Origin of the sequence: Paenibacillus sp. FSL H7-689, from assembly GCF_000517905.1 — a bacterium.
GTDB lineage: Bacteria > Bacillota > Bacilli > Paenibacillales > Paenibacillaceae > Paenibacillus > Paenibacillus amylolyticus.
In genome coordinates this window covers 1-57671 of the sequence record NZ_ASPU01000006.1, presented here as the reverse complement: position 1 = coordinate 57671, position 57671 = coordinate 1, and the positions used below count along the sequence as shown (strand labels likewise).

The window sequence follows — 57671 nt, the reverse complement described above, 5'->3', positions numbered from 1 at the left end:
CCTCAAGGGACCAATAGAACGCTTCCAGCGTGTTGAATAGAAAATGGGGATTAATCTGAGATTGCAACGCCTTCAACTCGGCCCGGGACTGCATGACCTCCTTCTCATGAACCACACGGGTCAATTCATTCTGCCTGTAGACCATCTGGTTATATACGTCGTTGAGTTCATTGATCTCCATCGTAGAGCTAACCATTAGATTAGGTCTCATTGCTCCCGGCTGTGCACTGCGCATGGCCCTCATCAGACGTATGAGCGGACGTGTAATCATTGTGGACAGAAAGAAGGACATGATAAGGAACAGAACAACACCAATCATTCCCGAAACGAGCAGCGCCGTTCTCAAGATGGATACACCTTCCGTTGTCTCCCGCAGCGGGGTCAGGACAGCAAGTGTCCATCCCGTTAACTCCGATTTTTGCCGGACGACGATATAGGATTCCTCCCCGTTCTGCACGACTGATCCACTGTCCAATATGGCTTTGGGATCGAGATTGATCTCCAGATCGGAAGTCACCACTTCGCCCACCCCATCCAAGAGCATGATAGAGTCCTGCGAACCATCTGCCCCATTCGAATCATTGAGTTGAAAAAAACTGCGCTGCATCCGCACCACCACATAACCTCCATGTTCGAAAGAATGATCCAGCAGGTTAATCCGTCGAATAGCCAGAAGCACACCCGGATCTTCAGGGTCAGCACCTGCCCATACCAGTCTGCCTTTTCCTTCATCCGCCAGGTTGATCCAGTTGCGCTCCACTCTGAGATCGAGGGATCGGTCATCCATCGGAAAGATGCGGTTATAACCCGTAGTGTATATCTCCATACTTTGCGCGCCGTTGATGAAAGACTGATAACTGCCTGCAATCTGCAAGAGAGCTTGCCGCTGATTAAAGGTAGCCGGGTTGCCCTGCTTCTCATCGCTGAGCAGACGTTGCACATATGCATCATCCGCCACCTGGGCGGTCAGCGAATTCACTTGTGCAATGATTGCATCCAATCTGCCACTGGCTTGGACGGCGGTTTGGTGAATATGTTTCTCCGCATTGCTTTTCAGCAAAGCAGCTACCCGATCATAAGCCGATATGCCTGCGAGCAGCAGAACAACAAGCATCACCATAACGAAACCAATGAAAATCTGATTCCGAAGTGAGTTAAAATGTCCTTTTTTCCCGTGCAACTTCCCCATTCTCCTCTCTTTTTGGCATGTAAAAGAACCCACCACCTTACGCCCGTGCTCTTGAAGACTGGGTACAAACGATGCCGGATTATCTACGTATTCAGTTCTTCTATATAAAATGAACAAAAGAATATTTACACTAGCCACTACGATGACAGAATAACCTTCCAATCGCTGTTATCCCCAGATTTTTTGATTCCCTTTTTAAAGGGGAAAATCCGGTGATAAAGGCGAAGCATATGCTTCCGATGCAGCTTTCTTTCAGAAAGCCTTTAGCTCCGCTTTTTCAGGTTATTTCTGCCCTCTCCGTTCTCGTGTAAATGTTTAGTTCATTTATATAGTTAAAGCGCTTGCAGAAATGAACCTTACTCTTCTTCTCTCTTAGTCTTTGTTTACCGATTAAACTAACGACTAAAAAATAGCATAGTTTTACAGGTTAATCAATCCTCCCGAATAGTTCCCAAACGTTAAATGACAAGGATCAAAAAAAGAGAGGGGACTTTTAAAGTCCACCTCTCTTTGTTCATATCCCTTCACACATATCCTTCTCTGTGACACATCTTCAGTTATTTCACAGACCCTTGGGTAACCCCGTTGATGATCCACTTCTGTGCAAACAGGTAGATGATAATCATCGGTAGCAACGCGAGCAGGTAGGATGCAAACGCAAGGTTAAATTCAGTATTAAACTGTCCTTGGAATACATACTGTACCAGCGGCAGCGTGTACTGTCCCGGATCACTGATAATAATGAGTGGTAGCAAGAAATCGTTGTACGTGGATAGGCATGTCAGAATACCAACCGTGGCACTGATGGGTGCCATGAGCGGGAAAATGATTTTCCAGAACGTGCCCCAAGTTGTCGCCCCATCTACAAACGCCGCTTCCTCAAGCGCTACCGGAATGGACCGGATGTAGCCAACGTATACAAATACGTTGAATGCCAAGCCATAAACCGTGTGAAGCAGGATCAGACCTACCAGATTTGTCATCTCCAGCGATGCGGTCAGCTTAACAATCGGCAGCATGATGATTGGAAATGGAATGAACATCGCGCTGACAAAGTAATAATACAATCCTTTGAAAAACTTGCGTTTCTCCATATTCCGCGCAATCGCATAGGCTACCATCGAGTTACTGAGCAACGTCAAAAGCACGGTGGATGCGGTAACGATTGCACTGTTACGGAACGATTGGAAGAAGTTTGTCATGTCGATGGCTCTCGCGAAATTCTCCCAGTGAAGTGTTGTCGGAATGGCAAAGACCGATTGGGCCATCTGTTCCGGATTTTTCAAAGCTATTGTAACGGTCATATACAATGGGAACAGGATAAACAGGGTACCCAGCACAACAAGCAGCATAACGAGCCAATTGATTCGTGTACGGCTTCTCATTACAGATCCATCTCCCTTCTTTGCAGGAACCGGATTTGCAGAATTGAAATCACCGCAATAACGATGAAGTAAATAACCGAGTTCGCAGATTGATAAGCATATTCGCCGCCTTCAAATCCGCCGGTGTAGATCAGATGGGAGATGGACTGCGTCGCCCGTCCGGGACCACCGTTGGTCAAGGCTACGATTTGGTCGAAGACCATAAGTGAATTTTTCATCGCCAGCACCATATTAATGGTGAAGAACGGGGCAATAAGCGGGAAAGTAATGCTCCAGAATTCACGCCATTTGCCTGCGCCGTCGAGGTTGGATGCCTCGTATAGTGTCGTTGGTATCGTTTGCAGACCAGCCAAATACAGAATCGTATTCAGGGCCACCGATTGCCATACTGCAACAATGACAATACCGATCCAAGCCAGGCTCTCGCTACCAAGTATGTTCGTGGATAGCGCGTTGATGCCCAGATTTTGTCCCCAGATCGGGAATACGTTGGAGAACAGGTAGTTAAATATGTAACCTACGATCAGTACACTCAGAATATTGGGCAGGAAGTAGATGCCGCGGAAAAAGTTACGGAACTTGATCTTGGCATTCAGCCCGAGTGCAATGAGTAAGCTCAGAATATTGGTCAGGATCGTCACCACGATCGCAAATTTGAACGTAAACCAGTAGGCATTGCCTACATTGTCATCTTGGAACAAGTTGAAATAGTTTTTAAAACCAACAAAATCATATTCTTTCCCGAAACCGTTATAATTCGTAAATGAATAATAGATGCCCTGGAGGGCCGGCAGCGTCATAAACACAAAGAACAACACGACTGCCGGAACCGTCATCCAGTAATAGGGTGCGATACGCTTGTTCATACTCCATCCTCCTTCTGACAAGGCTTAGCGCCGATTAGCAACCTTGTCCCATTCTTTGTCGAGTGTATCTAGATAGTTGTCGATGTTTTGGTTCTGCAAAAAGGACTGTACGATGGAATTCAGCTGCACGGCAGCCGGAATATAGTGATCGGGAAAGTCAATAACCTTGCCCTTCTCGATATAAGGCATCAATTCCTGTACGGCAGGATCATCCTGCTTCACGCCTTTTACCGCAGAGAACAGCGTCTGTTCGTCAATGTATCTTCCGATATTTTCAGGCTCTAATAGAAACGCAATAAACGTCTCTGCCTGCTCGCGATTAGGCGTGTCCTCCGCAATGGTAAACAGGGAGTCGATCCCGTTCACCAGCTTGATCTCGCTTGCATCGTTGCCCGTAGGGAATGGGAAGAAACCGATGTCAACATTTGGGTTCGCTTTGCGAATCTCCGAGATGGCCCAGGTTCCCTGGATGTACATGAAGGCTTCACCGTTAGCGAAGGCACGGTTACCGTCCGAATAAGCTTTACCAAAGTTATCGCCGTGACCGTATTTCATGAGTTCCAGTTGCTTCTCAGCTACCTCGCGGTACTTCTCCTTGAACGTCATTTTGTTATCGCGCCGCTCTTGGTAGAAATCAATACCGACCAGATTGGAGGCTAGTGCATTGAACGGCAGGCTCGTCTGCCAGTCATCCTTGTATGTGAAATAAAATGGAATCTCACCTGCATCCTTAATCTTTTGGGCGGTCGCAATGAGTTCATCCCACGTCTTGGGCACGTCCAATCCCATTTCCTTAAACAACGTTTTGTTGTACATGATGCCGTTTGCATTAGTCGCGTAAGGAATACCTGTCACTTCGTCCATGCCTGTGAGATCATTCAGCATTTGTATGTAGTTCGGATCAATCGTCTGGAGTAATGTGCTATCCGTCAGATCGGTGAAAATATCACTCTGAGCCAGAATGGAATAGGTGTCGGTTGCCCCCATGGCCATAATATCCGGAATATCATTTTTGACGACACGCGTCTTCAGTACTGTCTCCGCATCGGGCGGATTCACCTGTGTCACTTGGATATCGTCATGCTCCGCATTAAACGTTTTAATTAATTCATCAAAGGTTGTTTTGGCTTCAGGCTTGTTCTGGAAAAATTCAATCTGCACTTTGCCATTCGCGCTATCTCCACTGGTACAGGAAGATAAAAGTACAGCCATCATTCCACACAGCAACATTGTCCCGAGAGCCTTGGTAAGCGTTGTTCTCATGTTGTACCTCCCTCAGCTTAATAAATTGAACTAATGTGATTTACACAGTGTCACTCCGATTGCAGTACCATCTTCCGATCGTTGTTATCCCCAGATTTTTTTGATTCCCTTCCTCAAAGGGAAAATCCGATTTTAGCGTATGCTTTCGAAGCAGCTTTCTTTCAGAAAGCTTTTAGCTGCGCTTCTTCAGATTGGTTCTGCACTCTCCGTGTTCGTGTATATCTTAGTTTCACTTTATATACGTAAAGATTTACCCATAAAAATAGTGAAATAACCATTTGGTTAATCCTTCCAAACTAACTTCAATCTGAATGGATGATATAGGTCTTTATTATTTCTAAAACGGTTTCGGTAAAAATGAATCACGGCAGTTCTTCCCATGACCCGAATTGGGCATAACAAAAAGGACACTGGATAATATCCAATGTCCCTCATTTAATAAGCTTATATTCAGCCACTGTAACGCTTTTATCCAACCTATTACGAACGTTCTGCTTTCGGCAAAGCATTACGTAAACGCTTGGCCCGATAACTCTGATATGCACGAATCAACATGCCGATGATAATCATGACCACACCGATGTTAATTGCAACATCAGCGAGATTCAAAATCCCGCGTCCTGACGGAAATACGAGGAAATCCGTTACCCGGGCATAGATAAATCGATCGATCGCATTTCCTAAAGCCCCGCCGACCATAAAACCCGCGCCAGCTTGCATCCAGAAACCGCGAATCTCACCTTTACTCCGGTAATACAGCATGCCCGCTATGAACAGAACAGCAATCACACCGAACAGACGCGCATTTCCCTGAAACATGCTGCCAGCCATTCCACTGTTCTCGTAATGCTGTAACTGCATGCCCGAGTTACCCAGTCTCATGACGTCGCCAACTTCCATATACATCCTCACTGCAATCTTGGTTCCCTGGTCCACCAAAGTCACCAGCAGTGCTACAAAATAAAACAGCATCGTGCTTCTCCTCCTGCCTACGTAGCAATAACTTATTTTAACTTTAAGAGTTATGTATATTAGGTTCCCTTCACTTTAACACAGCCGATGTACGGTCTCCAAATGAACGGTCTTTAACCACGCAAATAACGTTCACTAACATCGTTCAGACTGCATCCAGAAGGGACTACACCAATCCATGTCGAATGTAGACATCAATCATATACGTAAAGGGGATGCCTGTAATTTGAACCTGACCACGACAGAGAAATTAAAGGAAATGCAACAGGAAGAAAAGGACTTGGTATTTGACACATTTGATTCTGAAACAGCACTCCAACTTGGCCAGCATCTGGTCGAAGAAGCGAAGCGTCGCTCCCAAGCCGTGACCATCGACATCACCCTGGAGGGGCATCGCCTCTTTTTGCATGCGATGGAAGGCACTCATCCCGACAACGAAGACTGGATTCGCCGCAAGAACAACGTAGTGAATCATTTCTCATCCAGCTCTTGGCACACGGCTCTGCGGTTGAGAAGTGAAAACCAGACACTTGAACAAGACTTCAATCTGCCTTCATCGGACTATGTCCTAGCCGGTGGCGCTTTCCCGCTGATTCTGAAAAATGAGGGACAAGTCGGCACCATTACGGTATCAGGTCTGCCTGATGAGGAAGACCATGATCTGGTCACGACAGGCATTCGCTCGTTTTTGTTGCAGCAAGATTAGATTAAAATGGGCAATAAAAAATCCGTACCTGGGATAGGCACGGATTTTCTTCTTTTTCCTGTAGTTAAATTCCTGCGTTTATTGGATCGCCGAGAGAACGTCCAGCAGCATAGATTTGAATTTGGGCCGATCGATGGCTTCACAGACACGTACATTCGGCTCTTTGCCAAAACGTCCGTTGATATCGACCACGCTATATCCACGTGTCAGTTCTCCTGCCGCTTCCACGTCCACATAATATTGACCCGACTTGGTCATGATGGATTCATCCGCGGCTACAGCCATCAACAACGTATCGGGATGAGTGGTGCCATTGAGTTTATGTACCGACTTGTTGAACTGCATAACCACTTTGTTGATTGCAGTGAAGAAATCGGCACCCGATGTACCCAGAGCCGCAATCTCTGCATGATCGTCATCGTCCATCACTGAATATTGCGTGCACATCTCCCAACCAACCATCGTGATTGGAATGCCTGCATGCAGTACAATTTTCGCTGCTTCCGGGTCCACGTAGAAGTTATACTCCGCCGCCGGTGTAATATTGCCCAGTGCATTATTCGTTCCGCCCATGATGTACAGGTGAGCAATCTCCGGGATAATCGTGGGGTCTTTCTGAATTGCCATCGCAATGTTAGTCAGTGGAGCAATAGCCAGAAGTTCAATTTCGCCTGGATGTGCATGCACCTTCTCAATGAGAAAATCAACCGCATGCCCGCTCTCGGGACGCTGATCTGCCTTCGGGAAATGCGCGCCGCCCATACCATCATCGCCATGCACATCTTCCACTGTCCGGTGCTGAGCTTTACCGTAGGCCATTAGCGGACGTTCGCAACCTTTATACACAGGTACCTTGCCGCCATGTCCAGCAACCTGTACCGTGTACAGGGCATTTTCAACCTCTTGGTCGAATTGTACGTTACCGCCCGTAATGGTGATGCCCTCCACCTGAAAGTGATGCAATGCTGTCAGGATCGCAATCGTATCGTCTCCTGCTGTATCTGTATCGATGATGACTCTTCTCATGATGCCGCGCTCCTTCTTCCGTTTAATAGTAAACTCCATAAAACACTATGTCTTATTTTACATCAAAAACGTACCAATGACGATGGAAACGCCGATGATAATCGAACGCAGCAACTGTGCTACCGCCATATTACCTCGTGCGATTTCGTCACACACCCGCATTTTTGGAATCAGGAAATCAAATATAATATAGACCAGGCACAGCACAATAATTCCAAACGCCGACCACAGCAGCATATCCAACCACGAATGCGTCGAGAAAGATACCATGCCCACAATAATACACAGTCCCAGTAATTTGCTGCCCATGTACATGCCTGCCGCCTCGTTACCTTTGGCGATTTCCTCACTATCGTTATACCGGGTCAATTTGCTAAAAGCGAAATATCCACATACCAATACCACCAGCAGAATGCCTACACCCACCGCCACATTCACGAGGTTTAATCCCAAGTTTTCCATTCCTTCTTCTCCTCCTCATCATTCATCCGTTCACTAACCGTAGCCGCGCAATAATAGGCCATATCTCCGGTTACTTTCTCCCCGACCCGTGGTAGTATCCCAGCCAAACGCCCACCGATAACAAACACCCCTGTAAGCAGATAGCCGCTGTATGCTCCAGCTTCCGTCTCGATCACAACCTGTTCCATCGGAACCAGCTGCTGATAGATTTTGGGCTGATTTTCGTAATAAGCTGTGATCTCTTCATCCTCGTCTGTTGCCCCAGATGCAAGATTGGATTCCAGCGCCTCGTTAAGAGGATGCTCCATATCCTGCTTTCCAAAGGCATTGTCCGTTCCTTCATCCAGCAAAAGAGTTCCTCTGCCTTCGCGCCCCCAATAACTCTTCGCTACATATGGCGTGGCGTTCAGCTCGAAAGGCTCTGCCGAAAAATAGGTGGGCAGCAGATATCGGGAAATCACGTCCATCTCTGCTTCATCAAAGAGGGTAAACCCGCAATATTCTGGGGTTTGCTCGTTACGCTCGTAAAGTGACCAGATTGCTGCCATGAAGCCTTTGCTCTGCATCAGCACATGCTGAACGGGATTCATCAGGCCCAATCTTCCCTCACGTACAAGTTCAAGCAGCGCAGCACCAATGTCCACCCCTGTCGTCTCATCCCGATCATCGATCAGATACTCCAGTGGATAAAGGCGATACAGCAAGTTAATCTCCCGCCCCCTATGGTAAAGCGCCTCTCCCGGAACAATCTCCAGTTCCTCAAGTGGAGCATAGAAAACCTCGTATCCCGCTTCCTGACAACGTCTCATCAGGTATTCCGTATTCGTTCGGTCTTCGACATGTTCGCCAAAAGAAGTGAATGTCACCGGACCCTTTAATCCCTGCTCTGTATAGAATTCCAGCCACATCTTGAAACATTCCCGAATACGTGTATCCATCTCGGCAGATGGCGCAGTTAACGCGGCATCCTCAGCAAGACCGACCAGGATATTTTCCAATGCAGCAGCCTCCGGTATGCCAGTAGGCGTGTCCGTATTATTTTCAATACACTTGGGCCCAGCTTCTCCGATAATCCAGTCCTGACGGGTAATGCCTCCAGTTACCAACTCCATACGTGCCGCCGGGATAAGCCCCGGATGAATACCCAACTGATGCTCTAAAAAAGAATCCGGCATATATTGCTGGATAAATCGCATCACTTTACAGTAAATGCCGTCTACCGCCTCGGCTGCGGTATGCAGTTCCAGCACCTCCGAGGGAGAGTAGACCGTTAATGCTGGCACACAATATTGCTTCCCGTACATTCGATGATATGGAATCTGTTGTTCCGTTTCACCCTGAAATACCTCTTCGTGACTTAACGGCAGTTGAACCACTTGCCTCATCCGGTTATCCTCCCGAGCTGCGGAAGAAGCTACCGAAGCCGCTTGATTTGGACTTGGATTTGCTATAGGAGCTGTTACTGTCCTTATTGCTTCGATACGACGACCCACCGTAGTAATAGTGCCCACTGCTGGAATCATATTCACATCCGGTATCATACTCCGGGTCACATTCATCATTGTTGCTAGCACAACCGGATAACACGGCAGGAACCGCCAGCATCAGGGAGAAAGCAACCAGCTTTGCTTTTGATCCGGGTTTCGATGCTTGCCCCCGCTCTTGGTCACTCATTACAGATCCACCTCTTTCATATAAAACAACACTTTCTTGCGATCCGCATCCAGCACGGAATACAGGAACTCATACGTCTTGCCACCGCGAACCATGTAATGGTCCAGCAGTTGCTCGGCAAGCTCCATTGTATAGGTGGATGAAGCTATGAGCTCCAACTCCTGAAACGAACTTCCATTCCACAACATATACTCTGGGCTGTACATGGAAGACATTTTGCACATCGCCAGCGCAGCATCCGCAATGGCTGCACCGTACTCGTCCGGCATCTGTTGGTCATATGGCGTTACATATACTGCATGTTCCCGCCCATCCTGGCATTCATTGGACAGATGCGCCCAGAGTTTGTTTTTCACCAAGGTGGCATCCACCAGTTTGCGCATGAACAGTTCATCTCGTGTGACTGAAGCCTGTTCCAGCACTCCCGTCTCCGCCTGTCGATCATCCGACCAACTCCGATACGTCAATGAATAATAGATACCGATAACCTCCCTTTTTGCGAGCTCTTAGGTGAGCCGTTTCAATTCATACAAACGTATTTAACGCATCAGAAGGAAAAAAGTTACACTAGTGAATCAATTTCATAGTACCTTTAGCTGCTTCAAATCAAGGCTAGACATAGATCAAAATGGTTTAATTTGTCTATGTCTAGTTACAAAACTCCATTTTTAGTGATTTATGAAATTGATTCTATTCACCATGACATGTAATAAAGAACATGTTGGCTACCTTCGTTCTCCGATTAACGAAGCAGGAAATAACATACTGTTTTCTACTTTTGGTATGTAATCCAGTTCAAAAAGGCCGGAGAAGACTCTCCGACCGCACTTTTTTTAATCTTATGCTCATGCCATTCTGACTTATAACTCAGCCCACTGTGCCAATACATCATTATATTCAGCGGACAATTGCTCGCGATCATTCCAGATTTGTTCCAGTTCAAGCGGATTGTTCTGCACCATTTCCAACTGTTGATCCAGCACCTGAATCTCTGCCTCAAGACGAGCCAACGTCTGTTCCAGCTTCTCCGCAGATTGTTGGTTGCCACTGCCACTTCTATGTTTCGATGCAGTTGCTGCCGAAGGAGTCAACGCCTTACCTGATTCAGTAGAAGCTTTATGGTCATGACTTCCACCGGCAGCTACAACAGTGGATCCGTTCATTGTCGAGGTTGCTCCTGGCTTCTTCCCTGATCTGGCAGTCCCGCCGGGCGCGGACGTTAAACCTGACTTCATCTCTGACTTGGTGTTCCCACGAGAAGAAACGCCCACGCCTGCTGTAGCCTGAGTTGTCGCCGCCGCACGAGCTTGCAAATCAAGCTTCTTCTCACGATACGCCTCATAGTCTCCCAGGTAAGCGGTCATCTGACCGTCCTCCAGTTCCCACACACGGGAAGCGAGGCGATTGACGAAGTACCGATCATGCGAGATGGCAAGTACGGTTCCTTCAAAATCAACCAGTGACTCTTCCAGCGCTTCTCTCGATGCGATATCCAGATGGTTGGTTGGCTCATCGAGCAACAGTACATTGGGTTTGCGCTGCACCAGCAGAGCTAGCCGCAGACGCGTCCATTCCCCACCAGATAATTGCCCGACAGAGCGGAATACATCCGCTCCATAGAACAGGTATCGGGCCAGAATTCCGCGAGCCTCTCCCTCTTCCACGCCTGCTTCCAGACGGAAGTATTCGAGTACGTTCAGCTTTGGATTCGTGGGTTCCTCCTGTTGAGCCAGATACCCTACATCCACGCGTGCTCCCCACTCCAGCTTGCCCGCATTGGGCTGCTCGTCACCAAGCAACAGCTTGAACAGGGTCGTCTTGCCGGAGCCATTGCGTCCAATGAGTGCAATTTTATCCCCATATTCCAACAGACCCGAGATTCCGCGCAGGATTTCACGCTCGCCATAGCTCTTCTCGACCTGTTCCAATACCGCTACCCGTTTACCCGTTCGATCCGTAGGACGCACATCGAACTCGGCATTGCGGCGCTCCAGTACAGGACGCTTCACCTGCTCCATCCGCTCGATGGCTTTACGCATCGAAGCCGCCCGCCGGAAGAACTTTTCATTGCCACCCACACGACCCCACTCCTCTAACTGGCGGATCGTTTCCTTCATTTTTTTGATAACCTTCTGCTGCTCCTTGAACTCCTCGAATTGCTGCAACAGCCGTTGTTCCTTCACTTTCATATATTCCGTATAACCGCCAGCAGATGTTTCCGCTTCTCCATCCTCCAGCTCCAGTGTTCGATTCACGACCCGATCCAGAAAATAGCGATCATGCGAGATCAGGACAATGGTGCCGGGATATTCTCGTAAAAATCCTTCCAGCCACTCAACCCGCTCCAGATCAAGATGGTTTGTCGGCTCATCCAGCAATAACAGGTCGGGTCTTACGATTAGCTGTGAAGCCAGCACCACCCGAGTCTGCTCCCCACCAGACAGGGAACCAAAGCGCCAACCATAGTGTGCCTTGGCGATATCCAAACCGTCCGCCACCTGATCGATCCGGGCATCCATTTCATATCCACCCTCACGCTCGAACTGGTCTTGCAGTGCCGCGTAGCGTTTCAGCAGGCGCTCCAATTGATTAGGGTCTGCTGCACATGCCGGATCGGACATCTGCTGCTCCATTTCCTTCATTTGCGTGCGACATATCATAAGCTCCTTGAATCCAAGACTCAGTACATCCAGTACGGTATGGTCATCCAATCCTTCTGGAACCTGAGCCACATATCCCATTCGTGTATCTTTCTTGATCATCAATTGCCCTTCATCCGGCTTGTTCAGTCTTGCCATCAGGCGCATAAGTGTGGTCTTGCCGCTTCCGTTGCGGCCAATCAGGGCGACCTTGTCACCTTCCATAATTTCAAACGTAATGCCGTCCAGCACCAGATGTGCTCCGTGGTATTGAGTCAGTTGTTGCGCGCTAATCATTATCATAATAAGGTTCCTCCTATGGTATGGAAGATCCTGACCGCAACACAAAAAGAGCCGCAGGAGGTTAGCTCCGCGGCCCTTCAGAATTCAAGCAATATCGCTTATAGTCCGAATGAGGTCAAGGCAGGCATCTTCTCGCAAATGTTAACTTCCGTATATTCAAAATTGGACAGACTTCTCCCGTTGGTCAGAAAAGTATGAACAATGCCAGCCATAGCAATCGGCAGCTGGCTAATACGGTTGTTAAGCATCTCGTGATTCACCTGTCTTCACCTCCCTTGTCATAATTAATGTCAATATATCACAGACGAATGCGTTTCCGCAACCATCCCTTCGCCCAATTCAATCATACTGTACAGTAGTTTCATTCTTACGCTTAATTCCTGCCCCGTCGCCGAAGCATTACATCCCTGATCGCCACCGTAATAAGTGTTAACATTCCCGAGGTACCCAGTGATGCGCCAAGCAGGGCATATCCGATGCCATTCCACCCGCCAATATCGATGCTGATCATGATTACAACGGCACCGCCGAGCAAGGCCACACATGGCAATATATATTGAACCCACGTCATTCGCCGTCCTTGCAATCGGTAAATAAGCCATTCAATCAGCAGCAGCACCGCCCACATTCCCAATGTCCACAAGATCAGTACTTCCATAAGGTTCCCCTCCTGTTGCTGGATGGATTAAGCCCTTTGTTACAGACCTTACGTTACTTCAACCAATCTGAGAAAAAGTTCCGGTACCCTTCTTTCATTTTCGTGCGCGAAAAAGCACCAAAGGCATACTTCCGGTTGTCTTCTGACACACTGCGCGGCGCAGCCGCAGCCATGTTCACCAGTTCAAACCAGTTATCCTCGTTGCCTGCAAAGGCATGCGTGGATCGAATGTGACCGTAGCAAGCATGCTCCGGTTTCACGACCATTTTGCCCATGGCCATCGCTTCCGTCAGCGGCATCGCAAAGGTATCAAAGGCCGAACAGTTCCAATACACCTTGGATGAGTTCATCAACGTAAATATCTCATCCTGCGTGAGCGCAAACTTCAGCTTCACGTTGGCAGGAATGTCGTACTTCTTCATGGTTTCCTTATAGCGTACACCGCCAAACACCATATATACTTCCTTGTCCGGGTTCTGCCGAGCGTATTCCAAAACTAGATCCGGGCGACGGTTCGCCTCATCCCGACCGATCCAGAGCACCCGATTATGCACAACCTGGCTCGGATCATAGTGCCGGTTCGCCAGCTCTTCGCTAAAGCCAATCGGAATAACGTTCACGTCATGTACACCGAAATTGCGACCCAGTTCTGTTTTTAAAAACTCCGTCTGTACAATTGCTTTATCCACCATCGTATAAAATGGCTTCATCATCTCATATCCCGTTAGCGCGGGATCGGGGAAACTGTGCGGGAACAATACACTTTTCGGTAAGAACATCTTCAAAAATGTAAACCCGGATACGGTGTAGATAACATGCTCTATATTATGGCTATGAATCTGGTCCAGCACGATATCGTAGTTCACCAGGTCACCTTTCTCATGCTCATAACCAGGCAACCAGTCGTATCCACTGACATGACGCTCCGGCGAGATGAACACGATATCCACGCCCAACTCCAGACCAATCTGCTTCAGCCTATCCGCAAATACGCGCGGCCCCTGAGCTTCCGTGAATTGAATTTTACGCATAACAAGTCCGACTTTACGCAAGCTTCTCACCCCTCATTTCTATTCCTCACCCATATGCTTCATGCACTGCTCCAGCGTCGCTGCCGTCTCATTCCATTGGCTTCGCAGCTGTTCCTTCGGCCACACACATTCCTCACTTCTCAGATCACCGTCAATTAAACGCAGCATCCAGAGCGAGAATACAATAGCATAGGCGTGGTACCATTCTGCAAAAGAAACCCGTTCAATCTGCATGCCCAGGCTCCCCAGTTTGTCCAAATAAACATCCATAACCCGCTCTCGCAATGCAGGCGTAACCGTTCTGGGAAACAGCGGATGCGAGAGATCAACTAGGTGAAATATATCCCACAATGGCGCATTCAGATGGGCATGCTCCCAGTCCAAGATGACCAGTCTGCCGTCCACCTCCGCCATGTTACCTGGATGCAGGTCTCCGTGACACAAAACGGTTGGAAGTTCTTCCTCTGCCATGAGGATCAACCTGGAGATCTTGTCCCAATCGGATTCGGACAGCTGCATATCCAGCCTGGATAAAAATTCATCCGTAGATTGTCTGTGCATTTGTAACTCATCCAGCATTGTGTGAATGGGCGGTTTCTGGCCCACGCGAGGCAGTTCGCTCCAATCCGTGACAGACAACGCATGCCATACTGCCATATGTGCCGCTGCGCCGAGCATCGTCGCTTCTTGCGAATCATGCACCAGTTGCCCCAAATCCTCGTAGATCATCCAGCTCTGTGCTGGAGCAATGGTAAGATCCGACGCTGCAATGAGTTGCGGATAGATTGGTGGTAAGCCAGACATCACATGCTCGTACATCCATCGTTCCCGTCCATGCTGCGCAGGATTCGTCAGTGGTTTGAAAATATAACTGCCCCCGGTAGGAATCGTGAATCGCTCCACATATCGTCCGTTTATTCCTTTATACAACTGCTCGCGGCTTGTTATATAGTGATCATTCAGCATTCCTTCGGGCGTCACCCAGCTGTATGCATCCAACTCTTCGTTCACGCTACCCACCATCCATTTCGTTCTCCCTGCTACTCCGATGTTGATTTCTATTCATCATACGTTGCCGCTCACAAGCCTGCAAGCTTTGGTCGTAAGAGCTTATTCAGTGTCTCAATTCAGAGTTTCAAAATTGCTTATTGCATTTTGGTTAGTAATCACTTACTATACAATCATGAAGAACAAATCTCATGTGGATAGCAAAAAGAAAGATATCCTACAAGCGGCGATGCGCTTGTTCGCAACCAAAGGCGTTGACGGCATATCCGTCAAAGAGATCGGTGACGCCGCCGGAGTAACCGATGCGGCGATCTACAAACATTTTAAAAACAAAGATGCCGTTGCCCTGGAAGCCTTCACCCAATACTGTGTCGACTATACTGCACTGATTGACGGGTATGTTCGACAGGAAGGTCCGGTGTTGGAACGCTTCAAGCAACTGGTTACCGAGGTTCTCCATCTGCATGATGAAGATCCCTACGGACTGCTACTGATTTCACAGAATCATGAAATATTCATTGAAGCCGGAAGCAGCGAGGATTACCGTCAGCCGTTGGATGCGTTGATGGATCTGATCGATCAGGGAATGATGCGGGGCGAACTGCCTCAGCAGGATTCACGGCTCACAGCCGTTCTGGTGATCGGTGCAATTACACGCATGGCGGTCTCCAGTATGCAAGGTGAGCTACCGGAGCTGTTGGTACCTTATACGGGGGAAACGGTTCACCGGCTTGCATCAATGTTGGGGCACTTATCTCAGAAGTAACGATGGAGATGGGATGAAGCTAGAAATGGAGTAGCGGAGTGTAGGGAAAACGACGTGAGCAACTACATTGTTTCCGAAGGAAACAACCTTCGTAAGCACCCCTCTTATTTCGGCTGAATCCCATATTCGATGCGGATTATGCCGCTAGGCATGATTCGTAATCAAAGGCGGACTTGTTGAATAACTTCTAAAAGAGAATCGTCAACATACCATCAGGATATACAGATGGATTACCGGGTCATACGTGACCTTTTCTTTTTGCACATGAGGTTAGTGTTCATTAACTAAAATAGTCAGGACGTGTCATCTTCCATGAAAAAAATATTAATTATTCAAGGCAATCCCGTCTCTCCCAGTTACAACGGTGCAATCGCCGAGGCTTACCGAAAAGGTGCGGTGCAGGCTGGTGCCGACGTCCGCATGATCACCCTTAACGAGTTGGCATTCAACATGAATCTGGAGGGAGGATATCGTAATAAACTTCCACTTGAACCAGATTTGCTGGAGGCCCAAGAAGCAATCAAGTGGGCCGAGCATCTTGTATGGGTATTCCCAATCTGGTGGGGAGGACCACCTGCCCTGCTGAAAGGTTTCGTTGACCGAATCTTTATGCCAGGTTACGCCTTCAAGTATCAAAAAGGTAAACCTTTTCCAGATCAGTTGCTCAAAGGCCGCACCGCTCGCATGATCACTACCATGGATGGCCCAAGCTGGTATTTCAAATGGTTCCAGGGTGAGCCCGCACATAAAATGATGAAGATCTCCACATTTGCACTGACTGGCATCAAACCTGTGCGGATAACACCTGTAGATCAAGTTGGTAAAAAGTCAGATGAACAGAGAAAGAATTGGCTTGATAAGATTGAGCAGCTTGGGCGGAAGATGGGGTAAAAGATTTCTGCAAAAAAGCCTCATGGGAAGTATATGCTTCTCTCCAGATTTTCACGTTTTAAGTTAAATCAAAATTCTGGGGATACGCGCAATTCGAAGATAGTCCTGTAATCCGCAAGTGGCTCAATTGTAATCTTAGTTTAACTTATATCAGAGAGCAGAAATGTGCCTATTCCCAGTTACAAAAAAGGGTTGTCCCCTACGTCTTGAACAAGACGTAGGGGACAACCCTTTTAGCATTCATTATGGTCTAACGAACCGTAAACACGCTATTAGCGCCATTTCCGATAAGTCTGAGGTTTAACGAATCGTAGACGCATTATTTCCTCGATCTGTGTATCATTTGGAGGTTTTAAACTAGTTTGCACCGGAATAACTTCACTGAGGTTCGTTACATTTTGCATTCCACGCTAAATCGCCATTTAACACTCACTCGGTTCGTTAGCGACCTGCACTTAGAGAGACAAGTCCACACTACAGGTCAGCTTGATACGCCAATCGCCCGCCTTTGGAAAGTCGACTTCGCAACCAACGGTAATGAAATGGAAACAACCATGGCAAGCAACCCCAAAGAACAGCCATCTACAACCATACAAGCAACGCATTACCCAAACGAAATACGACCTGATGGATGCTCAGGTAAAATGGACGATACCAACTGCTGCACAGCTGGATGATCCGACTGCATCACCGAATCCCCGGCATCACCGCTATATACCAGCTTTCCCTGATCCATTACCGCAATGCGGTCACAGATCGTCATGGCGGCCCGAATATCATGCGTGATAAAGAGATACGATAACCCGTAGGACGCTCTTAACTCCGCCAGCAAAGATAATATTTGCGTCTGGTGCACCATATCCAGGCTGCTGATTGATTCGTCCAGTACGATTAACTTCGGTTTGAGCGCGATAGCTCGTGCGATGTTGACCCTCTGTAATTGGCCACCGCTGAACTGGTGCGGAAGCTTGCTCCCATCCTCAGGTGTAAGTCCAACCTGCTCAAGCAGTTGCCCAACCACACGAAGTTGTTCTTTGGCCGATAAACGCTCGTAATTATCCAGCGGCTCCCCAATGATCTGCGCGGCAGTCATAAGCGGATTCACAGCCGAATAACAGTCCTGGAACACGACCTGCAGATCACGCCGTAATCCCTTAAGTACGGGTTTGCTAGATCGGTAGATATCCTGACCTTGAAATGAAACCTGACCCTGGCTGGGCTTCTCCAGACCAAGTATGATTTTGCCCAAGGTACTTTTACCTGCCCCACTCGTACCCAGCAGTCCCAGACAAACACCCTTCTCGATCGTAAGTGAGATATCCGCCAGCACAGGAGGACGCGCTCCCGAACGATCCAGCCAATTCCGTTTGCCATAGCTATGGCTTACTTCACGTACCTGAAGCATCAGGTCATCCTCCTCTTTTGTAATTGGCAGAAGTAATCTCTGAAGAGGCTGAAATTACACATCACCATGCCCATTCCACCCCTACGACTACCCACTCAAAATACAGTTCATATCCGCTCTACACATACACTCCACTGAACGATTCGACTCGTCTGTAATTCGCTATCGTCCCAAAGACATGCTGGGTCTCGCATTTAACAACATCTGGGTATACTCATGCTGCGGGTGATCGAACAGTTGGTACACATCCGCCTGCTCCACAATTCGACCCTTCTGCATAACCGCGACTTCATCGGCCATTTGCGAGATCACACCCAGATCGTGGGAGATGAGCAAGATGGATGTGCCATACTCCGTACGTAGCCGATCCAATTCCTGAAGCACCTTGAACTGATTCACGACATCCAGTGCCGTCGTTGGTTCATCAGCAATAACCAAAGCCGGTCGCAGGCACATCGATATGGCGATCATCACACGCTGCAACATACCGCCACTCAGTTGGAAGGGATATCGCTTCATCAGTTTAGCTGGTTCGGGTAAGTTCATATCTGCCAAGGCAGCAATGGCCCGCTCCCTGGCAGCTGCTTTGGACATTCCCGTATGCGTACGCAAGGTTTCAATGAATTGAGATCCAATCGTATATACGGGTGTAAAAGCATTCATCGGATTCTGCATAATAAATCCGATTTCCTTGCCGCGGATGCGCCGCATCTCCTCACCTGACAACGAGCCAAGCTCCCGTCCATTCAGGTGGATGCTGCCCGACACTTCCATCCTGCGCGGATCAAGCAGATGGAGCAATGCGTTACATGTAACGGTCTTACCACTGCCACTCTCACCGACGAGACCGAAGACACGACCTTTTTTTAATTCAAAATCAATGGGATCCAGTAACGGGACTGAACCCTCCGCTGTTCTTAGATTCACTTGCAGACCACGAACTTCGAGTACCTTCGCTGCATCATCCATCGTTACGTTCACCCCTCATATGCCTTCGATTCCGAACCACTACCTTTTTGCAATGCCATAACGCTCGGATAACGCTTCTCCCAAAATGTTGAACGTAATGACTACGAGCAGAATCAATGCCCCCGGGTAGATCATCAACTCCGGATGACTACGAATATAACCTGTCCCCTCATGAATCATAGCGCCCCATTCTGCATTTGGTGGTTGAATACCAAGTCCCAGGAAAGACAGAGCAGATATATCCATAATCGCCCACCCCATCTCCAGCGTACCCATCACAACGATCGGACGCTGCACGTTGGGGATGATATGTTTCCGAATAATCGTCCACGAAGAGGAGCCGCTAATCCGCGCCGCTGCGATGAAGTTCCGTTCTTTCAGACTAACGACCATGTTCCGGCAGATACGTGCATAATACACCCACTGTACCATCATGAGTGCTAGAAGCACCTGCATCAGACCTGGACCAAAGATCCCTACAATACCGAGCACCAGCACCAGATTCGGAAACGCCATAATGCCTTCACACAAGCGCATCAACAGACTGTCCACCCAACCACCAAGGTAACCGGAGATTGAACCTACAATGACACCTATGAGCAAAGATGACAGGAAGATCAGGGTAGCAAATCCAAGCGACACTCTCGCTCCATACATCAGCCTAGTGAGATTGTCGCGTCCCAGATGATCCGTTCCGAGCCAATGCTCAAGCGATGGACTCGCCAGCTTCTGCAACAGATTCACCTTCACCGGGTCATGAGGAGCAATCCATGGGGCTAATAACGCGATCACGAAGAAAAGCAATATGATCACCGAGCAGATCTGGATGGCTCTCTGCCCTTTAAATACCGCACGCCATTTGTTTATCAATGTTCTGCCCGTCCTTTCGCTGAAATCCGTGGGTCCATAACGAGCTGCACCAGATCAACGAGCAGATTGCATACGATGAACAGGCAGGCCGCCAGGAAGACATAACATTGAATAACGGGAATATCCCGATTAAATATCGCATCGACAAAATAACGTCCGAACCCAGGCCAGGAAAACACCTGCTCTACAATAATGGTGCCTGTGAGCAGCTTGCCCATACTCATCCCCATTCCTGTAATAAGGGGCGATATGGCGATTTTCAGGACATGCTTGAGCATAATCACTCTTTCGCGAATCCCGCGTGTTCTCGCATACTGTACATATGTCTCCTGCAATTGCTCCAGTACACTGGAACGTAACAATCGGGTGTAGACCGCAATAAGAATCAAGGAAAGTGTAATCGTAGGCAGAACCAGATTCTCCCACGATCCACGCCCCTCCACAGGCAGCCAGTCCAATTTCACTGAGAAAAAGAAGATCAGCAGGTAACCGAGCCAGAATTGCGGAATAGATGCTCCTAAATAGGAAATCGCACGACTGACCATGTCAATCCAGCTATTCTTATACACCGCCGCCAGTATTCCCAAGGGAATACTCACCAAAGCCGATAACAATATACTCCAGAAGGCTAGTTCAGCCGTAGCGGGAATCCTTAGTTTCACTTCATCCCATACGGGTTTGTTGGTGAGATATGAGGTGCCAAAGTCGAGCTTGGCAATCTTCTGAATCGTATGCACATACTGGGTTAATAAAGGCTGATCCAGACCGAACTCATGCCGTTTTTGCGCAAGCAGCTCCGGTGTTGGATAGATATGAGCGGCTGTCAGATAAGCCTCGGCCGGATCAACTGGTGAAATATGAATAAGCGCAAAGGTAACGAGTGTAGCGATAAAAACGATAGGAATTATCGCGATCATTCGTTTCCCGATATAACTGATCAACAAACTTCCTCCCTTTTATCAAGCTACATGACCTTGCCAAGGCTTTACCACTCCGAAATTAAAGTAAATACAACTTATTGGTTGCCCAATTCAATGCCTACAAACGGATTCTCATCACGGTTCGCCGGGAAAATAAAGTTGGAAATTTTCTTCTGATATACCGCCGTTTTCTTAACATACGAGATGGGGACAATCGCCGATTGTTCCTGAAGTGTTGTCAGGATAGAGCCATACAGCTCCTGACGTTTCGTCTCATCTGTTGATGATAGTGCGGCATGTACCTGCTCGTCCAGTTCCTTTTTCATCGGCAAGGCACTGAGCGTCTCAGAGATACCAAATCCAGGGCTCGCTACAACGTTAATGAAGGAATGTGGATCATACGGAGCACCATAGTTGTACCAGAAATACAGGTCAAAATCATTGGCTTTCAAACGTTTGATCTGTACCGTCAGTTCTAGCCCAGTGAGGTTTACCTTAACCCCAAGCTCGCTCCATTCCGCCTGAATGGTCTCAGCCATCGCTTTCTGAATCGGGTCCGTCTTGTCAAAAATCATTTCGAATTCAAGCTGTTGTCCGTCTTTCTCACGAACGCTACCATTCGCAGGCATCTTCCAACCCGCTTCATCCAATAAAGCTTTGGATTGTTCCACGTTATATTCGATCGGTTTCAGGTCAACATTGGTGTATGGGTAGTTTTTGGATAGTGCCGTATCTGCCGGTTCTTCCAGACCCAGAGTGATGCCTTCCACCATCGCTTTTTTGTTAAATCCTTGCTGGAGCGCCATCCGCACTCTGAGATCAGACAGCTTCGGATTGGAGGAATTCAGCAGCAGATCTCGCGTACCTACCGGATCAGACAGCTGACTCACATATTTATCGTTGTCACGAAGCTGTTGGAACGCATCCAGACTGATCATACCTTCACCATAGATCAGGTCGAGATCACCTTTTTCAAAAGCAAGCACGCGGGTTTCTGCATCAGGGATGATCTTAACCGTAATCTGATCCACCTTCGGTGCGGTTCCCCAATAATTCGGGTTGCGTTTGAAAACAGCATATTCGTCCTGCTTGTAATCAGCCAGCATCCACGGGCCCGTTCCAACTGGCTCTTTGATGCCTTCGGATGTATCTCCGTCATCCGGGAATCCGGCTTCACCCAGGAAGCGGAAAGGACGAACCACAGACAAATCCTGAAGAACAGGATAGTACGGCTCTGTGAGTGTCATACGGAACGTGTGGTCGTCCACAACCTCTGTCTTGTCGAGCACACCTACAATGCCCAGCCAGCTATGTGTAGCTTTATTTTTCATCACAGCGTCAAAATTCTTCTTTACAATCTCAGCATTAAATGGCGTACCATCTGAGAATTTCACACCTTGGCGAAGCTTAAATGTATATACTTTGCCGTCATCGGAGATGGTCCATGATACTGCCAGCGCAGGTTCCAGTTTTCCGTCCTTCTGGTAACTGATCAGTGGCTCATAGAGCATGGATTGGGCAAATAATTGCGAAGGATTGTACGTGTGCGGATTCATTGTACCGATATCACGTGGCCATGACATCGTAATCGACTTCGTAGATGTTTGATCCGAAGCAGCAGATGAGGATTCATCTCCACTTCCTGTATTGCTGCAACCCACAATAACGAATAACAACAAGAGCATAGTTGCCAACGTGAGGGCCGAAGATTTGCGATGTTGTACAGACATGAATGTTGAACCCCTTTTCTCTATTTTATGATAATGATTATCATATTCATCCATTAAGAATAGGCAGGAGCCCTCCTTTTGTCAACAAAATTCGACATGGTATGTGTTGTTACTAAAATAGCCAAAAAACCTTTCCTATGGGAGGAAAGGCTTCTTGACATGAATGTGAATTACAACTAAAAAAATAAGCTCCACCATAATCTGTTATTCCTTGCTCACAGCATGGAAATCACGAAAGTACATATGCAGATATATCACTGAAATCCATCTTCACATACGCCTTCTTGTTTCTCATTTTAAACGTCTACAGCGATGCCCTCATAGAACCGACGAATCACCTGCTCCGCTGGCTTGCCGTAAACACCATATCCATCATCGGTCAGCGCCTCCTTCTCCGCATGCAGATGTGCGCTCCAATCCCATAGACCGAATCCGCGTACCCAGTCACGCTGACTGACATCCCGGAACATCGCCTCATAGAAACGCTCTTGTTCCTCCGCACTTACTTCGCCTTCTAGTCCCCAATCGTTCGGTACCTGGGCTGATCCACTGCGGCTGGGACAGCCTGCTTCTGCGAAGAAGAAAGGTTTGCCGTAGGGAGCAATCGCCTGCTCAATTCGATCCAGCTGTGCCTCCCAATCTCCGATGGGATAATAACCACTGGAAGAGATCACGTCCACAGCATCCCACCACTTCACATGATCTTCCTGATATTTGTCCGTGTTGTATGACACCAGTCCCGTATACACTTCACGCACACCAGCGATCACCTCGCGCCACTCTTGATCCCGACGCTCGGATTGCACCATCTCACAGCCAACGATGAACATTTCACACTTTTCCTGCTCTGCAATCGCTGCATAATGCTTCTGAAATGCCGTGTAGCTGCGGAACCAATCCTTCCACTTTGGCTCACACGGCACATCGATATCAAAAAAGTTAATGTGTGCACGCCATGTGCCATCGGTACAGTTGACGGTTGGTTTCAGAATGACACGCAGCCCGAGTGTACGGGCATAACGAATCATGTCCACCAGTTCATCATCATCCACCAGATGTGTGCCCCGATACTTGACCTCTACCGCCTGCGGATGATCCTGATGTGCCGCCAGTGCAAAAATAACATGAGAACTGCCTGTACGTTCTGCCATCAGGCGCAAAGATTCTTTGGCTTCCGGCTTACGGAAGTCACCCTTACCACTCATCCAACCAAATGTAAATCCCTTGATATAATCCATATGCATTACAGCTTGCCCTCTTCATGATCTCCGGCAATAACTTCATCCGTCTCGATCACATAGTTCACGATCTCTTCGATGGTTGTGTAAGCCACGCCCACATACGTGTCGGCGGCTCCGTAATAGATAGCGATACGTCCGGTCTCGGCATCATGCAGTGTTGCACACGGGAAGATGACGTTATCAACGAATCCTTGTTCTTCGTACCATTTTTCCGGTGTCAGTACAAAGTTGGAGGAACGATATTTTACTTTGGATGGCTCATCCAGATCCAGAATGACCGCCCCCATGCTATAGACAAAACCATTACAGGTCCCAGTGACGCCATGGTAGAACATCAGCCAGCCTTCGGACGTTTCGATCGGAGCAGGCCCGCCACCAATTTTGACCGATTGCCACCAGCCTTGGCCGCCCTTGCTCATCACATGACGATGCTTGCCCCAATACACGAGATCCGGGCTTTCACTCAGGAAGATGTCCCCGAATGGAGTGTGTCCACTGTCACTCGGTCTGGACAACATCACATAGTTATCGTTGATTTTGCGTGGGAATAACACGCCATTACGGTTAAACGGCAGCATTGGATTTTCGAGGCGGACAAATGTTTTGAAGTCATCTGTTTTGGCCAGGCCCAGTGCTGCGCCGTAGAAGTCTGTACACCAGATGATGTAATACGTGTCCTCGACTTTGACCAAACGTGGATCGTACGCATAGTTCGGCATAAACGGATCGCCATTTTCATCTACAAATGCAATGCGTTCCTCTTCAATTGTCCACTCCAGACCATCTTCGCTTGCGCCCATGTGAAGGTGTGGACGTCCATTAACGGTTTCGGCGCGGAATACCCCAATGAATTTTCCTTCATACGGTACAACGGCACTGTTGAAAATGCGGGCAACACCTTTGACCGGGTTACGCGGAACCACCGGGTTGGCCGAATGTCTCCATACCGGGCCTTCCGTTCCCTCCGGTTTGGCTTCCCATGGCATATTCGGCAAAGCGTCCCCAACAATGTGTACGTTTTTCGTTTCAGCAACTGACATTTTTCATTTCTCCCTTCGGATTTTATTTAACGGAGCCTTGCGCGAAGCCATTGTAGATGTACTTCTGTAACAACAGGAAGATGATCATCGTTGGAATAATGGCGATCATAATGCCGGCGCTGATGACCTCCCACTGCGATCCGAACGGTCCCTTGAATTTGAACAAGGCGGTGGATATGACCTGTAGATCGGTCTTAGGCATGTAGAGGAACGGTGTGTAGAAATCGTTATAGATGTTCACACCCTTCACGATAATGACCGTTACAATGGCCGGTTTCAGCAGTGGCAGAATGATTTTCCAGTAGATCGTGAAGTACGAAGCGCCGTCCAGCATGGCGGATTCATCCAGTGCACTTGAGATGGAGCCAAGGAACTGCAGGAAAATATAAACCGCGATGATATCTGTACCCAGATACATCACGATGGCCGCCCAGCGTGTGTTGAACAGGTCGAGCGCGTTGATGATCTGGAATGTAGCAACCTGCGTTGTAACACTTGGAATCAGGGTAGCGAGCAGAAATGCCGCGACCATAATTTTCTTGCCTTTGAATTTGAACCGATCCAGCACATACGCGATCATGGAACCCGTTAAGGTCGCTCCTATAATAGAGATGATCAGGATAATAATTGTATTTTTGAAACCGACCAGCATGTTGCCATCCACAAAAGCCTTCGCATAGTTCGCGAAGTTCAGCCAGTTGGCTGGCGGAGCAAGCGGGCTGCTGGTAGCGTACTCCGCATTGGTTTTGAGAGATGCAAACAGGATGACCACGATGGGTAACAGCGCGATAAACGCCGCAAGCACCAGGGAAGCATATTTAACCACGCTCGCAAGGGTGTATTTGAGTTGTGTCACGTTTATTCCTCCCCTTTCATGGTGACGCGCTGCACAAGCGTAACGAGAATAACGATCATGAGCAGCACCACAGCCATGGCGGATGCCAGTCCCAGCTTGCCGTATTTAAACGCCAAATGAACCGTCTGGATTACAAATGTCATACTGCCGTTGGAACCATCGGTCATGATATATGGAATATCGAACGCACTAATTGCGCCGCTAATCGCCAAGATCAGGTTGAGCTGCAGGATACGTGTAATGCTTGGCAGGATGATATGGCGGAATTGCTGCCAGCGATTGGCGCCATCAATATCAGATGCTTCATACACATCCTTTGGAATGGAGGAGATTGCACCCAGGAAAATGATAAAGTTGAAGCCCATGTATCTCCATACTGATGCACCTGCGAGTGACACGTTGATAATATTCGGATTACCGAGCCAGAGTTGCGTGTATTGTCCCAGCCCTACAGCATGCATGAGCATATCGAGTGTACCGTCCGGTTTGAAGAAAAAGAGGAAGATAAAACCGATGGCTACTCCATTCAGCAAATAAGGGAAAAACAGTATGCCTTTGAAAAAGTTTTTGCCTCGAACTTTGAAACTCAGAATGGTGGCAAAGTAAAGCGCCAAGCCCATCTGTAAGAACGTAGCCACGAAGTAATACAAGCTGACAATAAATACTTTGAAGTATTCGGGATCACTGAATATGCGCGTGTAGTTCTCAAAGCCAACATAATCAAACCTTTTACTATATCCGTTCCAATCGGTGAAACTGTATTTGAACATGTTGATGACTGGCAAGTATGCAAATGTAAACAGCAACGCCAGCGGAATAATTGAGAAGGCACAGATGATAAATATGCGTTGCGCTGAGTAGCCCCAATTCGAAAGTTTTAAGTACTTCATGCTCTCCACACCTCCAAGCGGTTCTCCCGCCTATATATCGAAAGACTCCGTCCAATGGAATTGCTGCGGAATAACTGCCGGGGGAAGAGCATGGGTATCATGCTTTCAAATACCACATACTCCATGCTCCATTCATATATGGATTCCTATATCCCCGCAGTCCATTCATCACCTGATCCACTTACGTTAATCCAATTATTTCGTGAGTTCTGCTCTTGCTTTGACCCACTTGTCGTTCAGATCTTTCATAATGTCGTCATACGATTCCTTGCGGTTCCCAATACCTGCTTCGATAATGCGTTTCTTGAAATCAGGCTGCCAGAGACCGATTTCGCCTTCGTTATCAATCTTGTCGACCAGACCTTCCTGACCTTCTTTGGCAGGTGTAAGCGTGGAGAATTTCACATCTTTATATTGATCCAAAATGGGTGGTAATTCAGCATTCTTGTCTGCATCCATACCGCCACCCTGTTCAACCGCGTAGTTTGATTTCGCCAGGAACCAGTCAATCCAGGCTTTGGCAGCAGGTTTGTTCTCACTGTTCACGTTCATGCCGATGTTATAGTCGGCGGAGAGCGGAACCACAACCTCACTTGCATTCGTAGGGAAAGGAAGGAATCCGATGTCGTCCGGTGTATCCGTCATACCTTGGATCTGTGTAATCGCCCAAGAGCCCAGTGCCATCGTGGCAATTTTGCCTTTGGCAAGATCCGCTTTGGAGCTTTCCCAGTCGGTTGTTGTTGGATCTTTCTCGATTAGACCGTTCTTGGCAGCATCATAGAGGACTTTGTACAGTTCATAGTGCGGCTGACCAGGCACAAAGTTCTCATCTGTGTTCGGTTGGTCCACGTTAACGTAATCCACACTGCCTGCAACGGTTGGCAGATCCGATTCCCATTGGGTGAGAGCCCAGCCGGATGCATAGTTGGTGTAGAGCGGAACCGCATCTGTATTGTCTTTGACCAATTGAAGCGCAGCCTGGAATTGCTCCGGTGTTTTTGGCAATTCGGTAACGCCTGCGTCTTTGAAGACCTGTTTGTTATAAATAATTCCGGAGAACGTGATCACGGTAGGGATACCGTATACCTGACCATCCACCATACGTTCTTCAATGGCAGTGTATTTGTCTTTCAATTCATCGTACGTGCCGAGCGGCTCGAAAAAGTCCGGGATATCCGCGATCGGAACACTGGTCGGGATCATCAGTACATCACCATAATCCTTGGTGCTCATACGGATCTTTACTTGTCCTTCGTAGTCGGCTAGTGCCTGAAAGTTAACTTTGACATCAGGATATTCCTTGTTGAATTCTGCCGCGTAGTCTTTGAACACGGTATCCACAATATCTGTCCGTTGCGTCAGAACGGTTATTTCACCTTTGATATCTGCCGGATCTGTACTGATCTCCTCCCCTGCCTGCGAAGATCCACCTCCGGATGAACATGCGGCAAGTAGTGAAGTGATGAGCAGCATCGTCAGCAACATCATCCAACCTTTGTTTTTTCTCAATTGTTTCGACCCCTCTCTTAATTTAATTAAGTTATCGTTAAGGTTACAAAATGAATTCTATTATGGTAACGCTTACCTGTCAATTAATTTATTTATAACTTAACAAGAAAAATTGCGATGCATTTCGTTGACATCTGTTTTTCAGAGCACTAATATTGATTAATAAAGTTACCGTTAACTTAACTATATATATATTGATTAAACATTTACACGAAACGTAGAGGACAGAAAGAACCTGAAGAAGCGGAGCTAAAAGCTTTCTGTAAGAAAGCTGCATCGGAAGCATCTGCTTCGCCTTTATCACCGGAATTTCACCTTTAAAAAAGGGAATCAAAAAAATCTGGGGATAACAGCGATCGGAAGGTTATTCTGTCATCGGAGTGGCCAGTGTAAATATTCTTTAGTTCAATTTATATATTAAGATTTATGTAACACGTTGAAGGAGCGCTCACTTATGAATACAAAAACAATCGAACTTCAATCTGAAATTAAGGCGCATTGGGAAAAGCAGATTTTACCCTTCTGGTCCAACCTTAAAGATACAACCCACGGTGGATTCTACGGTTGGGTTGGCAATGATCTTCAGGTTAATCAACAGGCGCCCAAAGGCGGGATCGCCACAGCACGGCAATTATGGTCTTTTGCAGCAGCCTATCGGGTTACCGGAAACGAAAGATGGCGCGATCACGCGGAGCACGCCTATCGGTTTCTCGCTGATCATGTGATGGACACCGAATATGGCGGTATGTACTGGATGGTAGACTACACAGGGGAAGCGCTGGACACGAGCAAACATGTGTATACGCAATCATTCGGCGTGTATTCACTCAGTGAGTACTATCGTGCAACTGGGGATACTTCTGCATTGGAACTTGCGAAAACGCTTTTTGCTCTAATCGAGGACAAAGGTCTAGATGCCGAACTACCTGCGTACAAGGAACAATTTGATCGCACATGGAAGGAACAGCCCAATGAAATGCTGAGTGAAAATGGAGTGATTGCGGATTACACAATGAATACGCATATCCATGTGTTGGAGGCCTACACCACGCTCTATCGCGTGTGGCCGGATCAACAAGTGAAGGCGGCGCTGGAACGCCTGCTCGGAATTCTATATGAACGGGTGTATGACCAAAACACCAACTTTCTCGGGGTATTTTTCAACAAACAGTGGGAATCCATCATTGATCTCCGCTCGTTCGGACATGACATTGAGGCCAGCTGGCTAATCGACGAAGCACTGAAAGTTCTGGGGATGGAACAACATCTGGAGTATGCGGCGATGGTAACAGATATCGCCTATAACATCTCCAATGTAGCCGTGAATGCGGATGGTTCCCTGCTCAATGAACAAGAAGGTGAACATATCGATGAGAAGCGAATCTGGTGGGTTCAGGCCGAGGCGATGGTCGGTTTCTATAACGCGTATCAGCGTACAGGTGATCCATTGTTTCTGGAGAGAGTGGAACGCTTGTGGACCTATACAAAAGAAAACATCATTGATCAGCGCTCTGGTGGGGAATGGTACTGGTCGGTTGATGGAAACGGAACACCGGATCAGAGCGAAATTGCCGGACCGTGGAAATGCCCGTATCACAATAGCAGATTCTGTATTGAACTAATTGAGAGGATGGGATCAGAATGATACACCCGAAATACAAGGAGTTACTGGAGAAACAGGAGCAGCTGCTTACTCGCCCTAATGAGATCAATTCTTCCTTCTACAACGGCATATACGATCGGTACCAATATCCAGTAATCACTCGCCATCATGTACCGCTGCATTGGAGATTCGATCTGGATGAGACGACAAACCCGCATTTCATGGAACGTCTGGGCATTAATGCAACGTTGAATCCGGGAGCCATCTATTTCAATGGCAAATATATCATGGTCATTCGTACCGAAGGATTGGACCGCAAATCGATCTTTGCGCTCGCCGAGAGCGACAATGGAATTGACGGGTTCCGTTTCACGGGTAAACCATTGGTCTGGGATGATATCGATGCGGATGAAACCAATCAGTATGATATGCGCCTTGTTCAACATGAAGACGGCTGGATCTATGGCATCTATTGCTCGGAACACAAAGACCCGGATGCTCCTGCATTTGATACATCCAGCGCAGTTGCACAGGCAGGACTGGTTCGTACACGGGATCTTATAAGCTGGGAACGGTTGCCCAACATCACAACGAATTCCCCTCAACAGCGCAATGTCGTTTTGCACCCGGAATTCGTGGATGGAAAATATGCCTTCTACACCCGTCCACAAGACGGATTCATCTCCACAGGCAGCGGCGGCGGAATCGCCTTTGGTCTGTGTGAGGATATCTTGAACCCTGTCATTCATGAAGAGACCATTATCGACGAACGGCAATATCATACAGTATATGAGGTCAAAAACGGTCAAGGCCCTGCTCCGCTCAAGACGGATCATGGCTGGATTCACATTGCTCACGGAGTTCGGAACACCGCGGCAGGCCTGCGTTATGTGTTATACACCTTTGCTACGGATCTGAATGATCCGGCGCGTATTATTGCCAAGCCGGGCGGCCACTTCATTGCTCCTTATGACGAAGAGCGTGTAGGCGATGTATCCAATGTTATTTTCTGCAACGGTGCTGTGGTCAATGAAAAAGAAGAAGTCTTTATCTATTACGCATCCAGCGATACCCGCTGTCATGTGGCAACAACTACTCTGGAGAAACTGGTCGATTATACGTTCAATACACCGGCTGATCCGTATCGTTCCCTGGACTGTGCCAGCCAGCGGGGTCAGCTGATTGAACAGAATGAGAAGCTTTTACAGAAACAATTAACGTAACATCGGTAGAGCGTCCTCTCAGGGAAACCTGCAATGTGCTGAAAATTAGCGAAACAACAGCCAGAATGGCTTTATTCCAAGTGGGTAACGATGTATACTGATATGGATTGTTATTATGTTGGAAGAAAGTGTTCATCATAATGACAGCACATTGTGCCTATACCGGCTTGAAGGAGGCGACCATACTGAAGAACAATATCACCATGCGGGATATCGCCGACAGGCTCGGGGTCAGCAGTGTGACCGTCTCGAAAGCATTGAATGATAAAGATGGCGTGAGTGGCGAATTAAAGGAAAAAATTAAAGTGCTTGCTGTTGAAATGGGCTATCGGTATAATGCTGCTGCCCGTTCGATGAAGGAAGGCTTAACCCATAATATTGGCGTAATTATCCCGGAGCGATTTACCGGGCCGACGCAGTCGTTCTATGTACGCGTGTTCCAGCGCATCACCAAACATCTGGAGGAACAGGGCTACTACGGCATTCTGCACATTCTGAATGTGGAGGATGAGGAAGAATTAACGTTGCCCAAACTGTACAGCGATAACAAGGTCGATGGTTTCATCGTGCTCGGACAGATCAGCAAAGAGTATATTGAACTGGTGCGATCGATGGAGGTTCCCAAAATGTTTCTCGACTTCTACGATGAACATTCGGACATCGACTCCGTTGTTACCGATAACTTCTACGCTGCCTATGAGCTGACGAACTATCTGGTTCAGCAGGGTCACCGTAACATTGCTTATGTAGGGAACCTGTATTCCACGAGCAGCATCCAGGACCGATTCCTCGGGTACTACAAATCCTTGCTGGAACATCGCTTGCCGATGAATCCGGATCTGGTTCTGAATGATCGGGATGAACGGGGTACGTTTATTGAGATTGATCTGCCGGAACAGCTGCCAACCGCTTTTGTATGCAACTGTGATCAGGTCGCTCATCTGCTCGTTCAGAAACTGACTTCCATGGATATTCAGGTACCTGGCCAATGCTCTGTTGTTGGTTTTGATAATGATATCTATGCCACGCTCTCCGATCCCAAGCTGACAACCGTCGAAGTGGACGTAGAACAGATGGCGCGTACCGCAGTTCAGTCGATGCTCAAAAAGATCGACAACCCAAACCGCAGCTTCGGCCGTGTTCATGTTAAAGGCAATATCATCTATCGTGAATCGGTAAGTGCTGTGTCTGCCTCATCAGATACTATGGATATCTGAATTAAAAAATGAAATCAACGAACACAGATGACTGGCCTTTATCTTACTGGCCAGTCTTTTCTGATGCATTGGAGCTTAACGACGGCGATGATCTGTTGAATCCATCAAAAATGTAGTCGTTCTCCAAATCGAGAGGATGAGGATCAACTCATACACATTGGTTAAAGTACCGGTTTCCACTGGCAGGGAGATTAACTGCCCTACAAACAACAAGGCAGTTCCAACAAACAGCCAAACCCATTTATGTTTGAAAAGAACGACCAGGCTAACAAATAACAGAACAATCCCCACGATGATCACCATCATCGGCGGACCTCCATGACCTTCTGCCATATATCTCAGTACTCCATACTCTTCTATCACCTTGAGATTTTTAACCTCGGATAAAGTAAAACCTACAATCTGGTAGATAACCAAACCTAAAGTTATCAGCCATGCCACCACACTCGTTATACTTCTATTGGCAAACTTGGCACCTGAGCTGCGCAAGATATGGTAGCCAACAAGAATAAGGGTAGGGGTAGCAAAGGCATGTAGCCAAAATCGAAGGCTACTGAGGACCATTAACACTTCCCCATCCCCTATCAAATTACCTATAGCAATAATTCCATTGTCATATGCCAAGCTGAACGCTACAAATAGCTGAAAACTGGAATACGCGAGCCATTGCTTCCTCTGGGTTAAATCGACGGCCATCCAAACAACAAGTATCAAATAAACAAGAGTAAGTACGGAGTATATCCATACATCCAAGCTGCTTCACCATCCTTATTGGTTAATTCTAATAAATTATATTTACCGGTAAGTAAAATTACAAGGCGTACTTGTATAAATGGTTAATTTGTCATAAATTACTCACAAAGGTAATGAAGATAAATAAAGATTCACATCGATCACCGGCGAGACTAACACATGCTGCAGCTGGAGATGATCCACCCTAACAAGGAGTCACTTTTCAAGCGGCCCGCCAAACTGTTTATGGAGCCGATTCATATAAAAAGAGCACTCCCGGCTATCGTAGCTGCAGGAGCACTCTTTTCCTTATTTGAAGAACGTAAAAGCAACAGGTTACTTTGATATCAATAACTTGTCTTCAACCAATTGTCCTTGGACCAGGTCAATTTACCGGAACCCGCGCCATTGGAAGCCGTGAGGCGTGCATTCAACGTAGATGGATCATCCGTGGTATAGCTGTAAGGCAGTGACGAGAAGCCGTTCCAGGAGAACGATTTCACCACGGCCGGGATTGGCGCCAGTGGACTGCCAGACGTATCACTGTTGCCACGGAATGAGCTTCCATCCAAAGAATACATGGTATCGGTCACTCTGATTTTGCCGGTATAGGTTGGATCTGCCGGATCGGTCTGATTGTTGCGAACAGGATACAGAACGTCCTTGATGACTGATTTCTCGACCAATACGGCTCCGCTCTCTGTGGAGATTGCCCCATTGCCAATGATATCGAACTTATAACCTTTGGACGCGATCGCTGTTGCCATCGCCGTTGTAATTTTGGCTTTAGCGGCACGTGCCCCTGTCGAATCCATCACGATGTTGTATGCATGTGCGTTGCCGCCGCGGAGACGTGGCATCCGGTCCTGAATATCCTTGTATAAGTTATGGTGCAGCGTCATGGACAGGTTGGCATTAGCCGATTCCAGGCTGGTCGAACCGACCAGATGTCCTTTCTTTTGTGGTCCTGAGATGGCGATAATATCGGCTTTGCTAAGACCTACCGCACTGCTGCGCAGGTAGTTATACATGGGATAGGAAGCCTTGTTTGCTTCCAATTCGTTAATCTGCTGGGTAACCCAGCTGTTCGAGCTGCCGTCATCCCCTTTGAAGAGGGACCAGGAGATGGTCACGCCGCTGGTTCCTTTTTTCGAATCGACGAGTCCGTCGTAGGCTTTATTAAATGTGCAGTGATCAATCCATACGTTGCTGTTCTCCTCCAGGGTGATGTAATCCCAATCGTTCTTGTCGTAATCACCTTTGGTGGATTCATCCCATTCCCATAACTCATCAAATTCCAGGTTGCGGATAATGACATTTGAGTTTCGTTTCACGCTGATCGCAGCGTGTTTGATTTTGGAGCCGTTAGCGGAGAAAATCGTGAGTCCATTGAAACCGTCAATCGTGAGCTTGCTGACACCGGTCTGTTTTAATACGGGATGCGTCAACGCATCATTATGCTTGGCAAAAGGAGCAGTCTGCGCTGCGCTCGGAATTTCATTCCATCCCAGATTCAGATCGTTCATGATCTCAACAACTTTGACACCGGAGTTCTTTTTCAGAGCCAGTGCCAGATCGGTCGCATTATACACTTTCTTATACGTGGCTGTGTTTGATTCGCTAATGATGCCGCCGCCCGCGTTCCCTTGGGAGAAGCCTGTAAGATTGTAGTCTGCGTTACCCGCTGCCTGCACACTTGCCGGGCCGGACAATAAAGTTAACCCCAACGTTAGAGCCAGGGCTGTGCTGCATAAACTTCGAAATTTAGATTTCATCGATTCCATTCCTCCCAATATATGATGATGACATTCGCCCATCGCTGCCATGACGTGTTACGAAGGACATGTTCTCAATGTACATTTTGAAAGCGATTACAACAATAATCCCTATCTCACATGTAGTTAGGAAAGGCTGGTAAGGTAAGGGTTTGTACTGTAAGCAACCTTGAATCGTACAGAGTTAACTTGGGGAGTAAGGTTTCAGGAATATATCGTGGTAATAAGAACATTCCAGATGGGATGAAATTAAAAAAGCAGGACTGCATCTGCCGCAGACCTGCTCGATTTTACTTTTTGATGGAACGTGTCCAGAAGCCGCCATGGAACTGTTTGGGCTCCACGGTAATAACAAATGCTTTGGGGTCCAGATCGAGAATTGTCTGGTAGAGCAGTTTCTGGTTTTTTCGTTTTGCCAGAATCTCCATCACAAGCCGATCCCCATCACGTCCACTGCCCACCCATGCAGTAACACCATATCCTTTATCTCGCAGAGCATTCGCGACGTTGTTGCCCATCTGGTTACAGATGACTTTAACGGTAACATAACCGAGCGCGATCTTCTCTTCAATCCACGCACCAAGCAACACCCCAAGTCCATAACCCACCGCGTACACAATCAGGGCCGAAGGCTGAGTCAGGTATTGGAGCACAAGATTCAGACCGAGTACGTAGATCACAATCTCACCCATGCTGATCAGTGCGGCGATGTATTTCTGTCCTTTGAGTGTCAGAATCATCCGGAGTGTATAAGCGGATACGTACACAATCTGGATCAAAAAGATAAATACCAATATTTTAAACAATCACAATCCCTCTTTCCTGGCCTTCGCAACGGAATTGGCCCTTTGCTGCATATACTCGACGATTTCGTTTCATCTATGCTTCCTGTATGTTCGCTCTATCTCCATCATTGGACGTTATGCCCTCATTCTAAACGGTTGAATGTAAATCCGTAGGCACTTTCTGCTCTCTGGCATGCCGGAACTGCAATTATAGAACCGTTTGTACCGATTATCAACCCGGCGGAGGTCCCAGGGGCGAAAATGGGAGTCTTTGAATATGCTGTATCATCATAAAGCCAAGCACGCTCGCACAGGATATCAGGTCAGAACCAGGATGGATGGGTCAAAACAAAAAGGGGGTACCGTCATGCAGTTATGGCAGGAGATGGAGCGGGAAGGCATGGAGGAACTCATTTTTTGCCATGATGCAAATAGTGGATTGAGGGCGGTCATTGCCATTCATAACACGGTCCTTGGACCTGCGCTCGGCGGATGCCGCTACTGGACGTATGCATCCGAGGAAGAAGCTGTTCGGGATGCTGTAAAGCTTGCCAAAGGCATGACGTACAAAAATGCAATCTCCGGATTGCCATATGGCGGCGGGAAAGTAGTCATATGGAATGTGCCTTTAGTGAAGAATACAAAACCGGATGAGGATGGTTGCGGATCTCAAAGTGTTGAGCAGGTCGCTGGAGATCTAGGGGTAGAGCAGCAAAAGGGCGCTGCGGCTGAACGGAAAGTCGCCGCTGATGAGGGTACGCATCCACAAGATAAAAGCCTGGATACGGACGTATCCAAGCGGGCGCAGCGCTTTCGTGCACTGGGTCGTTGTCTGGAGCGGCTGAACGGGCGATACGTGACTGGTCTTGATCTGGGTACCACGGCGACAGACATGGACCAGATCCGACTGGAGACCGCACATGTGACGGACACCACGGGTTCGCTTGGGGCGCAGGATGACTTCACTGCCGAGATGACCGCCTACGGCGTACACATCGGCATTGTGACCTCGCTGCGCCAGCAAGGCATTGAATCTTTGCAGGGCATTCCCGTTGCCGTCCAGGGACTGGGCAAGGTCGGGTATGCCCTGTGCCGTTACCTGCATGCAGCCGGGGCACGGCTCATTGTGGCAGACGTTGTACCGGAGCGTGTACAACGTGCCCTTGTGCAGTTCAGCGGCGCCATCTCGGCCGATCCGGCCCATATCCACGCCGCTGACTGCAAGGTCTTCGCCCCCTGTGCCCTAGGGGGCGTACTGACCCCGGCAACGGTGGAGGAGCTGCGCTGCTCCATCGTTGCCGGGGCGGCCAACAACCAGCTGAGTGAACGACAGCTGGTTGCAGGCCGCATGCAGGCGCGCGGCATCCTGTACGCGCCTGATTATGTGCTCAACGCAGGCGGAATCATCTCCACCGCCTACGAGCTGGAAGGCGAAGGGCCTGACCTGATCCGCCAAAAGGTGGCGGGGATTGCAGGCACGCTGAGCAAGGTATACGCAGACGCTGCGCAATCTGCGATCTCCACAGCCGATGCAGCCGATCGGCTTGCAGAATTCATCCTCCGCTCAGGCCATAAGAAATAGGGCATCCAACCCTGCTACCTATGTATATTCACACCGCCCACACATTCTTCGTCACTCTAATGTTCAAAGCTATAGCATATCTGGAACTCATTATAGCTTCACTGGATTTCGACATTTCGACGTACTGAAAGAGAGCCTCCACTGCTTTACTCCATTCTAATGAATCTCTTACACCCTATTTGCCCCTTTTAGCATGGATCTAATATCTAACGAATCTCAGACACGTTATTGTGCCTAGATTGGTTCTTTTTCAAGCTAAATAACTACTTTTCCGAAGGATAGCGTTCCTGAGGTTCGTTAGAATTTATATTTCAGATTTTGACCCTGAATAGGTTGTCTCAGGTTCGTTAGCGCTGCGGCGAAGGTTTCTTTGGGGGTAGCATCACCTTTCAAAAAGAGCTAACCTAGACGTAAGTGTCCCGGTTAGCTCTTTTTAGTTCTTCTTAGCACTCTTAACTCTTCTAGGCTCTTATCACTTCGTCCTTCTACTTTCTAATCCTTATCGCTTTGCCTCTTGCTCTGGCTCTTTATTCTTCATTCTTCGGTGTTTAATTCATGCTTCTCTGGTGCACTGTACTCTAATCTCTTACTTCTCTAGAACGTTGACCCTTTGGCTCATTTTTTTCCAATCGCTCTCTGTACGGATTACATTAAGTTTTCTTGTAAACCGTCCCTCTCAACGTAATCCACCCTCTTTTCTTTCCTTCTTTTACTACTTTACTTCAGTCCTTCTTTTACTCTTTTATTCTTCAGTTCTGCTGCAACTTCTCAAACTGCAACCGACCTCTTCTTCGCTGTCTTCTTCTCTCGAAACAGTAGCGTCCACAGCAACACATTCGCTACGATCAGTAGCGCACCATAGATCCATACGCCCCCTGACACCGAACGGAAAAAGACATGGACTCCCCATAACATGGCAAGCACAGGAAGGGCGGCGAATACATACCAACCATCACTTTGCTGCGCCATACTAAAGGATTGGGAGAACGGTGGCTTACGCAACAACAATTTGCCTGCCAGTGGGACAAGCGCCGTAGCTGTCAGCATAATAATTGCAATATCCGGCAGTATCCGTGATCCAAATGTCCAGGTAAACAAAATGGCATTTGCCAGAAATATAGGCAGGAACATGTTGCATAAGAATGCCTTTAGAGCGCCTTTATACAACGCGCTATCATTCGCCATCGGTGCAGCGCGAAAAGTCCAGAATGCCTTATATTGTCCTGAAAATTTCAGCATGACTACAACCGTTACAACCAGCATTAGTACGATATAAAAAGTGTATACAAACGAACTTTGCCTAAACTCCGCCCAGGTAGAAGACTGCAATTCGGTAAACCAAAATACATAAGGTAAAACAAATGATAAACCAAGCGATGGATACACCTTCAGCTTGAATTCCCGTTCATTACGCATCATGCTGGCTGACAGACGGAAGCAAGCCTGTTCCTCTCTGGAACGACTGACCACCTTGGAGATCAACCGATCCCATCTTCCACGTCTGCGTCCGGAGGACTGGCCCGAATGTGCCATTTTCTCCAAATACAATTCAAAGGAAGGCATAAGCTTCACATATACGATCATACTCACCACAGGAACCAAGACTGCCAGTGCTGTGAACGTATAGATCCACACATTCCCGCCCCCTGCAAATAACCATTCATATGCAGCCGCATACCATAATGGAGGTAACAGCAACTGCCACCAAGCCGGGGTAAATACCATACCAAAGTCAATAATACTGAACGAACGAATGACCAGCTGATAACCGATCGCAATCCCCACGGAAAGCAGAATTTGCACCATATTGATCATATCCTTCAGCTTCTCACCATCCAGAAACTTCATCATGAACAGATAGATCAGAGACGTTGTCACCAGAATCAGCATATTGATCAGAAGCAGTTCCACAAGGAAGATCAGAAAGAATCCGATTCCATGCGTTACTAACGCGGCAATTAGCGGTATACCGGTTAATGAACCTGTCAGTAATAGCAGGTATACGCCCGCATGGATGGCTCGGGCCATCCCCACCGTTCTTCCATTAACGGGCTTGGTCATAATAATATTACGATCCCGGATGTCCAGCAGCACAGAGGAAAAATCCGAGATCATGGACGTCATGATCATAAACATTAAGATGCCAAACACAAGTCCCATCTGAAGCATGAAATGCCCCGTATCCCAGACGATGAAGGGAACCATCATCAGTCCCATTAATCCATACAACCACAGGGATCGAAGAAACTGATTACCTTCCTTGCGCTCCTTTTTCCCTGAATTGTTGGATAAAATAGTAGGTACTCTGCGTTGATCCATCTGGAACTTCACTCGCAAGATCAGGCGCAGCACATCATAATCCGCCCCTGTTCTGGCGATGAGCGGACGAAAGCGATCCAGAATCTTGAGTGTGCGGAAGTCGGAGGATTCCTCCATATCAGTACACCTCCTGCACAATGGATACAAAACGCTCCGCAATGGCTTTATGTTCATTAAAGCCCGTCAATTGATTGAACACTTCTTCCAGCGTGCCTTCCATGGATTGCTGTTGGAGCTGCTTGAATGTACCGTCTGCCACTACGCGCCCTTCAGCAATCAGTACAATTCGACTGCTGATCTTCTCCACCACATCCATGATGTGTGACGAATAGAAGATGGTTGTGCCTTTGGCTGACAATTGTGACAAAATCTCTTTGACCACCATCACACTATTGGCATCCAATCCGCTGAGTGGTTCATCCAGGAACAACAGATCCGGGTCATGCAGCAGCGCAGAGATCAACAGCACTTTCTGACGCATACCTTTGGAAAAAGAGGCAATGCGGGAATGATATGATTTTTCCATTCCAAAACAATCCATCAATAGCTTGGCTTTGTAATCCGCATCCTCATAGGACATACCGTATAACTCTCCCGTAAAAGTCAGATACTCCGCAGGCGTTAATTGTTCGTACAATTCCGCCACCTCCGGAACATAGCCGATTCTGCGTTTATACTCTACATCGCCATCCGCAATATCTTTACCAAAGATTCGCACCGTGCCTACATATCCTTCAACCAGCCCGAGTAAAATCTTAACCGTCGTACTTTTGCCAGCCCCGTTTGGACCAATATATCCAATCATCTCACCGCGATTTACTTCCAGATCGATGCCGTTCAGCACATAACGTCCGTTGTATCTCATACGCAAGCTTTCAATGGATAGCACTTGTTGTTCACTCACTTCGTTATCCAGCTCCTGTCTCTATCTTTTTCTACAATTATACTAGTTTACCACAGATTAGGATGGTAATGATCAGAAATAGGTCACGGTATGAGCCATCATCTGGATATCCCTTTCGAGTAAAAGCAACACGTAACATGCGTGAATACATCACAAAGCCCCTATCCCACCTTATGGTAAGAGACAAGGGCTTCCACTTTATGTTGAATCTTATTTTCTAATATCTAAAAGTCTTACTGCACCTTAACAATCTGAAAATGTTGATTCGTGCCGCCATTATCCGTCCACTGGATGGCCGCAGCCCCATCTGCCAAGGATTGACTGGAGATGTCCAAGACCTTGCCTGTACTGCGGTTCTTCAGTTTATAATAACCACCACCTACATGGACAAGCTGCCACTGTTGGCTGGCCCAACCGCCATCATTCCACTGTTCAATGACAGCCCCATCGGTCGTGGCACCATTCTCCACACCAATTAGCTTGCCACTGGAACGGTTGATGATTTTGACATAACCGCCACCCGCATCGGTAATCTGCCACTGTTGACTTGTCATCCCCCCATCTGCTCGCTGCTCCAGATCAGCACCGTTGGCGGAAGAACCCCCAATGACATTTAGCAATTTGTTACTCTTACGGCTAATCAGCTGATATGAAACATTCGGGTCCCAGACATCCGGTGTACTCACTCCGGTCACAGTCCCTGTTGCTGTATCAATCGTAATACTGCTGGCCCAGTTCATCGCCAGACTAGTTGCGCTAGGGAACGATAGGGGCAGCCAAACATACTTGGAATCCTGCACCGGTCCGCTCCATGCACCAGCCCAGCGATCACCCATGTAGAGATAGGATGTGGTCTGTGAACCTTCTACTGGAACAACATAGGTGGATTGAGAACCATACGTTGTGCTGTCTCCAAAATTGCTTAGACCGCTCCATGTGCCTGTAATGCTGGAGGCTGTCGCATATTTGGCCTGATTTGGATTCCAGCCGGTCGCACCCGAGGTGATCAGGAAGTAGACGCCGTCTTTTTTGAATAGGGCTGGTGCTTCACGATATTGTCCAGGCCACAGCGTTGTGACTAGGGATTCCACACCCAGAAAATCCGGGGTCAGCTTATATATATTCAGATCAGCATTCACTCGGGTCGCAGAGATCAGATAAGCGGTTCCGTTATCGTTGTATACCGTCATGTCTCTGGAATCATACCCAAGTGGACGATAACTGCCCACATATGTGTAATTGCCATCCACCGTATTCGAAGTAGCTACCGCCACTCGGGCCTCGCCATAATCCAGACCATTCTCCTTGTGCATCCACAGCACATATTTGCCAGTAGCACTGTTGTAGATGACCTTTGGGCGTTCAATGTTAGAGATATTTAGCTCGGCTGCCGAGCTGCTGGTCAGCACATCATTGCGATACTCCCAGCTCTTCAGATCCGATGAACGATACACCGATACCGCCTTGAACGTTCCATTCGTATTGCGGTTCTCTCCAAACCAGTAATAATACCCATTTGCCTTAATCATCCCGCCACCATGAGCATGAACGACATTGCCATTGGTATCCTTGAACTGTATCCCGTTCGTTACACTAAGTGGAGCAGCTGAAGCATTCGGTCCGGGTGCAAGCAGCATACCTATGGATTGCAGCGCCAAAACCAAAGCAAGCAGATAACTTAAGCGGCGGGTAAAGCGACGTGAATGTGTATTCTTTTTCAACCATCCATCGTTCATAGCCATATCGTAATGCACCTCCATGTTTTTTATGAAGCGCTTACATAAAATTAAAATCGATATGTCTCATCTGCCTCCGATCGATGATGCATTTCAGCATTAGAATTCCTGGCAATACTGGCTGGGCGTTCACCTCCCTGATTCCGATTGTATCCGCCACGTTCCTGCTCGAATAGTGAACAATCCGGCGGAAGATGTACAATTTTATACTCCGCTCTCTCGATCAACAACAAAAAGACGCTTCCCCCGAAGCGTCCTCTGCTATACCTGCCCTGCCCCTCCATGATGTAACGATCTCTAGCTGTGTGCGGCTGTTCATAGGCAGGTTTTTATATGATGTTTTATCGGCGTATATACTCGCCCTTATTGCTTAATCTTGGTCGTCAAAATCCTGGTCAAACGATAACACTTTACCTGTGTTGGCATCGATATCTACATCTGCTTCACCTTGAGCAGTTCTCAGCTCGATCTCATACACATAGCGACCATCATCATGATCCAGCTCGACTTTGGTTACTTTACCACCCGTAACTTGTTTCAACGCAATGTTTGAAGCCTGGGATGCCGTCAATTTGACCTGCTTGGAAGTAGAGTTATTAGATGTGTTGCTTGTTACAGTACCTTTATAATCGTCGTCATCATCGTAGTCTTCATCATTCACGACCGCAAGGATTTTGCCTGTATAAGCATCCAGACGAACGACAACATCATTGGTTCCTTTTCTGTCGATCTCAACTTCATAGAACGTTTGGCCGTTTCTACGCTCCAGATCCACGTCATCCACTTTACCATCGGCTGCTTTTAACGCCAACGCTTTCGCTTGGGATGCATTCAGCATTTTACCTGTGCTGTTCTGATTCTGTGTTGCAGATTGTGTTGTTGACGTTGGTGTAGTTTGCACCGATTGTCCGTTCACATTCCCGCTAGCCGCTACGGCCGATCCACCAAGTAATACTGCTGCTGACAAGCTACCAATCCAAAGTTTATGTTTGTTCATCATCATCATTCATCTCCTCGTTGTTGTTGTTTCGTTCTCGTCTACATTTATAGAATAACCTGCAGGAATGAGAGATCAGCGAGAGTTAGATTAGAATTTGATGAGAAAATGAAGAGAATGCTCATTTGATGAGTGTTCATTATGTATGTAATCTAAAAGAAATGAAAAAGATGACCCCTACATTAGGAATCATCTATCCAACAAGGTGTAACTCTATATTCAATGGATTCCTGTACAAATGTTAATCATCGTCCTCATCCCAAGTCACCGAACGAATTGCTCCTGAGATGGCATTCACTTGCACAATAGCCTCCCGGCCATCCTCCAAATCAATTTCAACCAGATAATATGGATTCCCGCTGTTGGTTCCACGCAGTTCGATGTCGTCCACTTCCCCCGGAACCTCCGCAAGTGCCTTCTGTTTGGCTTGTCTCTCGCTCAGAAACTGAGGTTTGGGATCATCCTTGGTTGGTTCAGTTGTCGGGGCTGCTATTGTTTTGGAAGCTATCGTCTCTCCCGTGTATGGATCAATCGTGAGTTCTTCACGACTGTTATCCTTTGCCTTCACGACCGCGGTGTATACCGGACTGCCTTGCTGCTCCACAAGTTCAAGCGAGACCAATTGGTTATCTGTCTGTTGTTTTAACAACGCCGTCTTGATCTGCTCGCGGCTCCATAGCGTCTTCTCTTCCGCTTGCGGGTTCGACTCTAGCCGTTTAATGGAATTCACAGCAGCTGTAACGGCATCCACTTGCACATCATATAGGCCGGTCTCCGAACGGAGCTGCATGATATACGTCCCGTCCTTCAACGTGGAATTCACAATCTCACCTGGATATTGATCAAGCACCGATTGTGCTGCCGCATCTGCCGTAAGTACCGCACCAGTCGATTGCCAAGGCTTCCACCACACCACAACTGCCACAATCAGCACAACGAGAAGCCCTGCACCCCACCAGAGTGACCTTCGCGATTTCGCCCATCCAATGTTCCCTTGTTCATGCCGTTTCATCTCCGGTGGTCGCTGCTCATGCTCTGTCATCACGTTTCCCCCTATGCACTCTCTTATCATCCCCAGTTGATCTGATGCTTATCAGTATATAAGAGAAGAATGAGAATTTCATGAGAGCGGCCCGTTCTGAACCGATAAAGGCAAAATAATTGAAGCCTCGGTGCCTTCACCCTCGGTGCTGGTCAGTTCGATCCGTGCTCCAACTGCTCCTGCAAGCTCTTTGGCAAGTGACAATCCCAGACCTGAACCACTTGCACCTAAGCTACGTGTTCTGGCCGGATCAACCCGGTAGAATCGGTCAAATACCTTCTCCAGTTCGTCCTCCCGCATACCAATCCCGGTATCCACGATTCGAATACGGCACTCTTGTCCCTTGGCTTCCAGCCTGACTTCAATGGCATCTTCACTATACTTCCGGGCATTATCCAGCAAAATAAACAAAAGCTGCTTCAGCTTGCTCTCATCGCTGATCGCCCAGATTGAACCTGGATCTTCACAACGGACTTCACGGTGATAGGCTTCGCGAAACGCACGTGTTGAGTCTGTAGCCAGTCTCGTGATATCCACACGCTCCAACTGTACATTCCACTGCTCTGGCTGCTTCGCGAGCAGTAACAGTTGCTCGGTCATCTCTCGCATGCGAACCGATTCGGACAGAATCGCTTCTACCGCTTCATCAAATACCTCGGGCCGCTCTTTTCCTCGTCGCTGTAGCAGACTGGCATAACTCTCAATAATAGTCAGTGGTGTTTTGAGCTCATGAGATGCATCGGATACAAATCGCTCCTGTCGTTCAAAGTTGGATTCGAGCAGATCCATCATCCGGTTGAACGTCTGTCCCATTGTTTTCAGTTCATCCTTCGATCCTTCCTCCAATGGAAGACGCTTGAATTGGCCGCTGGACTGTATGTCAGTCATCGTGCGTGTCATCTGCTGAATCGGTCTGGTCATCCGGTTCGCCAGAATCCGACTGGAGATAATGGCTGGGATGAGAGCAACAATCGTGACCGCCACAAGCACAGTTCGAAGTACAGACAGACGATTCTCCGTCTCTGCAATGCTTTCGGTGACCTGTACATTCACCACCTCGCCATCAGGCCAGATGACCGGGACTGATACCCACACATAACCAATCTGCTCAACTTGGGTATACTCCGATTTCTTCTCACTTTCATACTTATAAGGTAGCTTGCTCAGCTGCTCGGAAGCTGCTGTTGTTGTCACCGGGGAACTGGTGCCATCTTCATTAACGATCCGAAGCATGCCGTTCACAGGCGCGTAGGCCCGTAACAAGTCATCCGGCGGAATGGAGCCGGCAGACTGACGCACTCCTTTGACAATAGACTCCGCTTCCGCTTCCACCCGATTAACCTCGTTATCAATCGACATTCGTTCAAACACGATGTAGACCGACAGGTTCACCGCGATTAACAGCACAGCAAATAATACAGACGAATATCCGTAGATTTTACTGCGCAGGCTCATAACTGTTCCTTCAGGACGTATCCTACGCCCCGTACGGTATGTATTAAGGGTGGTGTGAATCCGTTATCCACCTTTTTGCGCACATAACGGATGTACACATCCACCACATTAGTATCTCCATAATAATCGTATCCCCACACGGCCTGCACAATCTGATCACGACTGAGCACCTGACGTTGATTCTGAAGCAGATACACGAGCAGGTCGAACTCACGTGGAGTAAGCTCAATGGCCACACCATCTCGGGATACCTCTCGCGTTCCTTCATTTAGTTTCAACCCGGCAGCCGTCAACCAGCCCGCCTCAGCTTCACCCTTATGCCCAGAAGAGTCATTCCCCGTATCAGCAGGTGTAGACGAAGAGGCGGAAGAAACAACAGACGCCACTGCACTAAGCCGCAATGCAGCCCGAACTCTCGCAAGTAGCTCTTCAATCTGGAACGGTTTGGTGATGTAGTCATTGGCTCCAAGATCCAGGCCGGATACTTTGTCTTCTACAGAATCTTTGGCAGTGAGCATAATGATCGGGACCGTAGCATCTTTGGCCCGAACTCGCCGCAACACTTCAATTCCACTCAGACCAGGCAACATCACATCCAGCAGAATCAGATTCCACTGTCCTTCAGCATACTTCTCCAGTCCTTCTGTTCCACTACCAGCCTTGCCCACCTGATATCCCTCATACTGTAGTTCCAGTTCCAGCAGACGTGCTATTTTGGGCTCATCCTCTATGACCAGCACGGCTTCGTTCATGCAGCGCTCCCCCTCATCCCCATCATTTCATTCTCCCGTTATCTTACAATAACATCTACAATTTGCCCAAGGCATCTTCAACCGGATGCTCCCCGGCAATCAGATCAAAGGCCATTCGGTACGTCTTCTCTTCCTGCAAAGAAGCCACGATTACGCGGGCTACATCTTCACGTGGGATGCTTCCTGGCTCCAGATCGGTTCCAACTGCGATCTTACCTGTGCCCGGTTCATTCTTCAGACCACCTGGACGTATAATCGTGTAATTGAGATCACTTGCAAACAACACACGATCCGCATAATGTTTCACCACGTAATAAGGCTTAATGGACTCTGACCATTTCTCCCGTTGATCTGCGCCATACGCACTGACCAGAATATATCTGGAGATTCCTTGCTGCTCTGCGGCTTCCATCGTTTTCACCGCACCGTCGAGATCAATAAGCAGTGTTTTGTCCTGACCGGTAGATCCGCCAGAACCTGCCGTAAACACAATGGCATTATGATCCTTCATTGCCTCAGCCAAATCCTCTACACTATCCTCCAGGTCACCAATTACCACTTCGGCACCGAGTTCCTTCAGTGCATCCGCCTGCTCCGGTTTGCGGATCATAGCCGTTACTTTATGTTTGCCTTCCTGTGCCAGCTGCTCCACCACAAACTTACCGATTTGTCCATTTGCTCCTATAACTAAAACGTTCATACGTCATTCTCCTCTCAGTTGAACGGATGGCTTGTTGTTGCTCCCCGTTCCTTTTATTTAAAGATACTCATCCTATAATTTAAACGAAAGCCGGCGCTTCTAAGCGCCGGCTTCATGTCCATGCCCGTTCAGTACCTCTATGAAATGTGAAGGATTCCATCGTTCCATTAATATGCCATATCCCCTAGGTACTTTATACGCGACCTCACATCGACCACTTCTGCCGCACCTTTTTTCATCTGAATATCTGTTATTCTTTGTAATCGTGACAACCAAAAAGGACGCCCAAAAGGGCGCCCTTGAATGGCATTAAGATTAGTAAGCCAGTGCGAACAAACCGTGAATGTGAGCCAAGTAACGGATGTTACTTGCTTCTTTCATCATGGTTGCAGGCAGACCTTTCAGACGAGTCTGGTTGCCACCGATCATGCCGACAGCATCTTTACGACCCAGACTTCCCAGCGTACCGGAGAATACTGGTGTGAAGGATTCCATTGCGCCACCTTTGAACATAACGCCCAAGTTGTGACCAATAGTCTCACCCATTTGCCAAGCCAATTGTGCTGTTGGAGGGTAAGGGCGAGCGCCTTCGCTAGGGAAGACCACTGCGCTGTCACCAGCAACAAACACGTCTTTGTGAGAAGTAGATTGCAGAACTTCCGTAACTTTCGCACGGCCACGATCCACTTCAATTCCGCTGTTAGCAACAACAGCGTTGCCTTGTACGCCACCTGTCCATACGAGTGTGTTCGTAGGGATGGAGCTGCCGTCTTTCAGCAGAACTTCGTTTTCTTTCATCTCGGTAATCGCTACGCCAACGATGAAGTTAACGCCACGTTTCTCAAGACTTGATTTAGCACGTTCAACCAGCTCTGGCGGGAATCCTGCCAGGATGGAAGGACCTGCTTCAACTGTGTACAGGGATACTTCTTTGAAGTCGATGCCTTTTTCTTGACATACTGCAGGAAGCAGGTCAGCGAATTCGCCAACAAGCTCAATACCTGTCAAGCCGCCGCCACCAATAACAAACGTAGCGTCTGCTTTGTTGCCGGACTGTTTGTAAGCATCAAGACGTGCTTCAACGTGTGCACGAATACGGTTTGCATCGCTAACCGATTTGAGCGTGAAGCTGTACTCTTGCAATCCCGGAATTCCGAAGAATGCCGTTTCGCTGCCCAAGGCAACGACAAGTGCATCGTAAGAGTATGTGGAGCCGCTGGTCATCAGAACTTTTTTCTCGTCCGGCTTGATTGTATCCACCGTATCGATTTTCAAGTTCACGTTTTTGCCACGCAGCAATTTTTCGAGTGGAAGAGCAACTGCTTGTTCAGCAATGCTTCCCGCTGCAAGACGGTGCAGTTCCGTGATAATTTGGTGTGTAGGGTAACGGTTCACGACAGTAATTGTCGCTTCTTCCGGAGACAAGTATTGACGCGCAGTCAATGCAGTCAACAGACCGCCGTAACCTCCACCCAAGATCAAAATTTGCTTCGACATATCCATCCTCCGTTCTTCTAAGTCTTAACGTTTCGGTTGTTGACGCTCGTTCAAGATGCTCAAGAAAGATTGAGCAAAACGAAGCGATTGTTGTACGTTTGGATCTTTAAGCATTTTCAGCATAGCGAACAAGCCAACTGAAGTTTGCTCTGTTTGCGCACGGTCATTGGCTTCGATGGCAGCAGAAGCTACACCTTTAGCTTTGTCTACAACAGGCTTAGCGAACTCGCCCATTGCGCTCATTGTGTCGCTGATCAGAACTTTGTCTGTTGCTACACTTTGTGCAAAGTCATAAGCTTTTGTCATAGCAGTAACCATTTCAGCCAATTTAGGCAGGTTCTCCACCAGAACGGTTAAAGACTCCTGTACCTCAGGCTTCATCAGTTGATCCAGAACGTCCAAGGACTGGCGCTCGGAAACGTTGGCACCTTCTGTAACTGGCACCTCTTGTTGAGTAGGCGATTGTGACATAAGAGAAAGTCCTCCTTTACTTTGGGATAGAAGTCCGCGACTTTCATGATGCCTGTCAAGCAGAGCCGAACCACAAAATACATCGAATACATTTAAATGTACCAAATTTCACACAATAGGATGAGCGTAGCTCATGGCCACTCCCATATCATGCATTGTATCTTGGATCTATTGCGGACAACATGTGTTGACGCACAAAACGACAAGCAGGCCGAAACCGAACTCTATACCCTTATATTACACCTCTTACACATGAACATGAAAAAGAAATTTTTTACACTTGTGAAGATATTGTGAACATTGTAACAAAATCGATTTTTTTGTCAACCCATTCAGGCAAGCTAACGCCGCCGATCCTCCTGTCCAAGATCCGTATTCCTACCACATGTGGTATTAAGACAAGATCACATATGACCAGATGTGCGATATGTACACAAGGAAGGATTCGTTTATCCAAATGTTCAGGAATTGTTTTCCAATATCACAATTTTCATGCAACGAAATTGGTCACTGTCGTTATTATGCAGCGTTGGGCTCAGCCTTATTCCATCATTGAGACATCTTTTCTATTTCAAGTATGAACCTCTTGCGTCACGAATGCAAAAAAAGACAGAAAGAAGGCCTGACGAATCGTCATACCTCCTGATATTTTGCTTTACTATACGCCCGATTGAATCATTCAGGTCATCCCATAACTATTCCTGGGGAATGCTGAGCCATTCCTTCAAGCAACGCTTTTATTACAACGACGGCGGCTCGCTCCAATTCCTCCACTTCCAGAAGTATCGAGATAGCCTGATCGGCATGAAGCTTCTCACTAGGCAGTCCTCCATCTGGAAAAGGAAATAGTTCCGCGAGTGTATTTAACTTTTGGGACATGTTTCGATATAACTCTTCTGTCTGAAGACAGAATGAAATCAAGCTGGAATAACAGGCAGTCGACCCCCACTGTAGAGAAATTTCTTTGAAAAACTCACTTGCATAACGTCTTGCATCCCACAAAACCGCAATGTTATAGGCGTGACCGTTCGGTTCTAACCGTCTATATTCTAGGGCTTCTCTCCAGACTGCATAGGCAGCCACACCACTGACTGTGTTCGGCAAGGAATACGGGTCCTCCCCACGATAATGAGCCAAAACAGCCGTCAGTGCCGCGTGCAAGTTCATTTCTCGTATCATGCCATCCGATTCCGCTGCCAGTACAAATACTTCCTGATTCACACCCCGGCCTACATGATCATAGGGAATTGTTCCTGATTTAATGAAATCGGTACCGTATAGGGTCCGGGCTGCGTCATCATAGCCATAGATCAACCCGAATTCGGGAATATTCAGGTCCCACACAACGGCCGGAATTCCCCGATGAATGGAGTAACGTATCAGGGAGAGGGCCTGAACAAGTCTTGGATTAAGCAACCTTTTCCCCTTCGCTTTCTCCTCTAGCATCGAAGGATCGACCAGATTGGCATTAAGTCCCGCTTCGCTCGCCAAAGCCTCAACCGCATGGGAACGATAACCCATATGTTGCAATCCTCTTGTAAGCACCTCTTTGAAGTTATAGGCGGTAGGTCCAGCGATATGTATGTCCTGAGGCAGGATGGTCAGACGAAAAGAAAGTCCACTCATCCCCATAACCATGGGAAGAGACGGAGATGGACCGATATAACCTAACATCTCGTGAATGGATGCTGCTGCCGAGTTCCAGGTTTGGGGAGCCCGAAACGAAAGGGGTTCCTCCAGAGTCACTCGATTTTGCCCGAGTGAATTCCACTCTGCCAGCATTTCTTCTACAGATAAATGAATATGAAGCTGAGACACTTTTTTACGTGAACGGGACAGAATTTGATACACATTGGCAATTGTCAGGTTGAATTTGTAGGCCATTTCTTGCGGTGACAGCTGCTCCATCCAATATGATGTGAAGACCTGTTGTTCTCTTTCATTCAGACAACCCAACAGTCTGTGGAGATTGTTCCTCATTTCCTGCTGAGCAACAGCTTGATACGGATCATAGTCTGTCTCGAACGAAGAAAAATGTTGTTCCCTCTGCTGCTTTTGGCGCTGCATATGTGAGTACGCCTGATTACGTATAATACGCTGCATCCAGGCCATAAAACGCTCAGCATTCTGAAGCTGTCCCATATGAATGAACGCACGAATAAGCCCATCCTGTAAAATGTCTTCTGCGAGATAAGAATCATACGTAAGTGCTCGCACATAACGAAACAATTGCCCACGGTGACGGTGAATCAACTCTCCAAAAGCCTCTGTATCCCCCGTTTGGGCTCGTTGGATAAGCGTGATATCCGGCTCATTTTGCCGATCCTCTAATATCTCATCTTCCCATGGCCTGATATGGCGATCATTAGTTAATCCATCCATGTATATCTCCCTTCCTTATAACGCCGCTCCACTTTCATTACTCCATCTTCAAAATAGAAGCTTCGATCATGGCTTCCGTCTCCGCGAGTGCCACCATGATTGTCGCAGCAGCCTCCCAGTTCCGAGAGACAAGACGGGATTGGCATTCCCCGAATTGGCGGGATTGTGCGTATTTCAAAGCAGATAGGTCAGGATGGATTGTTTTAAAAAACAAACCATAATCATGGGCACGACGCGCGCCTACTGGCAGAGCAAAATACACATAATGAGCCCACTCATTATCATCGATTGCTCCAGCACGAACCTGTTCCGCCTTATGCAGAATGGCTGAAGCTCCGGTTCGTCCTTCCTGTGCAGCAATATCATGGGTCTGTTCTGTAAGGGTTGATTTGAACCAAGTAAAAGCCCGGCGGTTAATCTCCTCCAGATCAGGATGTTCAATGCGTTCAGGACTCCACCATCGTCGATACACACCGCTACTCCATGGGAATTCAGACTTCCATGCTTCCTCAAGTTTATCCAGTGTCAGGAAGACATTGGGGAATCCGGCTGGGTCATGCAGGCATATTTCATCGCCCTCCATGCTCAACGCCACTACATAATGATCGCAACCACCCAGGTTGGGAGAGTTGGGATTGTAGACGAGTTTGCCCATATCCAGCGGACCCATCATGACAGGACCCTGCTTCAAAGCCTCTCTTAGCTCATCTACAGGCATCTCTGTACCCCGTGCTTGCACACTTTCGCGCACACTAAATCCCAGAATGCTCATCGCCTTGCTGATAGCCAGATCAGGGCTAGATGTACAGTCATCAAAAAACAGAAGGTCTTCCTGCGTGCGGAAAGCTCCCAGGGAAAAGCCACCTATAGCTTCAAGGACACTCGGGTCAACCTTTTCTCCGATGGACGACAGCAGCATTGAAGCTGAATTGGCGTAACAATACGCACCATTTCCAATATAATTGCTCATATCATAACATCCTCACATTCCTTTAATGAAGCACGCGATTATGCAATGCCTATACTTATACTGACTCTTCGTACAGATCATTTCTGACAGAATATCCAGAACAATTTCTGCCTGCATCACAATAGCAACGTTTAGAATACGGACATCCCGGTTAATAAGGACTACACCAGAAACGAAGGAGATGTTCGATATGAGTAATTCAACTGGCGATAAAATCAAAGCAGGCGTAAACAAGGCCAAAGGCGAAGTGAAGGATCAGATCGGTAATGCAACCAATAACAGATCCCTTCAGGCTGAGGGTAAAAAAGACAAAGCCAAAGGTGCTGTACAGGATAAAATTGCCGACATTAAAAAAGATCATCACTAGATCCTTTTAATGTGAGGTCCAACAGCACGAAGATTTCGTGCAATAGATTATTTTAAAATAGCCTGACCGTCCGTGTTCGGATGAAATCCGAAAATGAGACGGAGGCGCAAAAAAGCCAAGGAAGGTGTTACTCAATACACCCTTCCCTGGCTTTTTTTGTGCATTTTATACTGCTGGAACTGCGTATCTTGCCATATCGATAATGAAACTGCGCGTTTCCCTTGTTGTATGGTATTCACGGCTGAACTGTCTGACCCATTCGGGATGTTCCTGATACCAACGGAAGGTTTTTTCCAATCCCTTTTCCAACGTGGTTTGTGGTAACCAACCCAATTCCGCTCGCAATCTGCCTGAATGTACGACCAGACTCGACCCTCTGGACTGGGTTGGTTCTTGCTCCCGGATCTCTACAGCAGCTACGGATCGATCCATTGGTTTCAATATCTCCCCTATTTCCTGCATGGTTGTTCCAAGCCCTGTCGATATGTTGTAGACCTGTCCGTCTTTGCCTTTCAGCATGATCTGTTCAATGGCCCGGAGGGCATCATCTACATACAAGAAATCACGCACTGCCGATCCCTGGATATCCAGAGGCAGTCCGTCCAACATCCGACCAAAATTTCGGGGAATAATACGGTCTGGCAACTGCCATGGACCATAGAGGTTGGTCAAACGAAAGAGTTTGACTGGAAGCTGGTAACATTGAGCATAGGAGTGAGCCAGCATTTCACACGCGACTTTGGACGCGGAATAAGGAGAGACGGGTGCATACGGATCTGATTCATGATAGACTCTGCCCCAATCGCCGCCATACACTTCAACGGATGAAGCCAGCAAGACTGGAATGTGATGTTCTGTAGCATATTGCAGGATAGACTGTGTGCTGAGTGTATTATTGCGAAAAACTTCCCCTGGCTGATGATACGAATAATCCACGTGTGGCATGGCCGCCAGATGGATTATGTAATCTGTTCCTGGAGGTAGATGAATCCGGTCCGATGCAAGGTCACAACAGATGAACGGCATCTCGTGCAGAGGAGAGATATGAACCAGCCTCTGACAATAATCATCCCGATCCAGAAGGGTAATTCGATGCCCCTTTTGCGCCAAATACTGTGAAAGATTAAATCCCACAAATCCAGAAGCCCCTGTAATCACAATGTTCACACACGATTCCCCCTTGCGATTTATACAACGAGTGCAATGAAGAGAGTATATGTACTGAGTATAACCTTAAAATGATACATTTTGTATCATTTTACAATTGTTTTTTGTTCGTCCTTGAGGTTATCGGGTAATTTATAGTGAGGTGATGTGAGATGAATGAACGGAAAAAGGACATAGAGACGTTATTCCTTCAGGATGACGGTGTAATTCCCAATCATCCGACCCTGCCTGTTCTTTTGTATAAGAATGTATGGGCTGAAGAGGCCCTTCACGCAGAATCGTTGCTGAACCGTAATGGATGGGGAAATAGCTGGTTGAATGGTGTGTTCAATTATCATCATTATCATAGTAATGCTCATGAGGCTCTTGCTGTGGTGAGTGGATTCGTGAAACTGATTTTAGGCGGAGAAAATGGTCAGAAAGTTTACCTTCAAACAGGCGACGTTGTCGTGCTTCCCGCTGGAACAGGGCATAAACGTCTGGAGTCCAGCACTGATTTTCGTATTGCCGGTGCTTATCCGGGCGGCATGAGTTACAACACACACACAGGTGAGGAAGACGATCGTGCCAAGGCTCTTCAGGAAATTCGAAAGGTTCCGATCCCGGTTACCGATCCGGTCTATGGACAGCACGGACCGCTACTAGAAATCTGGAATGGGAAGAAATCATAATACAAATGAAGATCATAAAGACGAGTGTTATTGGACAATGCACAAGCGAAGCTGGTTCAGTACTTAACGAGAAAAAATAGACTGTTCCCCGGACAAGTAGGAGTTACTCACCGATGGAACAGTCTATTTAAGTATTAAGTCTGAACAGCTGGTATCGGGAACTCTTCGTGATCATCTTACTATATGGGCAAGGAACTGCTCAAATCTTCCGTCTTATTTCAAACTTCGCGATCTCGTCGCTTGTTTTTCTATCCGTGCGTTTCAGCCTTAGTCCCTTTCAGCGCTCGGCAAGCCGAATACTGTAATACCTCATTGCAAGTGGCTTTCCATCCATTTCAAGTTGGCCTTGCAGCACCAGTTGTCGTAGACGGTACTCCACGAACGCATCACTTATATGCTGGCTACTTGTACCAATCACTTCACCCACAATACGAGCTGCTCGGATATACTTGCCTGGCTCCCAGTTCGGTGTCAGTTCCCTCACCTTCTGCATAATGTACTCGTCCAACGCATCTTCAGTTAAGCTCCGAATCACGCCATTCTCCATCATACGTAATAGCCCAGGCTGTACCGAAAGTTCCAGCCAATCCTGTTCCAGTTGGCGGCGTTCTCCCTTGGACAGCGGCTCTTGCTCAGAGCAGACGTGCCACATCGCCAGAAGCTTTTCCGAAAGAATCTCGCCTGTGTGGAGCACATCGTATTGAACGTCAGGTCTATCAAATAATTGCTTATATAAGCCACTCGTTTCGATAAGATATATGGGACTCTCGGTGTTCCGCAATAGATACATGGCATAGAGTAGTCCCGTCTTCTCCCGTGCATTATTCGCATACCAGATAATGATCGACGTCTTGGAATCAAAGGACTGTATTGTGGCGTTGAGCTCAAATAATGATTCCAGTTCATGCATGCCATATGCCTCACGGTCATTGAGACACATTCGTTCGGTCAGCCAGAGATGCCTGCGTTGCAAGTCTGCACGCCGGGTCAGATCACCTAACGGCCCTACCGCATAATTATCATCTATAGAAAAAAAACTCCGTTTTTCCTGATCAGGTAATGTACTCATTCCCATTTTCAGACTACTCAGAGGTGATTCTCCAAACGTAATATGAATTTCATTTGGCTTGTCGACCTCGGAGAGAGCTTGTTGTTCCAGACGCCCCAGATCAAAAGGGATATCCATATTCCGAAACAGTGACTGTACCGCTTCAGCAAAATCCACCTTTTCGCCTTGCTCTTCCTGCCGCTTGACCACGTGTGCTGATTTCATATAGAGCACACGCAGTACTGAACGAAGTTCATCTTCACTCATACGATTTATTGTTCGGCTGAATGCATAGATATTATCATTCATGCTGGGTCCTCCTTCGAGCTAACGAGATTACTGAAATCCTATATCTGCGTACTGATCATTTTTTATGAGGAAATCGATTTTCCACCGGGTTGATTCAGATCATGCAGATCTTCACCATCTGACGATGAACGGGTAAAATGTCGCTCCAGTTTGCGGCTTGCCCACAGGGATACCGCAATGAACAGCAATACACCTACCCAGCGTATTGGGTGCTCCAGAAATTGTTCCACATTGGAACCGATATACGTAACAGAGAAGATCATGATCGCTTTACCACAGCCCACCGCAAGCAGGAAAGATAATAATCGCATTCGCGCGATACCTGCCGCCACGTTGATAATGACAAACGGACCTACCGGGAAGATACTCAGCAAAAAAACATAACTGAATGCATTCCTTCGAATCCATACCATGCTGCGTTGCACACGAGGTTTGCGTGCCCATCGCTCTACAAAAGCGGATTTCCCAATCTCCCGTACGATCAGGAATGTAACGGTACAACCGAGCACCATGCCGATCCATGAATATATAAATCCTGCCCACAGACCGTATACCGCACCGTTTACGCCCACAATCAACAGCGTTGGAAGCGGTGGTACAAATGATTTCATAAACGTAAGCAAAATTCCCGGTAACGGGCCCAGGGAGCGAAACTTCTCCAGCCAGAAACGAATATTTTCTTCCGTAATATATGACATAATGTCCAATGCTGCCGGGGTCATCTGCATCCATCCAATCTATACAGTCTAAGTTCTCAGGTTTGATGTTCACTATACATCATTCATATGGATGATGAAGCTTCTTTAGCAACTCCCTCCCAGTATAACGTACATCTTCGATGAACACTGTTGTCAATTTGAAGAAATTATTGCACAGCAAACTCACTTCCCACCCAAATCAAAATTAAATCAAAAAAGCACACCTCGACCTCTGTGGTCTTGGTGTGCTCTTCATATCGAAACCCCAATCCATCTTCGGGGGCATTTATCCTTCTTCCAGCTGCGCTTCCTGCATGGCCAGTTCAATCAATTCTGCCTGATGTGCAGCATTCCATTCGGGAATACCGGAATGCATGAACTCTTCGGCATCCATCGCTGCTTTGGACTGGTTGCACAGATTACAGGCGCAGACACAGTTGAGCGGGGTGGTATGTCCACCTTTGGCACGCGGTAGCAGATGGTCAATCGTATCTCCATACGATCCACAGAAGTAACAGGTGTAGTGATCCCGAGTCAGAATATACCGCTTGAAATCCTTGTTGCTGAACAATCGGCGAATCGTGTACCGATTCACCACCACAGCGGCTTTTTCCTTCACTAGCGTGACCGCAAGCTCCATGTCCACTTCCTGATGCCAGCGTCTGCCCTTGTCCGTCTTCCCCCTCATCCGTACCATGCCTTGACGGTTGGTCCGGAGCGAAGCCGGATCTTCCGGGTCGATAGCTACCGGGGCCGACGGGGTCTGGCGGCGGGGACGGCCATCCGTGCCAGCCCCGTGACTACGGCTGGCGTGCGCGGGTCGCTGCCCGGATGCACCGCGGGCAGTGTCTTCGCCGTTCGCCTTGGGCGCACGCTCTTTGCGCGCCTGGCGCAGCTTGGACCCTGGCGAGCCCGGCTGGCGCACGGGCGCAGGAGGCCCTGCCTCCGCAGCAGCCCCCGGCGCTTGCCCGGGCTCGCGCCCGGTGGCGGCAGGCTGTGC

General features: G+C 47.8%; 54 protein-coding genes (1 of these 54 running past the window's edge). 9 read left to right on the top strand and 45 right to left on the bottom strand.

Translation table 11 applies throughout. The annotated features are described in order from the left end of the window. The 5 genes from C170_RS04285 to lspA all read right to left on the bottom strand — a co-directional run. A protein-coding gene (locus C170_RS04285) for a cache domain-containing sensor histidine kinase (protein ID WP_081745844.1) crosses the window boundary here: on the bottom strand, window positions 1-1180 show its 5' portion. Its footprint begins 578 nt before the window's first position; 1180 of the gene's 1758 nt are visible here — the first part of the coding sequence; its start codon is at window positions 1178-1180; the stop codon falls past the left edge of the window. 566 nt (window positions 1181-1746) lie between these two features. After that, window positions 1747-2574 (bottom strand): carbohydrate ABC transporter permease, encoded by an 828-nt coding sequence (locus C170_RS04280; RefSeq protein ID WP_036606635.1) that lies wholly within the window; start codon window positions 2572-2574, stop codon window positions 1747-1749. Beyond that, complete coding sequence (locus C170_RS04275; protein ID WP_036606633.1) at window positions 2574-3440, bottom strand: carbohydrate ABC transporter permease; 867 nt, start codon at window positions 3438-3440, stop codon at window positions 2574-2576. The genes C170_RS04280 and C170_RS04275 overlap by 1 nt, the downstream gene beginning before the upstream one ends. Before the next feature lie 24 nt (window positions 3441-3464). Then, window positions 3465-4655 carry an ABC transporter substrate-binding protein gene (locus C170_RS04270; RefSeq protein ID WP_425435254.1) on the bottom strand — a complete coding sequence of 397 codons (1191 nt, stop codon included), beginning with the start codon at window positions 4653-4655 and terminating at the stop codon, window positions 3465-3467. Between the two features lie 528 nt (window positions 4656-5183). After that, the gene (gene lspA, locus C170_RS04265; protein ID WP_036606631.1) at window positions 5184-5675 is read right to left on the bottom strand and encodes a signal peptidase II; all 492 of its coding nucleotides are present in this window, start codon (window positions 5673-5675) and stop codon (window positions 5184-5186) included. Between the two features lie 178 nt (window positions 5676-5853). On the opposite strand from lspA, the gene C170_RS04260 reads away from it, so the two are divergent. Continuing rightward, window positions 5854-6381 carry a heme-degrading domain-containing protein gene (locus tag C170_RS04260; RefSeq protein ID WP_081745843.1) on the top strand — a complete coding sequence of 176 codons (528 nt, stop codon included), beginning with the start codon at window positions 5854-5856 and terminating at the stop codon, window positions 6379-6381. Between the two features lie 78 nt (window positions 6382-6459). Here the strand turns inward: C170_RS04260 and C170_RS04255 are convergent, their stop codons facing one another. From C170_RS04255 to C170_RS04215, 10 genes are all read right to left on the bottom strand, one after another. Continuing rightward, window positions 6460-7407 (bottom strand): nucleoside hydrolase, encoded by a 948-nt coding sequence (locus C170_RS04255; RefSeq protein ID WP_036606629.1) that lies wholly within the window; start codon window positions 7405-7407, stop codon window positions 6460-6462. A 57-nt stretch (window positions 7408-7464) separates the two neighbouring features. Next, complete coding sequence (locus C170_RS04250) at window positions 7465-7869, bottom strand: DUF350 domain-containing protein (RefSeq protein ID WP_017691702.1); 405 nt, start codon at window positions 7867-7869, stop codon at window positions 7465-7467. Further along, window positions 7851-9254 (bottom strand): glutathionylspermidine synthase family protein, encoded by a 1404-nt coding sequence (locus tag C170_RS04245; RefSeq protein WP_036606627.1) that lies wholly within the window; start codon window positions 9252-9254, stop codon window positions 7851-7853. Before C170_RS04245 ends, C170_RS04250 begins: the two co-directional genes overlap by 19 nt. 4 nt (window positions 9255-9258) lie before the next feature. Beyond that, window positions 9259-9543 (bottom strand): hypothetical protein, encoded by a 285-nt coding sequence (locus C170_RS04240; RefSeq protein WP_036606625.1) that lies wholly within the window; start codon window positions 9541-9543, stop codon window positions 9259-9261. Next, window positions 9543-10010 (bottom strand): hypothetical protein, encoded by a 468-nt coding sequence (locus C170_RS30355; protein WP_081745842.1) that lies wholly within the window; start codon window positions 10008-10010, stop codon window positions 9543-9545. The genes C170_RS04240 and C170_RS30355 overlap by 1 nt, the downstream gene beginning before the upstream one ends. Before the next feature lie 393 nt (window positions 10011-10403). Continuing rightward, window positions 10404-12485 carry a ribosomal protection-like ABC-F family protein gene (abc-f, locus tag C170_RS04230; RefSeq protein ID WP_036606623.1) on the bottom strand — a complete coding sequence of 694 codons (2082 nt, stop codon included), beginning with the start codon at window positions 12483-12485 and terminating at the stop codon, window positions 10404-10406. Window positions 12486-12583: 98 nt separating this feature from the next. Continuing rightward, window positions 12584-12745 (bottom strand): hypothetical protein, encoded by a 162-nt coding sequence (locus tag C170_RS31105; RefSeq protein WP_179086570.1) that lies wholly within the window; start codon window positions 12743-12745, stop codon window positions 12584-12586. 113 nt (window positions 12746-12858) lie between these two features. Then, window positions 12859-13143, bottom strand: coding sequence for a YesK family protein (locus C170_RS04225; RefSeq protein WP_036606621.1), 285 nt, complete (start codon window positions 13141-13143; stop codon window positions 12859-12861). Between the two features lie 53 nt (window positions 13144-13196). Further along, window positions 13197-14195: a glycosyltransferase gene (locus tag C170_RS04220; protein WP_036606619.1), complete on the bottom strand. Its 999-nt coding sequence runs from the start codon at window positions 14193-14195 to the stop codon at window positions 13197-13199. An 18-nt stretch (window positions 14196-14213) separates the two neighbouring features. Further along, window positions 14214-15197 carry a phosphotransferase family protein gene (locus C170_RS04215; protein WP_051447006.1) on the bottom strand — a complete coding sequence of 328 codons (984 nt, stop codon included), beginning with the start codon at window positions 15195-15197 and terminating at the stop codon, window positions 14214-14216. Between the two features lie 160 nt (window positions 15198-15357). Here C170_RS04215 and C170_RS04210 point away from each other — a divergent pair, with 160 nt between their 5' ends. Both C170_RS04210 and C170_RS04205 read left to right on the top strand, forming a co-directional pair. After that, complete coding sequence (locus tag C170_RS04210) at window positions 15358-15948, top strand: TetR/AcrR family transcriptional regulator (protein ID WP_036606709.1); 591 nt, start codon at window positions 15358-15360, stop codon at window positions 15946-15948. Between the two features lie 312 nt (window positions 15949-16260). Continuing rightward, window positions 16261-16839 carry an NAD(P)H-dependent oxidoreductase gene (locus tag C170_RS04205; RefSeq protein ID WP_036606617.1) on the top strand — a complete coding sequence of 193 codons (579 nt, stop codon included), beginning with the start codon at window positions 16261-16263 and terminating at the stop codon, window positions 16837-16839. 604 nt (window positions 16840-17443) lie between these two features. Here C170_RS04205 and nikE read toward each other — a convergent pair. The 10 genes from nikE to C170_RS04155 all read right to left on the bottom strand — a co-directional run bounded on the left by nikE (window position 17444) and on the right by C170_RS04155 (window position 28269). Continuing rightward, window positions 17444-18244: a nickel import ATP-binding protein NikE gene (nikE, locus tag C170_RS04200; RefSeq protein WP_036606615.1), complete on the bottom strand. Its 801-nt coding sequence runs from the start codon at window positions 18242-18244 to the stop codon at window positions 17444-17446. 162 nt (window positions 18245-18406) lie between these two features. Next, on the bottom strand, window positions 18407-19213 hold the full coding sequence (locus C170_RS04195) for an ABC transporter ATP-binding protein (RefSeq protein ID WP_036606613.1): 807 nt from the start codon (window positions 19211-19213) through the stop codon (window positions 18407-18409). Window positions 19214-19252: 39 nt separating this feature from the next. Then, window positions 19253-20083, bottom strand: coding sequence for a nickel ABC transporter permease subunit NikC (gene nikC / locus C170_RS04190; RefSeq protein WP_036606611.1), 831 nt, complete (start codon window positions 20081-20083; stop codon window positions 19253-19255). Beyond that, window positions 20080-21024, bottom strand: a complete 945-nt coding sequence (nikB, locus tag C170_RS04185) for a nickel ABC transporter permease subunit NikB (protein WP_036606609.1) — start codon at window positions 21022-21024, stop codon at window positions 20080-20082. The genes nikC and nikB overlap by 4 nt, the downstream gene beginning before the upstream one ends. A gap of 74 nt (window positions 21025-21098) precedes the next feature. Continuing rightward, window positions 21099-22733 (bottom strand): nickel ABC transporter substrate-binding protein, encoded by a 1635-nt coding sequence (nikA, locus tag C170_RS04180; protein ID WP_036606706.1) that lies wholly within the window; start codon window positions 22731-22733, stop codon window positions 21099-21101. Between the two features lie 296 nt (window positions 22734-23029). Next, complete coding sequence (locus C170_RS04175) at window positions 23030-23971, bottom strand: glycoside hydrolase family 113 (protein WP_442789452.1); 942 nt, start codon at window positions 23969-23971, stop codon at window positions 23030-23032. Between the two features lie 5 nt (window positions 23972-23976). After that, window positions 23977-25014, bottom strand: a complete 1038-nt coding sequence (locus tag C170_RS04170) for a glycoside hydrolase family 130 protein (RefSeq protein ID WP_017691679.1) — start codon at window positions 25012-25014, stop codon at window positions 23977-23979. A gap of 22 nt (window positions 25015-25036) precedes the next feature. After that, window positions 25037-25870, bottom strand: coding sequence for a carbohydrate ABC transporter permease (locus tag C170_RS04165; RefSeq protein ID WP_036606605.1), 834 nt, complete (start codon window positions 25868-25870; stop codon window positions 25037-25039). 2 nt (window positions 25871-25872) lie between these two features. Continuing rightward, on the bottom strand, window positions 25873-26760 hold the full coding sequence (locus tag C170_RS04160) for a carbohydrate ABC transporter permease (RefSeq protein WP_036606603.1): 888 nt from the start codon (window positions 26758-26760) through the stop codon (window positions 25873-25875). A 195-nt stretch (window positions 26761-26955) separates the two neighbouring features. Next, a complete protein-coding gene (locus C170_RS04155) occupies window positions 26956-28269 on the bottom strand; it encodes an ABC transporter substrate-binding protein (RefSeq protein ID WP_036606600.1) in 1314 nt (437 codons plus the stop codon). Between the two features lie 454 nt (window positions 28270-28723). Here C170_RS04155 and C170_RS04150 point away from each other — a divergent pair, with 454 nt between their 5' ends. The 3 genes from C170_RS04150 (at window position 28724) to C170_RS04140 (ending at window position 32312) form a co-directional block, all read left to right on the top strand. After that, window positions 28724-29914: an AGE family epimerase/isomerase gene (locus C170_RS04150; protein ID WP_036606598.1), complete on the top strand. Its 1191-nt coding sequence runs from the start codon at window positions 28724-28726 to the stop codon at window positions 29912-29914. Continuing rightward, entirely contained in the window at window positions 29911-31095 is a 1185-nt protein-coding gene (locus C170_RS04145; RefSeq protein WP_036606596.1) for a glycoside hydrolase family 130 protein, read from the top strand. Before C170_RS04150 ends, C170_RS04145 begins: the two co-directional genes overlap by 4 nt. Window positions 31096-31235: 140 nt before the next feature. Continuing rightward, complete coding sequence (locus C170_RS04140) at window positions 31236-32312, top strand: substrate-binding domain-containing protein (RefSeq protein ID WP_036606594.1); 1077 nt, start codon at window positions 31236-31238, stop codon at window positions 32310-32312. 75 nt (window positions 32313-32387) lie between these two features. On the opposite strand, the gene C170_RS04135 is transcribed toward C170_RS04140, so the two are convergent. The 3 genes from C170_RS04135 to C170_RS04125 form a co-directional block, all read right to left on the bottom strand. Continuing rightward, a complete protein-coding gene (locus C170_RS04135; protein WP_051447005.1) occupies window positions 32388-33065 on the bottom strand; it encodes a hypothetical protein in 678 nt (225 codons plus the stop codon). A 326-nt stretch (window positions 33066-33391) separates the two neighbouring features. Beyond that, window positions 33392-34819, bottom strand: a complete 1428-nt coding sequence (locus C170_RS04130) for a pectate lyase family protein (RefSeq protein ID WP_036606592.1) — start codon at window positions 34817-34819, stop codon at window positions 33392-33394. Window positions 34820-35109: 290 nt separating this feature from the next. Beyond that, window positions 35110-35625, bottom strand: coding sequence for a DUF2179 domain-containing protein (locus C170_RS04125; RefSeq protein WP_036606590.1), 516 nt, complete (start codon window positions 35623-35625; stop codon window positions 35110-35112). A 346-nt stretch (window positions 35626-35971) separates the two neighbouring features. Between C170_RS04125 and C170_RS31565 the strand changes: the two genes are divergently transcribed. Further along, entirely contained in the window at window positions 35972-37186 is a 1215-nt protein-coding gene (locus C170_RS31565; RefSeq protein WP_036606702.1) for a Leu/Phe/Val dehydrogenase, read from the top strand. Window positions 37187-37954: 768 nt separating this feature from the next. On the opposite strand, the gene C170_RS04115 is transcribed toward C170_RS31565, so the two are convergent. The 13 genes from C170_RS04115 to C170_RS04055 all read right to left on the bottom strand — a co-directional run bounded on the left by C170_RS04115 (window position 37955) and on the right by C170_RS04055 (window position 52411). Further along, on the bottom strand, window positions 37955-39622 hold the full coding sequence (locus C170_RS04115) for a hypothetical protein (RefSeq protein WP_036606588.1): 1668 nt from the start codon (window positions 39620-39622) through the stop codon (window positions 37955-37957). A gap of 1 nt (window position 39623) precedes the next feature. Further along, a complete protein-coding gene (locus tag C170_RS04110; protein ID WP_036606587.1) occupies window positions 39624-40409 on the bottom strand; it encodes an ABC transporter ATP-binding protein in 786 nt (261 codons plus the stop codon). Between the two features lie 233 nt (window positions 40410-40642). Next, on the bottom strand, window positions 40643-42151 hold the full coding sequence (locus C170_RS04105) for an RICIN domain-containing protein (RefSeq protein WP_235200710.1): 1509 nt from the start codon (window positions 42149-42151) through the stop codon (window positions 40643-40645). Between the two features lie 44 nt (window positions 42152-42195). Beyond that, window positions 42196-42375: a hypothetical protein gene (locus tag C170_RS04100; RefSeq protein ID WP_143781152.1), complete on the bottom strand. Its 180-nt coding sequence runs from the start codon at window positions 42373-42375 to the stop codon at window positions 42196-42198. A 140-nt stretch (window positions 42376-42515) separates the two neighbouring features. Beyond that, window positions 42516-43145, bottom strand: a complete 630-nt coding sequence (locus C170_RS04095) for a PepSY domain-containing protein (protein ID WP_162158950.1) — start codon at window positions 43143-43145, stop codon at window positions 42516-42518. Between the two features lie 238 nt (window positions 43146-43383). After that, window positions 43384-44184 carry a PepSY domain-containing protein gene (locus C170_RS04090; RefSeq protein ID WP_036606582.1) on the bottom strand — a complete coding sequence of 267 codons (801 nt, stop codon included), beginning with the start codon at window positions 44182-44184 and terminating at the stop codon, window positions 43384-43386. Between the two features lie 78 nt (window positions 44185-44262). Beyond that, the gene (locus C170_RS04085; protein ID WP_036606580.1) at window positions 44263-45639 is read right to left on the bottom strand and encodes a sensor histidine kinase; all 1377 of its coding nucleotides are present in this window, start codon (window positions 45637-45639) and stop codon (window positions 44263-44265) included. Then, window positions 45636-46391: a response regulator transcription factor gene (locus tag C170_RS04080; protein ID WP_036606578.1), complete on the bottom strand. Its 756-nt coding sequence runs from the start codon at window positions 46389-46391 to the stop codon at window positions 45636-45638. Before C170_RS04080 ends, C170_RS04085 begins: the two co-directional genes overlap by 4 nt. Before the next feature lie 55 nt (window positions 46392-46446). Next, window positions 46447-47091, bottom strand: coding sequence for an SDR family oxidoreductase (locus C170_RS04075; RefSeq protein WP_036606576.1), 645 nt, complete (start codon window positions 47089-47091; stop codon window positions 46447-46449). Between the two features lie 315 nt (window positions 47092-47406). Continuing rightward, window positions 47407-48588, bottom strand: coding sequence for an NAD(P)/FAD-dependent oxidoreductase (locus C170_RS04070; protein WP_036606574.1), 1182 nt, complete (start codon window positions 48586-48588; stop codon window positions 47407-47409). 24 nt (window positions 48589-48612) lie between these two features. Next, complete coding sequence (locus C170_RS04065; RefSeq protein ID WP_017691658.1) at window positions 48613-49059, bottom strand: DUF1641 domain-containing protein; 447 nt, start codon at window positions 49057-49059, stop codon at window positions 48613-48615. A gap of 684 nt (window positions 49060-49743) precedes the next feature. Next, on the bottom strand, window positions 49744-51441 hold the full coding sequence (locus C170_RS04060) for an RNA polymerase sigma factor (RefSeq protein WP_051447002.1): 1698 nt from the start codon (window positions 51439-51441) through the stop codon (window positions 49744-49746). Window positions 51442-51478: 37 nt separating this feature from the next. Next, window positions 51479-52411, bottom strand: coding sequence for a hypothetical protein (locus C170_RS04055; RefSeq protein ID WP_051447001.1), 933 nt, complete (start codon window positions 52409-52411; stop codon window positions 51479-51481). Window positions 52412-52601: 190 nt separating this feature from the next. On the opposite strand from C170_RS04055, the gene C170_RS30350 reads away from it, so the two are divergent. Then, the gene (locus tag C170_RS30350) at window positions 52602-52778 is read left to right on the top strand and encodes a CsbD family protein (RefSeq protein WP_074092719.1); all 177 of its coding nucleotides are present in this window, start codon (window positions 52602-52604) and stop codon (window positions 52776-52778) included. A 165-nt stretch (window positions 52779-52943) separates the two neighbouring features. On the opposite strand, the gene C170_RS04050 is transcribed toward C170_RS30350, so the two are convergent. Further along, entirely contained in the window at window positions 52944-53945 is a 1002-nt protein-coding gene (locus C170_RS04050) for an NAD-dependent epimerase/dehydratase family protein (protein WP_200868488.1), read from the bottom strand. Between the two features lie 152 nt (window positions 53946-54097). On the opposite strand from C170_RS04050, the gene C170_RS04045 reads away from it, so the two are divergent. Further along, window positions 54098-54616 (top strand): cupin domain-containing protein, encoded by a 519-nt coding sequence (locus C170_RS04045; protein WP_036606572.1) that lies wholly within the window; start codon window positions 54098-54100, stop codon window positions 54614-54616. Window positions 54617-54893: 277 nt separating this feature from the next. Here the strand turns inward: C170_RS04045 and C170_RS29955 are convergent, their stop codons facing one another. The 3 genes from C170_RS29955 to C170_RS31255 all read right to left on the bottom strand — a co-directional run bounded on the left by C170_RS29955 (window position 54894) and on the right by C170_RS31255 (window position 57596). Next, window positions 54894-55973: a DUF1835 domain-containing protein gene (locus tag C170_RS29955; protein ID WP_051447000.1), complete on the bottom strand. Its 1080-nt coding sequence runs from the start codon at window positions 55971-55973 to the stop codon at window positions 54894-54896. A gap of 62 nt (window positions 55974-56035) precedes the next feature. Next, window positions 56036-56695, bottom strand: coding sequence for a TVP38/TMEM64 family protein (locus tag C170_RS04035; protein ID WP_081745839.1), 660 nt, complete (start codon window positions 56693-56695; stop codon window positions 56036-56038). A gap of 262 nt (window positions 56696-56957) precedes the next feature. Continuing rightward, a complete protein-coding gene (locus C170_RS31255) occupies window positions 56958-57596 on the bottom strand; it encodes an HNH endonuclease (RefSeq protein WP_442789447.1) in 639 nt (212 codons plus the stop codon). Between the last annotated feature and the right edge of the window lie 75 nt (window positions 57597-57671).

Coding starts and splice junctions, on each gene's coding strand:
- lspA (WP_036606631.1), bottom strand. CDS start 5,675: ATGCTGTTTTATTTTGTAGCACTGCTGGTGACTTTGGTGGACCAGGGA.
- C170_RS04275 (WP_036606633.1), bottom strand. CDS start 3,440: ATGAACAAGCGTATCGCACCCTATTACTGGATGACGGTTCCGGCAGTC.
- C170_RS04245 (WP_036606627.1), bottom strand. CDS start 9,254: ATGAGGCAAGTGGTTCAACTGCCGTTAAGTCACGAAGAGGTATTTCAG.
- C170_RS04175 (WP_442789452.1), bottom strand. CDS start 23,971: ATGGATTATATCAAGGGATTTACATTTGGTTGGATGAGTGGTAAGGGT.
- C170_RS04080 (WP_036606578.1), bottom strand. CDS start 46,391: ATGAACGAAGCCGTGCTGGTCATAGAGGATGAGCCCAAAATAGCACGT.
- abc-f (WP_036606623.1), bottom strand. CDS start 12,485: ATGATAATGATTAGCGCGCAACAACTGACTCAATACCACGGAGCACAT.
- C170_RS04055 (WP_051447001.1), bottom strand. CDS start 52,411: ATGAGCAATTATATTGGAAATGGTGCGTATTGTTACGCCAATTCAGCT.
- C170_RS31565 (WP_036606702.1), top strand. CDS start 35,972: ATGCAGTTATGGCAGGAGATGGAGCGGGAAGGCATGGAGGAACTCATT.
- nikE (WP_036606615.1), bottom strand. CDS start 18,244: ATGCTTCAGGTACGTGAAGTAAGCCATAGCTATGGCAAACGGAATTGG.
- C170_RS04065 (WP_017691658.1), bottom strand. CDS start 49,059: ATGTCACAATCGCCTACTCAACAAGAGGTGCCAGTTACAGAAGGTGCC.
- C170_RS04260 (WP_081745843.1), top strand. CDS start 5,854: ATGTCGAATGTAGACATCAATCATATACGTAAAGGGGATGCCTGTAAT.
- C170_RS04075 (WP_036606576.1), bottom strand. CDS start 47,091: ATGAACGTTTTAGTTATAGGAGCAAATGGACAAATCGGTAAGTTTGTG.
- C170_RS04280 (WP_036606635.1), bottom strand. CDS start 2,574: ATGAGAAGCCGTACACGAATCAATTGGCTCGTTATGCTGCTTGTTGTG.
- C170_RS04205 (WP_036606617.1), top strand. CDS start 16,261: ATGAAAAAAATATTAATTATTCAAGGCAATCCCGTCTCTCCCAGTTAC.
- C170_RS04145 (WP_036606596.1), top strand. CDS start 29,911: ATGATACACCCGAAATACAAGGAGTTACTGGAGAAACAGGAGCAGCTG.
- C170_RS04160 (WP_036606603.1), bottom strand. CDS start 26,760: ATGAAGTACTTAAAACTTTCGAATTGGGGCTACTCAGCGCAACGCATA.
- C170_RS04270 (WP_425435254.1), bottom strand. CDS start 4,655: ATGATGGCTGTACTTTTATCTTCCTGTACCAGTGGAGATAGCGCGAAT.
- C170_RS04250 (WP_017691702.1), bottom strand. CDS start 7,869: ATGGAAAACTTGGGATTAAACCTCGTGAATGTGGCGGTGGGTGTAGGC.
- C170_RS04195 (WP_036606613.1), bottom strand. CDS start 19,213: ATGGATGATGCAGCGAAGGTACTCGAAGTTCGTGGTCTGCAAGTGAAT.
- C170_RS04240 (WP_036606625.1), bottom strand. CDS start 9,543: ATGAGTGACCAAGAGCGGGGGCAAGCATCGAAACCCGGATCAAAAGCA.
- C170_RS04150 (WP_036606598.1), top strand. CDS start 28,724: ATGAATACAAAAACAATCGAACTTCAATCTGAAATTAAGGCGCATTGG.
- C170_RS04060 (WP_051447002.1), bottom strand. CDS start 51,441: ATGGATGGATTAACTAATGATCGCCATATCAGGCCATGGGAAGATGAG.
- C170_RS04210 (WP_036606709.1), top strand. CDS start 15,358: ATGAAGAACAAATCTCATGTGGATAGCAAAAAGAAAGATATCCTACAA.
- C170_RS04045 (WP_036606572.1), top strand. CDS start 54,098: ATGAATGAACGGAAAAAGGACATAGAGACGTTATTCCTTCAGGATGAC.
- nikA (WP_036606706.1), bottom strand. CDS start 22,733: ATGTCTGTACAACATCGCAAATCTTCGGCCCTCACGTTGGCAACTATG.
- C170_RS04105 (WP_235200710.1), bottom strand. CDS start 42,151: ATGGCTATGAACGATGGATGGTTGAAAAAGAATACACATTCACGTCGC.
- C170_RS04070 (WP_036606574.1), bottom strand. CDS start 48,588: ATGTCGAAGCAAATTTTGATCTTGGGTGGAGGTTACGGCGGTCTGTTG.
- C170_RS30350 (WP_074092719.1), top strand. CDS start 52,602: ATGAGTAATTCAACTGGCGATAAAATCAAAGCAGGCGTAAACAAGGCC.
- C170_RS04085 (WP_036606580.1), bottom strand. CDS start 45,639: ATGAGCCTGCGCAGTAAAATCTACGGATATTCGTCTGTATTATTTGCT.
- C170_RS29955 (WP_051447000.1), bottom strand. CDS start 55,973: ATGAATGATAATATCTATGCATTCAGCCGAACAATAAATCGTATGAGT.
- C170_RS04170 (WP_017691679.1), bottom strand. CDS start 25,014: ATGTCAGTTGCTGAAACGAAAAACGTACACATTGTTGGGGACGCTTTG.
- C170_RS04255 (WP_036606629.1), bottom strand. CDS start 7,407: ATGAGAAGAGTCATCATCGATACAGATACAGCAGGAGACGATACGATT.
- C170_RS04115 (WP_036606588.1), bottom strand. CDS start 39,622: ATGGAGGAATCCTCCGACTTCCGCACACTCAAGATTCTGGATCGCTTT.
- C170_RS04090 (WP_036606582.1), bottom strand. CDS start 44,184: ATGACAGAGCATGAGCAGCGACCACCGGAGATGAAACGGCATGAACAA.
- C170_RS04140 (WP_036606594.1), top strand. CDS start 31,236: ATGACAGCACATTGTGCCTATACCGGCTTGAAGGAGGCGACCATACTG.
- C170_RS04095 (WP_162158950.1), bottom strand. CDS start 43,145: ATGATGAACAAACATAAACTTTGGATTGGTAGCTTGTCAGCAGCAGTA.
- C170_RS04215 (WP_051447006.1), bottom strand. CDS start 15,197: ATGGTGGGTAGCGTGAACGAAGAGTTGGATGCATACAGCTGGGTGACG.
- C170_RS04130 (WP_036606592.1), bottom strand. CDS start 34,819: ATGAAATCTAAATTTCGAAGTTTATGCAGCACAGCCCTGGCTCTAACG.
- C170_RS04035 (WP_081745839.1), bottom strand. CDS start 56,695: ATGACCCCGGCAGCATTGGACATTATGTCATATATTACGGAAGAAAAT.
- C170_RS04225 (WP_036606621.1), bottom strand. CDS start 13,143: ATGGAAGTACTGATCTTGTGGACATTGGGAATGTGGGCGGTGCTGCTG.